Source organism: Streptomyces sp. NPDC001617, from assembly GCF_053596855.1.
Genome location: NZ_JBSFHA010000058.1, coordinates 1 through 56,988 on the forward strand (window position 1 = coordinate 1; position 56,988 = coordinate 56,988).

The 56,988-nt window shown below is 71.1% G+C and carries 51 protein-coding genes and 1 pseudogene (1 of these 52 only partly in view); 20 read left to right on the top strand and 32 right to left on the bottom strand.

What is annotated here, in order from left to right:
- Positions 1-70 precede the first annotated feature (70 nt).
- The 4 genes from ACWC09_RS34530 to ACWC09_RS34545 form a co-directional block, all read right to left on the bottom strand.
- Positions 71-2,053: an ATP-dependent DNA helicase gene (locus ACWC09_RS34530; protein WP_450854877.1), complete on the bottom strand. Its 1,983-nt coding sequence runs from the start codon at positions 2,051-2,053 to the stop codon at positions 71-73.
- Positions 2,054-2,299: 246 nt separating this feature from the next.
- A complete protein-coding gene (locus ACWC09_RS34535) occupies positions 2,300-3,226 on the bottom strand; it encodes a GNAT family N-acetyltransferase (protein ID WP_450854878.1) in 927 nt (308 codons plus the stop codon).
- A 119-nt stretch (positions 3,227-3,345) separates the two neighbouring features.
- Positions 3,346-5,571 carry an IucA/IucC family protein gene (locus ACWC09_RS34540; protein ID WP_450854879.1) on the bottom strand — a complete coding sequence of 742 codons (2,226 nt, stop codon included), beginning with the start codon at positions 5,569-5,571 and terminating at the stop codon, positions 3,346-3,348.
- 56 nt (positions 5,572-5,627) lie between these two features.
- On the bottom strand, positions 5,628-7,226 hold the full coding sequence (locus ACWC09_RS34545; RefSeq protein WP_450854880.1) for an aminotransferase class III-fold pyridoxal phosphate-dependent enzyme: 1,599 nt from the start codon (positions 7,224-7,226) through the stop codon (positions 5,628-5,630).
- Between the two features lie 719 nt (positions 7,227-7,945).
- Between ACWC09_RS34545 and ACWC09_RS34550 the strand changes: the two genes are divergently transcribed.
- Positions 7,946-9,178: a trypsin-like serine peptidase gene (locus ACWC09_RS34550; RefSeq protein WP_450854881.1), complete on the top strand. Its 1,233-nt coding sequence runs from the start codon at positions 7,946-7,948 to the stop codon at positions 9,176-9,178.
- Between the two features lie 167 nt (positions 9,179-9,345).
- Here ACWC09_RS34550 and hflX read toward each other — a convergent pair whose 3' ends face one another.
- From hflX to miaA, 6 genes are all read right to left on the bottom strand, one after another.
- Positions 9,346-10,839, bottom strand: coding sequence for a GTPase HflX (gene hflX, locus ACWC09_RS34555; RefSeq protein ID WP_450854882.1), 1,494 nt, complete (start codon positions 10,837-10,839; stop codon positions 9,346-9,348).
- 147 nt (positions 10,840-10,986) lie between these two features.
- Positions 10,987-12,477: a M1 family metallopeptidase gene (locus ACWC09_RS34560; RefSeq protein WP_450854883.1), complete on the bottom strand. Its 1,491-nt coding sequence runs from the start codon at positions 12,475-12,477 to the stop codon at positions 10,987-10,989.
- Between the two features lie 277 nt (positions 12,478-12,754).
- Complete coding sequence (locus ACWC09_RS34565) at positions 12,755-14,860, bottom strand: RelA/SpoT family protein (protein WP_450854884.1); 2,106 nt, start codon at positions 14,858-14,860, stop codon at positions 12,755-12,757.
- 298 nt (positions 14,861-15,158) lie between these two features.
- Complete coding sequence (gene dapF / locus ACWC09_RS34570; RefSeq protein ID WP_450854885.1) at positions 15,159-16,025, bottom strand: diaminopimelate epimerase; 867 nt, start codon at positions 16,023-16,025, stop codon at positions 15,159-15,161.
- Between the two features lie 115 nt (positions 16,026-16,140).
- Positions 16,141-16,638: a hypothetical protein gene (locus ACWC09_RS34575; protein ID WP_450854929.1), complete on the bottom strand. Its 498-nt coding sequence runs from the start codon at positions 16,636-16,638 to the stop codon at positions 16,141-16,143.
- Between the two features lie 108 nt (positions 16,639-16,746).
- Positions 16,747-17,685 carry a tRNA (adenosine(37)-N6)-dimethylallyltransferase MiaA gene (gene miaA, locus ACWC09_RS34580; protein ID WP_450854886.1) on the bottom strand — a complete coding sequence of 313 codons (939 nt, stop codon included), beginning with the start codon at positions 17,683-17,685 and terminating at the stop codon, positions 16,747-16,749.
- 183 nt (positions 17,686-17,868) lie between these two features.
- On the opposite strand from miaA, the gene ACWC09_RS34585 reads away from it, so the two are divergent.
- Together ACWC09_RS34585 and ACWC09_RS34590 are read left to right on the top strand one after the other, a co-directional pair.
- The gene (locus ACWC09_RS34585) at positions 17,869-18,156 is read left to right on the top strand and encodes a hypothetical protein (protein ID WP_450854887.1); all 288 of its coding nucleotides are present in this window, start codon (positions 17,869-17,871) and stop codon (positions 18,154-18,156) included.
- A gap of 60 nt (positions 18,157-18,216) precedes the next feature.
- Positions 18,217-18,486 carry an antitoxin gene (locus ACWC09_RS34590; RefSeq protein WP_450854888.1) on the top strand — a complete coding sequence of 90 codons (270 nt, stop codon included), beginning with the start codon at positions 18,217-18,219 and terminating at the stop codon, positions 18,484-18,486.
- Positions 18,487-18,578: 92 nt separating this feature from the next.
- Here the strand turns inward: ACWC09_RS34590 and ACWC09_RS34595 are convergent, their stop codons facing one another.
- The 5 genes from ACWC09_RS34595 to ACWC09_RS34615 all read right to left on the bottom strand — a co-directional run bounded on the left by ACWC09_RS34595 (position 18,579) and on the right by ACWC09_RS34615 (position 23,061).
- Positions 18,579-19,292 (bottom strand): class III extradiol dioxygenase subunit B-like domain-containing protein, encoded by a 714-nt coding sequence (locus ACWC09_RS34595; protein ID WP_450854889.1) that lies wholly within the window; start codon positions 19,290-19,292, stop codon positions 18,579-18,581.
- A gap of 55 nt (positions 19,293-19,347) precedes the next feature.
- Complete coding sequence (locus ACWC09_RS34600; RefSeq protein WP_450854890.1) at positions 19,348-19,650, bottom strand: hypothetical protein; 303 nt, start codon at positions 19,648-19,650, stop codon at positions 19,348-19,350.
- 25 nt (positions 19,651-19,675) lie between these two features.
- A complete protein-coding gene (gene miaB, locus ACWC09_RS34605) occupies positions 19,676-21,205 on the bottom strand; it encodes a tRNA (N6-isopentenyl adenosine(37)-C2)-methylthiotransferase MiaB (protein WP_450854891.1) in 1,530 nt (509 codons plus the stop codon).
- A gap of 558 nt (positions 21,206-21,763) precedes the next feature.
- Positions 21,764-22,750 (bottom strand): aldo/keto reductase, encoded by a 987-nt coding sequence (locus ACWC09_RS34610; RefSeq protein WP_450854892.1) that lies wholly within the window; start codon positions 22,748-22,750, stop codon positions 21,764-21,766.
- 14 nt (positions 22,751-22,764) lie between these two features.
- The gene (locus ACWC09_RS34615) at positions 22,765-23,061 is read right to left on the bottom strand and encodes a hypothetical protein (RefSeq protein WP_450854893.1); all 297 of its coding nucleotides are present in this window, start codon (positions 23,059-23,061) and stop codon (positions 22,765-22,767) included.
- Positions 23,062-23,174: 113 nt separating this feature from the next.
- Here ACWC09_RS34615 and ACWC09_RS34620 point away from each other — a divergent pair, with 113 nt between their 5' ends.
- The gene (locus ACWC09_RS34620) at positions 23,175-23,378 is read left to right on the top strand and encodes a hypothetical protein (protein ID WP_450854894.1); all 204 of its coding nucleotides are present in this window, start codon (positions 23,175-23,177) and stop codon (positions 23,376-23,378) included.
- Positions 23,379-23,605: 227 nt separating this feature from the next.
- Complete coding sequence (locus ACWC09_RS34625; RefSeq protein WP_450854895.1) at positions 23,606-23,824, top strand: hypothetical protein; 219 nt, start codon at positions 23,606-23,608, stop codon at positions 23,822-23,824.
- A gap of 15 nt (positions 23,825-23,839) precedes the next feature.
- Here the strand turns inward: ACWC09_RS34625 and ACWC09_RS34630 are convergent, their stop codons facing one another.
- Both ACWC09_RS34630 and rutA read right to left on the bottom strand, forming a co-directional pair.
- On the bottom strand, positions 23,840-24,250 hold the full coding sequence (locus ACWC09_RS34630; RefSeq protein WP_450854896.1) for a plastocyanin/azurin family copper-binding protein: 411 nt from the start codon (positions 24,248-24,250) through the stop codon (positions 23,840-23,842).
- Positions 24,251-24,353: 103 nt separating this feature from the next.
- Positions 24,354-25,430, bottom strand: coding sequence for a pyrimidine utilization protein A (gene rutA, locus ACWC09_RS34635; protein WP_450854897.1), 1,077 nt, complete (start codon positions 25,428-25,430; stop codon positions 24,354-24,356).
- 166 nt (positions 25,431-25,596) lie between these two features.
- Here rutA and ACWC09_RS34640 point away from each other — a divergent pair, with 166 nt between their 5' ends.
- Positions 25,597-28,497 carry a SpoIIE family protein phosphatase gene (locus ACWC09_RS34640; RefSeq protein WP_450854898.1) on the top strand — a complete coding sequence of 967 codons (2,901 nt, stop codon included), beginning with the start codon at positions 25,597-25,599 and terminating at the stop codon, positions 28,495-28,497.
- Between the two features lie 41 nt (positions 28,498-28,538).
- Here the strand turns inward: ACWC09_RS34640 and ACWC09_RS34645 are convergent, their stop codons facing one another.
- Positions 28,539-28,943, bottom strand: a complete 405-nt coding sequence (locus tag ACWC09_RS34645; protein WP_450854899.1) for a pyrophosphohydrolase domain-containing protein — start codon at positions 28,941-28,943, stop codon at positions 28,539-28,541.
- 96 nt (positions 28,944-29,039) lie between these two features.
- On the opposite strand from ACWC09_RS34645, the gene ACWC09_RS34650 reads away from it, so the two are divergent.
- On the top strand, positions 29,040-30,038 hold the full coding sequence (locus ACWC09_RS34650; protein ID WP_450854900.1) for a TAXI family TRAP transporter solute-binding subunit: 999 nt from the start codon (positions 29,040-29,042) through the stop codon (positions 30,036-30,038).
- A 63-nt stretch (positions 30,039-30,101) separates the two neighbouring features.
- Here the strand turns inward: ACWC09_RS34650 and ACWC09_RS34655 are convergent, their stop codons facing one another.
- Both ACWC09_RS34655 and ACWC09_RS34660 read right to left on the bottom strand, forming a co-directional pair.
- The gene (locus tag ACWC09_RS34655; protein ID WP_450854901.1) at positions 30,102-31,502 is read right to left on the bottom strand and encodes a sensor histidine kinase; all 1,401 of its coding nucleotides are present in this window, start codon (positions 31,500-31,502) and stop codon (positions 30,102-30,104) included.
- Between the two features lie 9 nt (positions 31,503-31,511).
- A complete protein-coding gene (locus ACWC09_RS34660) occupies positions 31,512-32,198 on the bottom strand; it encodes a response regulator transcription factor (protein WP_450854902.1) in 687 nt (228 codons plus the stop codon).
- Between the two features lie 300 nt (positions 32,199-32,498).
- On the opposite strand from ACWC09_RS34660, the gene ACWC09_RS34665 reads away from it, so the two are divergent.
- The 8 genes from ACWC09_RS34665 (at position 32,499) to ACWC09_RS34700 (ending at position 38,930) form a co-directional block, all read left to right on the top strand.
- The gene (locus ACWC09_RS34665) at positions 32,499-33,275 is read left to right on the top strand and encodes an amino acid ABC transporter ATP-binding protein (protein WP_450854903.1); all 777 of its coding nucleotides are present in this window, start codon (positions 32,499-32,501) and stop codon (positions 33,273-33,275) included.
- 63 nt (positions 33,276-33,338) lie between these two features.
- Positions 33,339-34,175: a glutamate ABC transporter substrate-binding protein gene (locus tag ACWC09_RS34670; RefSeq protein ID WP_450854904.1), complete on the top strand. Its 837-nt coding sequence runs from the start codon at positions 33,339-33,341 to the stop codon at positions 34,173-34,175.
- A gap of 122 nt (positions 34,176-34,297) precedes the next feature.
- On the top strand, positions 34,298-34,966 hold the full coding sequence (locus ACWC09_RS34675) for an amino acid ABC transporter permease (protein WP_450854905.1): 669 nt from the start codon (positions 34,298-34,300) through the stop codon (positions 34,964-34,966).
- Entirely contained in the window at positions 34,963-35,871 is a 909-nt protein-coding gene (locus tag ACWC09_RS34680; RefSeq protein ID WP_450854906.1) for an amino acid ABC transporter permease, read from the top strand. The genes ACWC09_RS34675 and ACWC09_RS34680 overlap by 4 nt, the downstream gene beginning before the upstream one ends.
- A gap of 180 nt (positions 35,872-36,051) precedes the next feature.
- Complete coding sequence (locus ACWC09_RS34685; RefSeq protein WP_450854907.1) at positions 36,052-37,659, top strand: FAD-dependent monooxygenase; 1,608 nt, start codon at positions 36,052-36,054, stop codon at positions 37,657-37,659.
- A 35-nt stretch (positions 37,660-37,694) separates the two neighbouring features.
- Positions 37,695-37,862: a putative leader peptide gene (locus tag ACWC09_RS34690; protein WP_450854908.1), complete on the top strand. Its 168-nt coding sequence runs from the start codon at positions 37,695-37,697 to the stop codon at positions 37,860-37,862.
- A gap of 79 nt (positions 37,863-37,941) precedes the next feature.
- On the top strand, positions 37,942-38,475 hold the full coding sequence (locus ACWC09_RS34695; protein WP_450854909.1) for a cysteine dioxygenase: 534 nt from the start codon (positions 37,942-37,944) through the stop codon (positions 38,473-38,475).
- A 17-nt stretch (positions 38,476-38,492) separates the two neighbouring features.
- On the top strand, positions 38,493-38,930 hold the full coding sequence (locus ACWC09_RS34700) for a rhodanese-like domain-containing protein (protein WP_450854930.1): 438 nt from the start codon (positions 38,493-38,495) through the stop codon (positions 38,928-38,930).
- A 295-nt stretch (positions 38,931-39,225) separates the two neighbouring features.
- On the opposite strand, the gene recX is transcribed toward ACWC09_RS34700, so the two are convergent.
- Together recX and recA are read right to left on the bottom strand one after the other, a co-directional pair.
- The gene (gene recX / locus ACWC09_RS34705) at positions 39,226-40,263 is read right to left on the bottom strand and encodes a recombination regulator RecX (RefSeq protein WP_450854910.1); all 1,038 of its coding nucleotides are present in this window, start codon (positions 40,261-40,263) and stop codon (positions 39,226-39,228) included.
- Positions 40,264-40,267: 4 nt separating this feature from the next.
- Entirely contained in the window at positions 40,268-41,392 is a 1,125-nt protein-coding gene (recA, locus tag ACWC09_RS34710) for a recombinase RecA (protein ID WP_450854911.1), read from the bottom strand.
- 314 nt (positions 41,393-41,706) lie between these two features.
- Between recA and ACWC09_RS34715 the strand changes: the two genes are divergently transcribed.
- Positions 41,707-42,483 carry a hypothetical protein gene (locus ACWC09_RS34715; protein ID WP_450854912.1) on the top strand — a complete coding sequence of 259 codons (777 nt, stop codon included), beginning with the start codon at positions 41,707-41,709 and terminating at the stop codon, positions 42,481-42,483.
- A gap of 49 nt (positions 42,484-42,532) precedes the next feature.
- On the opposite strand, the gene ACWC09_RS34720 is transcribed toward ACWC09_RS34715, so the two are convergent.
- Positions 42,533-43,795, bottom strand: coding sequence for an AI-2E family transporter (locus ACWC09_RS34720; protein WP_450854913.1), 1,263 nt, complete (start codon positions 43,793-43,795; stop codon positions 42,533-42,535).
- 60 nt (positions 43,796-43,855) lie between these two features.
- Complete coding sequence (locus ACWC09_RS34725; protein ID WP_450854914.1) at positions 43,856-44,050, bottom strand: DUF3046 domain-containing protein; 195 nt, start codon at positions 44,048-44,050, stop codon at positions 43,856-43,858.
- 80 nt (positions 44,051-44,130) lie between these two features.
- Here ACWC09_RS34725 and ACWC09_RS34730 point away from each other — a divergent pair, with 80 nt between their 5' ends.
- A complete protein-coding gene (locus ACWC09_RS34730) occupies positions 44,131-45,075 on the top strand; it encodes a hypothetical protein (protein ID WP_450854915.1) in 945 nt (314 codons plus the stop codon).
- Between the two features lie 13 nt (positions 45,076-45,088).
- Here the strand turns inward: ACWC09_RS34730 and ACWC09_RS34735 are convergent, their stop codons facing one another.
- The 3 genes and pseudogenes from ACWC09_RS34735 to ACWC09_RS34745 all read right to left on the bottom strand — a co-directional run bounded on the left by ACWC09_RS34735 (position 45,089) and on the right by ACWC09_RS34745 (position 47,005).
- Positions 45,089-45,397, bottom strand: coding sequence for an AzlD domain-containing protein (locus tag ACWC09_RS34735; RefSeq protein ID WP_450854916.1), 309 nt, complete (start codon positions 45,395-45,397; stop codon positions 45,089-45,091).
- Positions 45,394-46,140 carry an AzlC family ABC transporter permease gene (locus tag ACWC09_RS34740; protein ID WP_450854917.1) on the bottom strand — a complete coding sequence of 249 codons (747 nt, stop codon included), beginning with the start codon at positions 46,138-46,140 and terminating at the stop codon, positions 45,394-45,396. Before ACWC09_RS34740 ends, ACWC09_RS34735 begins: the two co-directional genes overlap by 4 nt.
- A pseudogene (locus ACWC09_RS34745) lies at positions 46,041-47,005 on the bottom strand (AraC family transcriptional regulator). Before ACWC09_RS34745 ends, ACWC09_RS34740 begins: the two are co-directional and overlap by 100 nt.
- A 159-nt stretch (positions 47,006-47,164) precedes the next feature.
- Between ACWC09_RS34745 and ACWC09_RS34750 the strand changes: the two are divergent.
- From ACWC09_RS34750 to ACWC09_RS34760, 3 genes are read left to right on the top strand one after another with little or no spacing between them, the layout of a single operon-like run.
- The gene (locus ACWC09_RS34750) at positions 47,165-52,186 is read left to right on the top strand and encodes an ATP-dependent helicase (RefSeq protein ID WP_450854918.1); all 5,022 of its coding nucleotides are present in this window, start codon (positions 47,165-47,167) and stop codon (positions 52,184-52,186) included.
- 56 nt (positions 52,187-52,242) lie between these two features.
- Positions 52,243-53,079 carry an Fpg/Nei family DNA glycosylase gene (locus ACWC09_RS34755; protein ID WP_450854919.1) on the top strand — a complete coding sequence of 279 codons (837 nt, stop codon included), beginning with the start codon at positions 52,243-52,245 and terminating at the stop codon, positions 53,077-53,079.
- Positions 53,080-53,111: 32 nt separating this feature from the next.
- Positions 53,112-53,876, top strand: a complete 765-nt coding sequence (locus ACWC09_RS34760; RefSeq protein ID WP_450854920.1) for an SDR family NAD(P)-dependent oxidoreductase — start codon at positions 53,112-53,114, stop codon at positions 53,874-53,876.
- On the opposite strand, the gene ACWC09_RS34765 is transcribed toward ACWC09_RS34760, so the two are convergent.
- The 5 genes from ACWC09_RS34765 to rimO all read right to left on the bottom strand — a co-directional run.
- The gene (locus tag ACWC09_RS34765; protein WP_450854921.1) at positions 53,824-54,102 is read right to left on the bottom strand and encodes a hypothetical protein; all 279 of its coding nucleotides are present in this window, start codon (positions 54,100-54,102) and stop codon (positions 53,824-53,826) included. The genes ACWC09_RS34760 and ACWC09_RS34765 overlap by 53 nt on opposite strands.
- Before the next feature lie 314 nt (positions 54,103-54,416).
- On the bottom strand, positions 54,417-54,791 hold the full coding sequence (locus ACWC09_RS34770; protein ID WP_016432287.1) for a helix-turn-helix domain-containing protein: 375 nt from the start codon (positions 54,789-54,791) through the stop codon (positions 54,417-54,419).
- Between the two features lie 109 nt (positions 54,792-54,900).
- The gene (locus ACWC09_RS34775; RefSeq protein ID WP_450854922.1) at positions 54,901-55,446 is read right to left on the bottom strand and encodes a CinA family protein; all 546 of its coding nucleotides are present in this window, start codon (positions 55,444-55,446) and stop codon (positions 54,901-54,903) included.
- Entirely contained in the window at positions 55,443-56,165 is a 723-nt protein-coding gene (gene pgsA, locus ACWC09_RS34780) for a CDP-diacylglycerol--glycerol-3-phosphate 3-phosphatidyltransferase (protein WP_450854923.1), read from the bottom strand. The genes ACWC09_RS34775 and pgsA overlap by 4 nt, the downstream gene beginning before the upstream one ends.
- Positions 56,162-56,988, bottom strand: the 3' portion of a protein-coding gene (gene rimO / locus ACWC09_RS34785) for a 30S ribosomal protein S12 methylthiotransferase RimO (protein ID WP_450854924.1). It continues 643 nt past the right edge of the window; the window shows 827 of its 1,470 coding nt (coding positions 644-1,470); its start codon lies off the right edge, out of view — the gene reads right to left on this strand; it ends in the stop codon at positions 56,162-56,164. Before rimO ends, pgsA begins: the two co-directional genes overlap by 4 nt.

Sequence of the window (56,988 nt, forward strand, 5' to 3'; positions counted from 1 at the left end):
GCTCGTGGGCTTTGTGTTTGTTTTCTTGGTTTGGGGGGGCGCCCGGGTTCTGCGCGGGGCCAACCCCTGATCATTCCGCTTCCGCTTCGGCCTTCTTCGCCACCGCGTCGATGGCCGCCAGCGACCTGCGGACCTGATTGCGGTCCGTGGTGTACCAGAAGTCCGGCAGCGACGCCTTCAGATAGCTGCCGTACCGCGCGGTGGCCAGCCGCTGATCCAGTACGGCGACCACACCGCGGTCCCCCGACGCCCGTACGAGGCGGCCGGCGCCCTGGGCCATGAGCAGGGCCGCATGGGTGGCGGCGACCGCCATGAAGCCGTTGCCTCCCGCGTCCTCCACCGCCTTCTGGCGGGCGCTCATCAGTGGGTCGTCCGGACGGGGGAACGGGATCTTGTCCATGACCACCAGCTGACAGCTGGGACCGGGGACGTCTACGCCCTGCCAGAGCGACAGCGTGCCGAAGAGGCAGGTCTTCGGGTCGGCCGCGAAGTTCTTGATCAGCTCGCCGAGGGTCTCCTCGCCCTGGAGGAGGATCGGAAACTCCGGGATACGGGTGCGCAGTTCCTCGGCGGCGAGCTGCGCGGCCCGCATGGACGAGAAGAGGCCGAGAGTGCGGCCGCCGGCCGCCTGGATCAGCTCCGTCAGCTCGTCCAACATGTCCACGCGGTCGCCGTCGCGCGCGGGGCGCGAGAGGTGCTTGGCGACGTACAGGATGCCCTGCTTGGGGTAGTCGAAGGGCGAGCCGACGTCGACGCCCTTCCACTGCGGGAGGTCCTCGCCCTCCGTGCCTTCCGGGGCCAGCCCCAGGGAGGCACCGACGCCGTTGAAGTCCCCGCCCAGCTTCAGGGTCGCGGAGGTCAGGACGACCGAGCGATCGGCGAAGAGCTTCTCGCGCAGCAGGCCCGATACCGACATGGGGGCGACGCGCAGGGAGGCGCCGAAGCGGTCGTGGCGCTCGTACCAGACGACGTCCCACTCGGAGCCGTTGGTGATGCGCTCCGCGACGTCGTGCACCGATTCCACGGAGGCAAGCGCCTGCTTCCGGACCGCGTCCTCGTCCTGGACGGACTTGTCGCGCGTCGCTCCGATCGCGGAGATCACCGTACGGCAGGCGTCGCGCAGCGCCATGAGCGCGTAGCCGAGGTCCTCCGGGATCTCCTCCAGGCGGCCGGGCAGGGCCAGCTCCATCAGCCGCTCGAAGCCCTCTGCTGCGGTCTGGAGCTGGTCGGCGGCCTTCTCGTTGACCAGTTTGGCGGCGCGGCGCACCGCACGGTTGACCTGGCCCGGTGTGAGCTCGCCAGTGGCGACACCCGTGACCCGCGAGACCAGTTCGTGGGCCTCGTCGACGATCAGCACCTCGTGCTGCGGGAGGACCGGGGCGCCCTCGATGGCGTCGATCGCGAGCAGCGCATGGTTGGTGACGACGACCTCGGACAGCTTGGCGCGCTCGCGGGCCATCTCGGCGAAGCACTCCGCGCCGTACGCGCACTTCGTCGCTCCCAGGCACTCACGGGACGAGACGGACACCTGCGCCCAGGCACGGTCGGAGACGCCGGGGGTGAGGTCGTCGCGGTCGCCCGACTCGGTCTCGTCCGCCCAGTCGCGCATGCGCAGCAGGTCCTGGCCCAGTTTGCTGGTGGGTGCGGCCGCCTCGAACTGGTCGAAGAGACCCTCCTCCTCGTCCTGCGGAACGCCCTCGTGCAGACGGTGCAGGCACAGGTAGTTCGACCGGCCCTTGAGCATCGCGAACTCCGGGCGGCGACGCAGCAAGGGGTGCAGGGCGTCGACCGTGCGTGGCAGGTCGCGCTCGACCAGCTGGCGCTGCAGGGCCAGGGTGGCCGTCGCCACGACGACGCGCTCCCCGTGCGCGAGCGCGGGCACGAGATAGCCCAGCGACTTTCCGGTACCGGTGCCGGCCTGGACCAGCAGATGGGAGCCGTCGTCGATCGCCTCCGCGACGGCTTCGGCCATGGTCACCTGGCCGGGGCGCTCCGTACCGCCGACGGCAGTGACGGCAGCATGCAGGAGTTCGGGGAGTGAGGGCTTCGTCATAGCGCGACCACCCTACGGCCCGGCACTGACAAACGGGTGATCAAGGCGGGGAAGAGGGCGACGAGGAGGCAGGTCAAGACCGTCTGGCCATCGTTTGAGGTGCGGGTGGGATCGGTTGTGATCGTGTGCGGCGCGGAGTCGCTCGGGCTCGGCTCCGGCCCGGCTCGGCTCGAAATCGGTCTCGGCGGAAGTGGAACCGGATCGGCGCGAGCGGTGTACCAAAAGTGACGATGCCACGGCACGGCGTCACAGCAGATCGCGCAGGGACCGGTCTCGGACCATGAGGGCGGCCCGCTTGGCGGGCAGGTCGACCTCGGCGGAGAACCGGAAGCCGGCGCTCAGGAAGGCAGCGACGGAGGGGGTGTTGCGAATGTCGGGTTCCGCGACGATGCGTGCGCAGGCTGAGCGCCTGTCGAGGGCGAGGTCGGAGACGGTTCTGAGCAGAGTGCTGCCCAGACCTCGCCCACGATCGGCGACAGCCCCGATGAGGAGGTGGATCCCGGTGTCATGAGGTCGGGCGGGATAGTGGCGGGCCAACGGGTCGAGGTCCGCCCGGTAGATCTCCCAGTAGCTCATCGGCGTTCCCTCCAGCACGCCGATGCACGGAACGCTGCGTCCGTCGCCCGTGAGCTGGGCCCGCAGATGTTCCTCGGTCACGCTCGCGGGACCGGCGAGCTCCCAGAACTCGGCGACGGCAGGGTCGTTCATCCAACGACTGACCAGCGGTAGGTCCCGCTCGATATGCACGGGGACGAGCCGGAACACGCCGACGGGAGTCACCACGGAGCCCCAGTCGTCGACGTGGTCGAGGAGGTCGTGGTCGGCCGTGGCGCCAGAGGGGGGCGAAGCCGCGCCGTCGTACCGCCTCGATGCCTCGCCGGTATCGGCCTGCGCCGGTGCATCGGCGCAGGCTGCCTGCGCCGATGCACCGCCAGAGGCGACCTGGGCCGGTGCATCGCAGGGTGCGGCCCACGCCGGTGTCCTGCCTCCGTCGGTCTGCCCCGCGAAGAGCGCGAGCAGTTCGTCGGGCAGGCGCAGGTCGAGTGTGTCCTCGCTGTCCGTGCTCGTGCCGGGGCTGCTCTCGGCCGGGCAGCCTACGTCGGCTGCACCGGCGGCTCTGGTCTCGGTGCCGGCGGCGGTGGCGGCATGGGCGCTGGCGTCGGTGGGCGGCACGACGACGCTCCTCTCAGAAGACGGGGTGGGGCATGTTCCTCGGGAATGAAGGGAGTTGGTGCTCAGGAACGCAGGAAGGCGGGTCTGTCTCGGGGTCAGGCCGGGGTCAGGTTCGGCGGTCAGGAATGGAGGGGGTTGGGGATGGTGACGTAGACGGACTGGGTGTCGACCGGGCCGACGAGTTCGTCGAGGCCGTGCAGCCGGGTCAGCAGGTTGGCCTTGCAGCGCAGGACGGGTGAGTCGAGCAGGTGGGCGGGAAGGGAGGTGCGCAGCCGGTCGGGGCCGGAGGCGACGTCGCTGAGGAAGCGGCGGAAGGCAGCGAGCAGCAGCCGTTCGTCGGCCAGATGCTGGGAGCCGAACGCGCCGATGAGGCCGAGGACGTTGTTGATCGCGAGGTAGTACGCGAAGCGCTCGTCGGTGACCTCATCGGGGACGAAGGTGTCGCTGTGCTCGCCGATGCCGGGCAGCCGGGCGTCCAGTTCCGCGCGGTGGGATGCGCGGAAGTAGTAGCCCTGGTTGTCGCGGTAGCGGCCGCCGGACGGCCAACCGTCGGGGTCCAGCAGGAGCAGTGTGTTCTGCTGGTGGGCCTCCAGTGCGATGCCCGCCTCGGAGTCCAGCCACAGCACGGGACGCACGACCTGTTCGAGGTAGCGCAGGAACCACTCCGCGGCAACGGCTCCGCGAGGACGGCCCGTTCGGCCGGCGAGGCGGGTGATCACCGCCTCCAGGCAGGAACGCAGCGGCGGCGGGTCCGTGCGGGAACGGTGGGCTGATCCGGCGTGCGCTTCCGGTCGGGCTTGCGGGCGGGGTGAGACCAGTCCGGCGACGCAGGAGACGTCGTCCGAGGGGTGGAACGGGTTGTGCCGGATCATCACGTCGAGGCCCGGCACGGGGCTCCCGTCCGGCGCGTCGACGGCGAGCCAGGCCGGGTCGCGGACGATGTCGAAGTTCGGGTGGGCGGCCCGCCACTGCTGGGAGAGGCCGCTGCGCAGCAGGCGGTGGACCTCGACACCCCGGTGAAGTTCCTTGCGGAGGTTCTCGCGGCGGGAGTTGGTGATCGTCAGGCCCAGGGAGAGTTTGAGCATGGCGGGTGCGCCGGTCCGGTGGACGGTGCGTACGGAGGAGGTGGGGTGCCACGGGCAGCCATGGGTGCCGAGGTCGAGGAGCAGCCCGACGTCGAAGAGGGCCTCGACGTCGGGGCGGTGGCGGACCTCGCGGAACTGCCACGGGTGGAGCGGGAGGGCCGCGTAGCCGTCGGGCAACGGCAGTTCGGCGTCGGTGTCGGCTTTGGCGAGGCTGGCGGTGAGATGTGATGCGGGGACGGGGCGACCGCGTTCGGTCCATGCGGAGTCGGCGGCGAGGAGGGAGGGAGCGACAGCCAGCCAGTGCAGGGGAAAGGAGCCGCGCAACTCCGGTGAATACACGCGCGCTTCGGCCTCGGAGAGACCTTCGCGGCTCTTGGGTGTCGGGTGCATCGGGTGTCCGAGAACGAGCGCCTGTTCGGCCGCGAGGAAGAGGTCGGGGGCGTCGGAAAGGTGATCGCGGCGCTCGCGGATGAAGGTGGAGGTGCGACGGAGGGAGTCGGCGACGCGGGCGACCACTTCGGGGCCGGCAGTCGAGTGGACCTCGAAGCCGGCAGTCGAGTGGGCCGGGGACGTGTGGGCCACCGGATCGGAGGTGGTCGTCGGGGACGCCGAGGCCGACGGAGAGGTGCCAACGATCGGATCGGCACCGGCAGTCGAGACCGCGGGAGACGCGCCTGCGACCAACTCCGGGCCGGTCGCCGGGGCGTCCAGGGACGTGTCGGCGACTGGATCGGGACCGGCAGTCGCGGCCGCCAGGGACGTGTGGGCGGTGTCCGGTGTTTCGCGGGTGAGGAGGGCGGCGATCGTGACCGCGTCGGCCGGTGGGGACTGTTCGAGGGTGTCGGCGAAGTGTGGGAGGCCGAAGCGGTGCCAGCCTGTCGGGGACCAGTAGTGGACCGGGACGAGCAGTGCCGTGCTGGTGGCGGGCAGGGGGATGCGGAGCGTGCCGTCTTTGGGAGCCGGGAGGCCGGTTTCGCGGACCCAGCAGCGCAGCAGGTTCTCGACGGTGGCGGCCTCGGCCACGGTGTGCGGGTCGGGGTGTTCCAGGAGGTCGGCGGTGGGGTCCCCCGGGCCGGCGGTGACCGGGGCGTTTCGCTGCTCGGGAACCCTCTCCTGCCGCCCGCCGGCGGTGCGCGTGCTCTGCGGGTGGGGCGTTTCCGTGGTCGTCGGCGTGGAGGAGGGCTGAGGGGGTCGTTGCTCGTCGGAGGAGCCTTGGTCGGAGGTGCGGGTGTCTGTGTCCGAGGCGGGGGTGGTGTTCAACGTGGTGGTCCTCGTGGGTGGTTCTGGCTCGTGAAGTGACGGACCGGGGTGTCGGCTTACTGGGGATGCCGGCGTGGGCGTGCCGGTGTGGGGGCGGCAACTGCCTTGTCGGGCCGCGTCGGTTGGCGGAGTCCTGGCGAACGGCGGGGCTGGGCCCGGGCCACCGCCTCCACTGCGTCGGCCAGTCGGTCGAGTACCGCGGCCGTCTGTTCGTCGCTGATGGTCAGTGGCGGAAGCAGACGTACGACACTGGCGTGGTGGCCCGCCAGTTCGACGATCAGGCCGCGGCGCAGGCACTCCCGCTGGACCGCGGCGGCGAGTCCGGGGGCGGCGGGCCGGGGGCTGCCGGCGGCAGGCGCGCCCCTTCCCACGCCGAGCGCCTCACTGGCCTCCCTGCCTATGCCCCCGTGCCCGCCCCGGCCCCGGCCCACACGATCCGATTCCCAGGCCCCGCTCGCCTCATTCACACCGTCCGTCTCGTCCACCTTGCCCGCCTCGCCCGTCTCGCCCGCTTCGCCCGTCTCGCCCGCAGAGCCGTGGCCGTCCCCCGCCTCCTCCACGAACTCCACGCCGATCATCAGCCCCCTCCCCCGCACATCCCCGATGCACGAGAACTCCCGTCCCAGCTCACGGAGTTGGTCGAGCATGCGGGCGCCGAGGGTTGCCGCGCGGTCGGCGAGGCCGTGGTCGCGGACGTAGGACAGGGTTGCCGTGCCTGCGGCCATGGCGAGTTGGTTGCCGCGGAAGGTGTCTGCGGGGGCGCCGGGTTCCCAGGCGTCCAGGTCGTCGCGGTAGACCACCACGGAGAGCGGGAGGCTGCCGCCGATGGCCCTGGAGAGGACCATCACATCGGGGGTGATGCCGCTGTGCTCCACCGCCCAGAAGGTGCCTGTGCGGCCGACGCCCGTCTGGACCTCGTCGGCGATGAGCGGGACGGCACGGGCAGCCGTGATCTCGCGCATCCGGCGCAGCCACGGGTCCGGCGCGGGGATCACCCCGCCCTCGCTCTGGACGGGTTCGAGGATCATCCCGGCGGGTTGCGGCACCCCCGACCCGGTGTCGTCGAGGACGGACTTGGTCCAGCGGGCGGCGAGTTCGGCGCCGCGTGGGCCACCGACGCCGAAGGGGCATCGGTAGTCCTGGGGGTAGGGGAGGCGGGTGATCCGTGCGTCGGAGGCGGCCCCGGGTGGGGCAAGGGGGCCGGGGGTCACGAGGTGGTGGGAGACGGCGAAGGCCAACACTTCGGTGCGGCCGGTGGCGGCCCGTACCACGTTCAACGCGGCCTCCACCGCGTCGGTTTCCGCCGGTCCGCAGAACCGTACGCGTGCGTGGTCGGCAAGGCTGGGCGGCAGGGTCTGGAGCAGCTCGGTGACGAAGGCGTCCTTGACGGGGGTGGCGAGGTCCAGGGCGTGGAGGGGCGCGCCCGAGTCCAGGACCTTGCGGATCGCCTCCAGCACGACGGGATGATTGTGGCCCAGGGCCAGCGCGCCGGCGCCGGAGAGGCAGTCGAGGTAACGGCGGCCGTCCGCGCCCTCGATGGTCAGGCCCCGGGCACGCACCGGCACGATCGGCAGGGCACGCGCGTAGGTGCGTGCCGCCGGTTCACGCGCCGACTGGCGCCGCAGTATTCCCTCGTGCGCGGCCCGCCGCGCCACCGGCACTCCCCCGACGGCCCGGCCCCCGACAGTCCAGTCCGTCGCGCGGCCTCCGACCGTTCCCTCGGACGCACGCCTCCCCCACGCAGACTCGGCCACGGCTCCCAGTCCTCCCGCCCACACAGGCACAGAGGACCGCCCACGGACAGGCGGCCCCCCACCGCTACCAACCCGCCATGACCGACCGGGTTACGGGTTGCCTGAAGATCCTTCCCGTCCTGCCCGTGCCGGGCCGCACTCCCCGTACATGTCCCCCTCGCTCGCGATACCTTCCGCCACCCGAATACGCCTCGGAGTTTTCCGTCTCTCACCGTCATTACGTGCGTGCGCGAAGGGAGAAAGCGGCACGACCTACGCCGGAACGCAGACCGGCGCTGGGGGCTTCCGGCTTTCCCACCATCAGTGGTTCGGCGAGGACACTCTGGGCCACTTCTCCACCTCCGGGTGAGCCGACCGTGTCACGCCTGTCATCCCCTGTCCCACCGAGTCACACCGTCCCTGTCCGGCAGGCCGTCTCCGTCGCCCGCCAACTCGCGTCCGCCCCGCCAGACCCTGACATGAGACGGCGTCACATCGGGGACTCCTGGGCGAACCTGCTGATCAGACTGCTCGTAGCGAAACCGTTGCCGTCCCGTCGGCAGGCGCCCACAGCCAACGCATAAGGTGTGGTGCCGTTCCTTGGAAGGCCCGGTTCGTTCCACTCAGGGGGAGTTCAGATCATGCGATCCACACGACCGTCGTTCCACAACCGGCGAGACAGGGGTGGGCATCGCAGAACCTCCCCCGTTCTGGCCGCCGTTGCCCTCGCCTCGGTGCTGGCGCTGACCGCCACCGCCTGCAACTCCGGTGGCGACAAGGCGGACGGCCAGGCCTCCGCCTCCGCGACCGACACCGGAAGCAGCGGCGACGGCAAGATCAAGATCCCGGACGACATCCGGCAGAAGCTCAAAGAGCACGGGATCGACATCGACAAGTGGAAGAACGGCGCCTGGAAGAACTGGAACAAGGACGACTGGCTGCGCGAGGCCGACGAGTTCATCAACCCGATCATCAAGGGCCTGTGGGACGCGGACCGGATGCGCCGCGCCAACGACCCGGACAAGAGCGTCGACAACAACGACCTCTCGGGCGACCAGGGCGTGACCGACCCGGAGCCGGCGCCGGTGGACGCGAAGGCCGTGGCGCCTACGTACCACGCCAACGCGGCGACGGCCGGCAAGGTGTTCTTCGACTCCCCCCAGGGCACGATGGTCTGCTCGGCGACGGTCGTGGAGGACCCGGCCCACCCGGGCAAGTCCAACCTGATCTGGACCGCCGGGCACTGCGTGCACGCCGGCAAGAACGGCGGCTGGTACCGCAACATCGCCTTCGTGCCGTCGTACAACGACTCGGGCAAGACGGCCGGTCAGGTGCAGAACGCGACCCGGGACCAGGTCGCTCCCTACGGTGTCTGGTGGGCCGACTGGGTGAAGACCTCCCAGCAGTGGATCGAGCAGGGCGATGAGACGGGCGGTGCCGGTGCCTCGTACGACTACGCCGTCATCCATGTGACGCCGGAGAAGGGCGGCAACGGCAAGTCGCTGGAGGAGACGGTCGGTTCGGCACTGCCTGTCAACTTCAACGCCCCGGCCGTACCGAAGGTTCCGAGCATCACCGCGACCGGCTACCCGGCCGCCGCGCCGTTCGACGGCCAGTTGCTGTACCGGTGCACGGACAAGCCGGGGCGGCTGTCGCTCAACGCCTCGGACCCGACGATGTACCGCATCGGCTGCACCATGACCGGCGGCTCCTCCGGCGGTGGCTGGGTGGAGACGGGCTCGGACGGCAAGCCGACGCTGGTGTCCAACACCTCGATCGGTCCGGTGACTTCGGGCTGGTTGGCCGGGCCGCGGCTGGGTGACGTGGCCAAGGGTGTGTACGAGTCGGTGAGCAAGAAGTTCGCCGGTCAGTGACCGGCAGGTAGGCACGGACGGGGGCGGGCCGGTGAGCACAGCCAGGTGCGGGGCGCGGCGGCCAGGTCGCTCTACCAGAACATGAGGGAGCAGTACGGCGGTCGATGAACCCGGCATGCTGAAGGCCCGCCTCCTGGGAGCCAGGGGGCGGGCCTTGGTGCTGTGGGTCAGACGGCCGGAACGGGCACGTACGGTGCCAGGTCCGCCGCCAGTTCCTCGTGCACCCGCACCTTGAGCAGGGTGCCCTCCGGGGTGTGTTCCTCGGAGATCACCTCGCCCTCGTCGTGTGCCCGGGCGACCAGCTTGCCGTGGGTGTACGGCACGAGCGCTTCGATCTCGACGGACGGCCGCGGCAGTTCGTTGTCGATGAGCGCGAGCAGCTCCTGGATGCCCCGGCCGGTACGGGCCGAGACGGCGATCGAACGCTTCTCGATCCGCATCAGCCGCTGCAGGGTCAGCGGGTCGGCCGCGTCCGCCTTGTTGATCACGACGATCTCGGGCACGTCGATGGCGCCGACATCCCTGATCACCTCGCGCACGGCGGCCAGCTGCTCCTCCGGGTTCGGGTGCGAGCCGTCCACCACGTGCAGGATCAGGTCGGACTCGCCGACCTCCTCCATGGTGGAGCGGAACGCCTCGACCAGGTGGTGCGGCAGGTGGCGTACAAACCCGACCGTGTCGGCCAGCGTGTACAGACGGCCGCTCGGGGTCTCCGCCCGGCGGACGGTGGGGTCCAGGGTCGCGAACAGGGCGTTCTCGACCAGGACGCCGGCGCCGGTCAGGCGGTTGAGCAGGGAGGACTTGCCCGCGTTGGTGTAGCCCGCGATGGCGACGGACGGCACCTTGTTGCGCTTGCGCTCCTGGCGCTTGACCTCACGGCCGGTCTTCATCTCCGCGATCTCACGGCGCATCTTCGCCATCTTCTCGCGGATCCGGCGACGGTCCGTCTCGATCTTGGTCTCACCGGGGCCACGGGTGGCGAGGCCGCCGCCCTTGCCGCCGCCCATCTGACGGGACAGCGACTGACCCCAGCCGCGCAGCCTCGGCAGCATGTACTGCATCTGCGCGAGCGCGACCTGCGCCTTGCCCTCCCGGGACTTGGCGTGCTGGGCGAAGATGTCGAGGATCAGGGCCGTACGGTCGATGACCTTGACCTTGACCACGTCTTCGAGGTGGATGAGCTGGCCCGGGCTGAGCTCACCGTCGCAGATCACGGTGTCGGCGCCGCTCTCCAGGACGATGTCCCGGAGCTCGTTCGCCTTGCCGGAGCCGATGTAGGTGGCCGCGTCGGGCTTGTCCCGGCGCTGGATCACGCCGTCGAGCACGAGCGCGCCCGCGGTCTCCGCGAGGGCGGCGAGCTCCGCGAGGGAGTTCTCCGAGTCCTGCACGGTCCCCGTGGTCCAGACGCCCACGAGCACGACCCGCTCCAGGCGGAGCTGGCGGTACTCGACCTCGGTGACGTCCTCGAGTTCGGTGGAGAGGCCGACCACACGGCGCAGGGCCGCGCGCTCGGAGCGGTCGAACTGCTCGCCGTCCCGCTCTCCGTCGATCTCGTGGCTCCAGGCGACGTCCTCTTCCATCAGGGCATCGGCCCGAAGACCTTCGGCGTATGTGTGCGCGAAACGCTGCGAGTCCTGGGAAGGGGATGAAGAGGAGGTCATTGGGTCCTTACGTCGTTGGGGATGCCGAGTCGGCGGTCATCACTGTTGGCAACGCACGAGTACCCCGGAAGATTCCCGTGTCCCGTGCCGCACCGCGCCGCGCCGACCCGAAGATGGTCGCACGGCACGGGATGTCTCGTCACCGTCTTATTTGCCCGCGGTGCCCGCCGCCGCCTCGGTCGGCGGGGCCGGCTTCCAGTCCGGGTGGCCGGGCATCGGCGGGGTCTTCTCGCCGTAGAGCCAGGCCTTGAAGAAGCCGCTCAGGTCGCGTCCGGAGATCTCGGAGGCCAGGCGTTCGAAGTCGGCGGTGGTGGCCGTGCCGTCCCGGTGCCTGGTCACCCAGGCCCGCTCCAGGCGCTCGAAGTGCTCGCGGCCGATCTCCTGGCGCAGCGCGTAGAGGGCGAGGGCGGCGCCGTCGTAGACGTTCGGGCGGAAGATGCTGATCTTCTGGCCGGGTGCGGGCCCCTTGGGGGCGGCGGGCGGTCCGCCGGCGGCGCGCCAGCGGTCGGAGGCGCCGTACGCGGCCTTCATGCGCGCCTCCATGGGCCGGTGTGCCTTCTCCTCCGCGTACAGGGCCTCGTACCAGGTGGCGTGCCCCTCGTTGAGCCACACGTCGGACCACGCGCGCGGGCTGACGCTGTCGCCGAACCACTGGTGGGAGAGCTCGTGCACCATGATCGACTCGACGTACCACGCGGGGTAGCCGGGCTCGGTGAAGAGGTCCTTCTCGAAGAGGGACAGCGTCTGTGTCTCCAGTTCGAAGCCGGTGGTCGCCTCGGCCATGAGCAGGCCGTACGTCTCGAACGGGTACGGGCCGACCTTGCTCTCCATCCAGGCGATCTGCTCGGGCGTCCTGGCCAGCCAGGGTTCGAGCTTCTTGACGTCCTCGGTGGGCACCACGTCCCGTACGGGCAGGCCGTGCGGGCCCTCGCGGTGCAGCACGCTGGAGCGGCCGATGGAGACCTGGGCGAGTTCGGTGGCCATGGGGTGCAGGGTGCGGTACGTCCAGGTCGTCGAGGTTCCGACGCGGTCGACGCCGGTCGGCAGGCCGCCCGCGACGACGGTGTAGCCGTTGGGTGCGGTGACCCTGATGGTGAACATCGCCTTGTCGGAGGGGTGGTCGTTGCACGGGAACACCAGGTGGGCGGCGTCCGCCTGGTTGGCCATGGCGAGGCCGTCCGCGGTGCGCACCCAGCCACCGTCCTCGTCGTCCGGCGCCGCCGGGTCGCTGGTGTGCCGCACGGTGATCCGGGTCCAGCTGCCCTCCTGGAGCGGGTCCTGGGGCGTGACGACGAGGTCCTCACCGGCACGGGCGAAGGTGGCGGGCTCGCCGTCGACCTCGACCGACTCGACCGTGCCGTGCGCGAAGTCGAGGTTGATCCGGTCGAGTTCCTTCGTCGTCCAGGCGTCGATCCTGGTGACCGCCTGGAGCGGCTTGCTGTTGGTCCCGGGATAGGTGAAGGAGAGGTCGTACGACGCCACGTCGTATCCGGGGTTGCCGAGGTACGGGAAGAGGCGGTCACCGACGCCCAGGGGGGCCGGCGGGGCGCTCGCGGCGAGGAGGCAGACGGAGACGGCGGATGCGAGGAGCGCGGTCGCCTTCAGACGGCGGGTTCCGGCGCGGGGGGTGAGCGGCATGCCCCACCGCTACCAGCGCACGCGCGCGTGGCGACGACGACGCGCGACCGGCCCACCCGAAGGGGTGGCTCACGGCCGGGTCGACGCCGACGGCCGGCTCACGGCCGGGCCGGTCGCTCATGGGGTGGCTCATGGTCTGACCGACCCCCACGGCGTGGCTCACGCGCGCGCCGGACGCCCACGGGATTGCCCACGCCCACGCCCACGCCCACGCCGGCCACGTTGGACGCCCACCGGGTGGCTCACCGCCGGACCGACGCCCGCGCCCGCAGGTGGCTCACGCGCCCGGTGTCTGCGGTTGCGCGCGGCTCACGTCGTATACGCCCGGGACGTTGCGCATCGCCCGCATGAGGCCGGGCAGGAGTGCCGCGTCGGGGAGTTCGACGGTGTACGAGTGCCGTACCCGCTGCCGGTCCGGGGGCTCGATGGTCGCCGAGACGATCTCGGCGCCCTCGAGGGCCATGGCCTCGGTGAGGTCGGCGAGGAGATGAGGGCGCCCGAACGATTCGGCGAGCAGCGTGACCCGGCATCCGGTGGTGTCCCCCCAGCGCACGCCGACCTCCGCGCGCCCCCCGTTCTTCATACGCGCCACGGCGGAGCACTCCACGCGGTGCACGGTGACGACGCCGCCGCGGACGGCGAACCCGGTGACCGCGTCGGGGGGTACGGGGGTGCAGCAGCCGGCGAGTCGGACGGTCGCGGCGGGCTGGTCGACGATGACTTCGGGGTTGGGGCGGGTCAGCGCCCCTTCGGGGGTCGGCCGGGGAGCGGACGAGGGTTCCTCGGTCTCCTGTGCGCCGCCCTCCGTCGGATGGGTCGCCAGCCACCGCTGGATGGCGATGCGGGCCGCGGGTGTGTGGGCGTGCTCCAGCCACTCCCGGGAGGGCTCGGAGGCCGGGTCCTGGCCCATGAGGAGCTGGACGGTGTCGCCGTCCCTCAGGACCGTGCTCAGGGTCGCCAGGCGGCCGTTGACGCGGGCGCCGATGCATGCGTGGGCGTCCTCGCCGTACTGCGCGTACGCGGCGTCCACGCAGGTGGCGCCCTCGGGCAGGCCGAGCGTGCCGCCGTCGGGGCGGAAGACGGTGATCTCGCGGTCCTGGGCGAGGTCCTCGCGCAGGGTCGACCAGAAGGTGTCCGGGTCGGGCGCGGCCTCCTGCCAGTCGAGGAGGCGGGAGAGCCACCCGGGCTTGGTGGGGTCGACGCGCTCGCCGTCGGCCGGCGCGGCGGGGGCGGGCGCGTACGGGTTGCCGAGCGCGACGACGCCGGCCTCGGCGACCTTGTGCATCTGGTGCGTGCGGATGAGGACTTCGGCGACCTGGCCGTCGCCCCGGGCGACCGCGGTGTGCAGCGACTGGTACAGGTTGAACTTCGGTACGGCGATGAAGTCCTTGAACTCCGAGACGACCGGCGTCATACAGGTGTGCAGTTCACCGAGGACGCCGTAACAGTCCGCGTCCTCGTTGACCAGCACCAGCAGCCGCCCGAAGTCGGCGCCGCGCAGTTCGCCGCGCTTGCGGGCGACGCGGTGGACGGAGACGAAGTGCCGTGGCCGGATGAGAACTTCGGCCTGGATGTCGGCCTCGCGCAGATGGCCGCGGACCTCGTCGGCGATATCGGCGAGCGGGTCCTCGGCGCGGGAGGCGTTGTCGACGATCAACTCCCGTGTGTGCTCGTACTCTTCGGGATGCAGGATCGCGAAGACGAGGTCCTCCAGCTCGGTCTTGAGCGCCTGGACGCCGAGCCGTTCGGCGAGCGGGATGAGGACGTCCCGGGTGACCTTGGCGATGCGCGCCTGTTTCTCGGGGCGCATGACGCCCAGGGTGCGCATGTTGTGCAGCCGGTCGGCGAGTTTGATCGACATCACGCGGACGTCGCTGCCGGTGGCGACGAGCATCTTGCGGAAGGTCTCGGGCTCGGCGGCGGCGCCGTAGTCGACCTTCTCCAACTTCGTCACGCCGTCGACGAGATAGCGCACCTCCTCGCCGAACTGCTCGCCGACCTGATCCAGCGTCACGTCGGTGTCCTCGACGGTGTCGTGGAGCAGAGAGGCCGTCAGGGTCGTTGTCTCGGCGCCCAGTTCGGCGAGGATGAGGGTCACCGCGAGAGGGTGTGTGATGTACGGCTCACCGCTCTTGCGCATCTGGCCACGGTGCGAGGACTCGGCCAGGACGTAGGCGCGGCGCAGGGGGTCGAGGTCGGCGCTCGGATAGTGGGCGCGGTGGGCGTCCACGACATGGCCGATGGCGTCGGGCAGCCGGTCACGGGCGGTGGGGCCGAGCAGGGCCGCACGGCCGAGGCGGCGCAGGTCGATCCGCGCCCTCCAGCGGGCGGCAGGGCCCGCTACGGAACCTGGCGTGGCGGGATTCGTGGCCTCCGCACTCATGGGCACCTCCGGCTGCGTGGACCGGCGGACGGGGTGCCCCAGGGCGGACACGGCTCAGGGGGTGGCAACGGTCCCCCGTCCGGGCCGGTGCTTGATGCTACCGAGCCCATCACGTGCGTCCGACCGCCTCTCGCCGAGCGTGAAACGGATCACCCATTCGAGCGATGGTTTTGAGGTTTACGATTTCGCGCCAGGTTAATGACGGGCGGCCGTGGTTTCGAACCCCTGCTTGCCACCTCATCAGTTGACGCCTGCACCACCCGGCACAGGCACCTGCGATCCCAAGCCGCCGCCTCGGTCAGCGGGCGAACGTTTCCAGCCACTCGGCGTCGATCTCGCCTTCGGCGACGATCACGGCCGGGCCGGTCATCTCGATCTCGCCGTCGGGCCGCTCGGTGATCACGAGCGTTCCGCCGGGCACGTCGACGGTGTACGTCGCCGGAGTCCCGGTGACGGCCGGGTCGGCATCGTCCCGGCGGGCGGTGGCCACGGCGACCGCGCACGCGCCCGTGCCGCACGAGCGGGTCTCGCCGGAGCCGCGCTCGTGCACGCGCAGGGCGACGTGGGAGGGGCCGCGGTCGACCACGAACTCGACGTTCACGCCGTCCGGGTAGACGGAGGCCGGGCTGAAGGACGGCGGGTCGTACAGGGTGCCGGCGTGCGCGAGGTCGTCCACGAAGGCGACCGCGTGCGGGTTGCCCATGTTCACGTTCTTCGCGGGCCAACTCCGGTCGCCCACGCTGATGGTGACGGTCCCTTCGGGGAGGCGGGCCCTGCCCATGCCGACCGTGATGTCGCCCTCCTTGGCGATGTGCACGGTCTTGACGCCGCCGCGGGTGGCCACCGCGAGGTCGCCCTCGGTGGCGTGGCCGGCGCGCTGGAGGTAGCGCGCGAAGACGCGGACGCCGTTGCCGCACATCTCGGCGATCGAGCCGTCGCCGTTGCGGTAGTCCATGAACCACTCCGCCTCGGACGCCATGTGCCGGGCCTCGGGGTGGGCGGCGGATCGGACCACGTGCAGCAGGCCGTCACCGCCGAGGCCCGCGCGGCGGTCGCAGAGGGCGGCGACGGTGGCCGGGGGGAGATCGAGGGTGTTCTCGGGGTCCGGGATGATCACGAAGTCGTTCTCCGTGCCGTGGCCCTTGAGGAAGGCGATGCGGGTCATTCTTCGATGGTAGGTGACGGTCGTGGCTGGTCCGCTGCGCTGCCGTGGCTGGTCGCGCCCACGCGGCGGCGGCCGCGCATCCGATACGACCTCGCGCCCCGAGAGAACGACAACCTCAGCGAAGCCTCGCCACGCGCCATACCGCCAGTACGACCACCGCGACCACTACAACCACGTACGCCAGGACGACCCGCCAGTCAGGCCGCCGCCCGGAACCCCGCTGGGGCAGCCCAGGCCATGTGTAACCCACCCGGCGCGCAGCCATCATGCCCCAGCCTGCCGCGCAGAAGCAGATCAGGAGGCCCAGCATGGCGATCACCGCGCCGCTGTCGCCGAAGTCGAAGGCGAGCGGGAAGGCGAACATCAGGGAGCCGACCGCGGCCAGAGCGACGATGGGCGCGAGCTGCCAGATGCGCAGCCGGCGCTGCGGGCGCAGCTCGACCTCGACCTCGGGGCCGCCCGGGAACATCTCCTCGGGCTCGGGACCGTCGGCGACCACACCGCCCTCGTCCGGCCCGTCGGGGCTCAGACGGTCGCCGTCCTGCTCCGTTTCACCGCTGTCGGCGGTGAGGGGCTCGGTGCCTTGTGCGGTGTCGCGAGGGCCGGCCTCCATCGCCACGCGCCCTCCCAACTAGGACTCCACTTGGTCGATCGAAGCACGATGATGGCACGGCGCCGGAGGCCCGGAAGGCTGCCGGAGCGTCCCGATGCCATGACGTGATCAGGCTGTGACCGGTCGTTCGACCAACGCCAGTGCGAGCTGCGGAAGTTCTGTGAGATGCGCCGCAGCCCCACTCAACCAGTGCACCCTGGGATCGCGCCTGAACCATGAATCCTGGCGGCGCGCGAAGCGCTTGGTGGCGCGGACGGTCTCGGTCCGCGCCTCCTCCAGCGTGCACTCCCCCGTGAGCGCCGCGATCACCTGCTGGTAGCCCAGCGCACGGGAGGCCGTACGCCCCTCGCGCAGGCCCCGCGCCTCCAGCGCGCGCACCTCGTCGACCAGCCCCGCGTCCCACATCCGGTCGACGCGGCGGGCGATGCGCTCGTCGAGTTCGGGGCGGGCCACGTCGACGCCGATCTGGACGGTGTCGTAGACCGAGTCATGGCCGGGGAGGTTGGCGGTGAAGGGCTTGCCGGTGATCTCGATCACTTCGAGGGCCCGGACGATACGGCGGCCGTTGCTCGGCAGGATCGCCTGGGCCGCCTCGGGGTCGGCGGCGGCCAGACGCGCGTGCAACGCACCGGAGCCGCGCAGCGTGAGCTCCTCCTCCAGACGGGCCCTGACCTCGGGATCCGTGCCGGGGAACTCCAGGTTGTCGACGGCCCCACGGACATACAGGCCGGAGCCGCCTACGAGGATCGGCCAGCGGCCCTCGGCGAGCAGCGCGTCGATCCGCTCCCGGGCGAGTCTCTGGTACTCGGCGACCGAGGCCGTGACCGTGACGTCCCAGATGTCCAGGAGGTGGTGCGGGACGCCGCCGCGTTCCTCGGGCGTCAGCTTGGCGGTGCCGATGTCCATCCCTCGATAGAGCTGCATGGAATCGGCGTTGACCACCTCACCGCCCAGTCGCTGGGCGAGAAAGACGCCCAGATCGGACTTTCCTGCCGCGGTCGGTCCGACGACGGCGATGACTCGGGGGGCGGGGGGTGCGCTGCTCACCGCACCAGTCTCGCAAACCCCGAGCAGTGTCCTCGAACGAGTTACGTGACGGCGCGTGACCGGGGGTCGTTGCCCGTTGCGAGGTTCCGTCGCCGGTTTTCGGGAGGCGGCGACCCGGGCGACGCAAACGGACGCACCGGACGACGCGGGATTTCCCCCGCACGAGTAGCGTATGGAGTGGATATGGGTGTTTTCGCACGACTTCTCCGGAGGTCGAAGGCTACGGAGGAGGCGTCAACCGCCGAGGCTCAGGCCACTGCACCGACGGTCGAACCCGCGGCGGAGGAAGCGGCAGAGGCGAAGGGGCCGGCCGAGGAGCGGGTCGAGGAGCGGGTCGAGAAGCGGAGCGAGGCCGAGGAGACGGCGGCGGAGACCGCCGAGGCCGACTCGGGCGAGGGCGTCGAGATCCCCAAGCAGCAGTCCGCCGGGGAGGCGGCCGACAGCGAGGCCGGCGAGGGCGCCCGCACGTAACCGCGCCGTGCGCGGGTACCCCCGGGAGTGAACCGGACCCGGGCTACAGGAAGGTGGACCATGGGTCTCCTGGACGATTTGAAGGCCAAGCTCTCCCCGGCCAAGGGCAAGGTCTCCGGCCTCGCGCAGCAGCACGGGGACAGGATCTCGCACGGTCTCGACAAGGCCGCGAAGGTCATGGACGAGAAGACCAAGGGCAAGTACAGCGACAGGATCCAGACCGGGACGGGCAGGGCCAAGGGGGCCATGGACCGACTCGCGCACAAGGGCGACGCGGGCACGGACGGCGGGACGGTACCGCCGGACACCCCGACACGGCCGACTCCCTGAACGGCATGGCACACCGGCGGACGGCCGCGGAGCCCTGGAGGCTCCCGGCCGTCCGCCGTTTTCCCCTGGCCGGGACAGGTCGCGCCGCGCTCCTACGACCAGGTCGCGACCAGATACCCCACCCCGTACGGCGCGTCCTCGTACAGCAGCGCGCCGGCGAGGTCCGTGTCCTCGGCCGCGCCCGCCAGGACCTGCCAGGGGGCGCGGCCCGTTGCCTTCAGCTCGTACGCCAGCTCGGCGTCGATCGCCTTGAGGGCCGCGACGTCCGCCGCGCCGAGCGCCCGGGCGACCTCCGCGTCGAAGGGTGCCGCGCGCTCGTCGAGGTAGCCGGGTGCCTTGAGCGTGCGGCAGGCGCTGGCGTCGCCCATCACCAGCAGTGCCACCCGCTCGGCCCGGGCGGCGATGTCCCTTCCGACTTGGATACACCGCTCGGCCGCGAGAGGTTCCCCCACGCCGAGTCCCTCGATCGGGGCATCGGACCACCCGGTCCGCTCCAGCAGCCACGCGGCGACGGCAAGGGAGGGCGGGAGCTCTCGCCCCTCCTCCATGCCCTGCCCTCCGCCCAGGCGTACGTCGACGTCCACACCGAAGCCGCGGAAGGAACCCGGCGTCCCCTCAGGGTGCGTCCCGCGCCCGCTCTGCTCCGCCGGGCCGAGGACCACCAGCAGGTCCGGACGGGCGGCGGCGAGGACGCCGAGCGCGTCCGTGCAGGCGGCACGCGCGGCGTCCAGCTCGGGAGCGGCCCCCGCGGCGACGTCCGGCACGAGGAGGGGTGGGCAGGGGCAGACTGCGGCGGCGACAAGCATGATCGGCAGGGTAACGCCGTACGACCGCCGGACGTCAGTCCGGAGCGTCGGTGGTCTACGGGGTCCCGTCGGGGCCCGACCCGGCGTCACTGTCGTGGATCAGCTCGCCGACGGAGAAACGGGTGTGGAACGTCTCTGTCCGCCCCTCGACGACCATCAGGAAACCGTCCCCGTCGCGGAAGACACGGCTGCGCTGGGGACTGAACGGATGCTGCGGCCGGTACCGCTGCGCGTGGGCCTCCAGCTCACGCAGCGCCTCCTCACGCGTGCCCCGCACCTCGCCCAGGACATCGGCGGCCCAGTGTCTGGCGCTGCCGCCGCCCGTGGTCGTCTCCACGATCAGTCCCCACACCGTCACGGCGCCCTCCCCTGGCCCGCACCGGTCAGTCGCAGCCGCAGCCGCTCCCCGCCGCCACCGGCAGCGGCTCCGGCACCCCGATCTTCGGGAGCCCCAGCATGACACCCGCCGGCTTCGCCGTCTCCGCCTCGTTCCGCTTCTCCCAGGCGTCACCCGCGCGCGTGCGGCGCACATCGAGGACGGTGCCCTCGGCGAGGAGGTGGTGCGGGGCGGCGTAGGTGATCTCGACGGTGACGACGTCGCCGGGGCGAACATCCTGGTCGGGCTTGGTGAAGTGGACCAGGCGGTTGTCGGGGGCGCGGCCGGAGAGGCGGTGGGTGGCGCCGTCCTTGCGGCCCTCGCCCTCGGCGACCATCAGCTCCAGGGTGCGGCCGACCTGCTTCTTGTTCTCGTCCCAGGAGATCTCCTCCTGGAGGGCGACGAGACGCTCGTAGCGCGACTGCACGACCTCCTTGGGGATCTGCCCCTCCATGGTCGCCGCGGGGGTTCCGGGGCGCTTGGAGTACTGGAAGGTGAAGGCGTTCGTGAAGCGGGCCTCGCGGACCACGTGCATGGTCTGTTCGAAGTCCTCCTCGGTCTCGCCCGGGAAGCCCACGATGATGTCGGTCGAGATCGCCGCGTCCGGCATGGCGGCACGCACCTTCTCGATGATCCCGAGGTAACGCTCCTGCCGGTAGGAGCGGCGCATCGCCTTCAGCACCGTGTCCGAGCCGGACTGCAGGGGCATGTGCAGCTGCGGCATCACGTTCGGGGTCTCGGCCATCGCCGCGATCACGTCGTCCGTGAAGTCGCGCGGGTGCGGGGAGGTGAAGCGGACCCGCTCCAGGCCGTCGATCGTGCCGCAGGCGCGCAGCAGCTTGCTGAAGGCCTCGCGGTCGCCGATGTCGGAACCGTACGCGTTGACGTTCTGGCCGAGCAGGGTGATCTCGGAGACTCCCTCGCCGACCAGGGCCTCGATCTCGGCCAGGATGTCGCCGGTGCGGCGGTCCTTCTCCTTGCCGCGCAGGGCCGGGACGATGCAGAAGGTGCACGTGTTGTTGCAGCCGACGGAGATCGACACCCAGGCCGCGTAGGCGCTCTCGCGCCGGGTCGGCAGGGTGGACGGGAACGCCTCCAGCGACTCGGCGATCTCGACCTGCGCCTCTTCCTGGACGCGCGCGCGTTCCAGCAGCACCGGGAGCTTGCCGATGTTGTGCGTGCCGAAGACGACGTCCACCCAGGGCGCCTTCTTCACGATGGTGTCCCGGTCCTTCTGCGCGAGGCAGCCGCCGACCGCGATCTGCATCCCGGGCCGCGAGGCCTTCCTGGGGGCGAGGCGGCCGAGGTTGCCGTACAGGCGGTTGTCGGCGTTCTCCCGGACCGCGCAGGTGTTGAAGACGACGACGTCCGCGTCGCCGTCGGAGCCCTCGGGGGCGCGGACGTAGCCCGCGTCCTCCAGCAGTCCGGACAATCGCTCGGAGTCGTGGACGTTCATCTGGCACCCGTAAGTGCGCACTTCGTAGGTCTTGGGTGACTGAACGTCCACTGCCGGGCTCCGGTCGCTGCTGCTGGTCATGGTTTCAAGAGTAGGTGGTCCTGGGAGACCCGTGCTCAGCGCTTCGGCTGTCCGCGGTTGCACCGGATGTGACCGGACCGGTCCACATGCCGGGACATGCAAGATCATCACGCTTTCCACCAGCGGCACCCACACCTCAGAGGCATCCCGCGCACCTCATCACACACCGCGTCCCTTTCGGCTCGCACAGCTGGGGCTGTTGTCTCCCTTGCACCCGAGTCGTGTTGAGCGGTTCCCATGGGGAGACGGCGACACCGCGGCTCTCTCCCAGCTGGGTCTGGGCGAGGACCAACTCGCCCGGTGCAGGGCGAAGTTGACCGGCGAGCGGGTCGAGCTCGTCTCAGAGCGGACCGAGACCTCGACCGTCTACATCAACCCCGACGGCACCGAGACCGCCGGCGTCACGGACCAGGGCAGCGCGCTGGCAAGGGCCGCGGACCTCAAGCCAAGATCGACTCGAAGAACAACATCTGCATCAGCCAGCACAGCAACAGCCGCCCTGTCCCGCACGCGATGACGGCGGGAGCGGCTCACGCAGGCGGTGCGAACCGCTCCACATCAAGCGGTGGGCATCGGGGCGCGTTCGTCCAGCAGGCCCTCGCCGCGCAGGTCGGACCACAGCTGTGCCGGAATCCGGGCCTCGAACGCGGCGACGTTGCGCCGAACCTCGTCGACGGAGCGCATGCCGACCACGATCCCGGTGACGGCGGGGTGGAGCAGCGGGAACGCCATGGCGGCCTGGGGGACGGTCACGCCGTGCGCCTCGCAGACGTCCGCGATCCGGTTCACCCGGTCCAGCAGCTCCGGCGCGGCAGGGGCGTAGTCGAAGCGGGCTCCCTCGGTGGGCCGGTCGGTGGCCAGCAGGCCGGAGTTGAAGACCGAGGCGGCCAGGACCGAGACCCCGCGCTCGGCGCAGGCGGGCAGCAACTCGTCCAGGGCGCTGTGGTCCAGCAGCGTGTAGCGCCCCGAGAGCATCACCACGTCCGGGTCCGTCTCCCGCACCAGTCGGGCCAGCTTGCCGGGGTGGTACATGCCCGCGCCGATGGCACCGACCACTCCCTGCGAGCGCAGCTCGGCCAGGGCCGGAAAACCCCCGCGCAGGGCAGCCTCGAAGTGCTTCTCGGCGTCGTGCAGGTACAGCACTTCGATCCGGTCGAGGCCCATCCGGGCCAGCGAGTCCTCGACGCTGCGCAGAACGCCCTCGCGGGAGAAGTCCCACACCCGGCGGTGGGTGGCCGGTACGGCGAACGCCTCGTCCATGCGGTCGGCCGGGTCCTGCGGCACGAGCAGCCGGCCGACCTTCGTCGAGAGGACGGACTCCGTCCGCGGTTTGCCCCGCAGCAGCTCGCCGATGCGGCGCTCGGAGTGCCCGATGCCGTAGTGCGGCGAGGTGTCGAAGTAGCGGATCCCGCTGTCCCAGGCCGCCGCCAGGGCCTGTGCGGCGGTGTCGTCGTCGAGCGGGGCGAACAGGCCGCCCAACGGGCCGCCGCCGAAGCCCAGTTCGGTGACCTCGACGGCGGTGCGGCCAAGTCGACGGGTGCGCATGCCGGCCTCCTCCTTCATGACGAGCGCTCACGCTCGTCGACGTCGTCCCGGGTGCGTGACCGGTCCGGCTCGTAGGGGTTCCACCGGTACTGCCGGTCCTCGTTCTTCAGCAGCACGCCCGCCTCGGCCATCCGGTCCAGGACGTCGACGAGCATGTCACCGAGCGGGTAACCGTCCCCCCAGAACATCCTCTTGACCGAGCCGAAGGACGTGCCCTCCGGGAACACCCCCAGGATCTTCCCGAGATCGAAACCCGCCGAGTCGTAGTCGCTCCAGTCGGCCAGAACGTCCCGCAGCGTGTCCGTCGCCATGGCACCCCTTTCTTCTTGGACCGTCATCGTGTCGTGGACCGACCGGTCATGGCAGCCGTCAGGGCTCCGTCTCCGGGACGAGGAGGCACACGAAGGAGGAGACCGACAAGACCTTGCTCGGCAGCCCGACCATGCTGTTGTACGGCGCCCACGCCGCCTTGGAACACCTGCTCCGCCAGGGATCGAGCCGGATCATCGGCATCGGGGCCGTCGGCGGACGTATCCGGCAACGCGGTCGGGTGGTCTTCAACTCGTGCAGGTCCGACGTGGTCGGCTTCACCCGGCCAGGGACCTCGCCGGGCACTCGGTCGCCGTGAACACCTGCAGATCCCGTTCGACCAGATGCCCGCGGCCCTGGTCGGCGGCCGGGTCGACGCCGTCTGGATGGCCGAGCCCGCGCAGACCATCGCCGAGGCACCGGGCGCACCTGTCGTGGCCTCGTCGTTCGAGGAGGCGGACCCGAAGCCGGCCGTGGCGACGTACTTCACCTCGACAAGGCTCGCCCAGCAGAACCCCCGGCCTGGTCAAGCGGTTCACCGCGGCGATGGACAAGTCCCTGGGCTACGCTTCCGCCCACCCCGACGAGGCACGCCAGGCCCTCACCTCGTACACCAAGATCGGTGGTGACGTCCCGAAGAACCTCGCCCCGCCCGGCCGACCGCCGCGGGGGGACATGGCCTCCCTGCGGAAGCTGGCCTCACTGAGCGAGCAGGACGGTCTCCACGGCGGCAGGATGCCCGATCCGGACGCCCTGTTCCCATAGCACCGCAGGTGCGCGTCAGCCGACCTTGATGGTCGTCTTCATGCCGAGCTGTGCATGCGAGTCCACCGGGCAGTAGATCTTGTACGTGCCCTTCTTCAGGGTCACCGTCACGGACGTGTCCTGGCCGCCCTGGATGTTCTTGGTCCGCACGTCCGACACACCGGGACCGTCCAGCTCCAGGGCGTGTGTGGTCGTGCCCTTGTTGTCGGCCGTGAAGGTGTACGTGCCCGGAGTGAAGGAGGACCGGGAGAGCTTCAGCGCGTACTCGGTCTCCGTCACCGTGACCTTCGTACCCGATCCCGCTTTGGCCGCGCCGGTGCTCTCCGAGGCCTTCCCGCCACCGCCGCCCGAGGAGCAGGCAGCAACGAGAAGGGCGGCGGAGAACGCCAGCGCCGTCGATCGGAGTGCGGTTTGCTTCGCGATCACCATATGGCTCATCCCCTTCAGGGCCGCCCGCGAGGCGTCGGGCTTGTCCCCGTCTGTAACGAGAGGCCCTCTATAGGGGATACGGACGCATGGGTCGCGTTGTTCAGGCGGTGACCGTCCTGCGTGTCTCCATCAGCGGCTGGATACGGGTGCCGAAGTTCTCGATGCCCTCCAGGAAGTCGTCGAAGACCAGCATGATCCCCTTGGTGCCGGGCACCGCGGCGATCTCGTCGAGCATCCCGGCGACGGTCTCGTACGAGCCGACGAGCGTGCCCATGTTGAAGTTCACGGCGCCCTCGGGCAGCACGATGGTGCGGGCGGTGGAGGAGTCGTCGGCGCTCGTGTCGGTGGCCGACTCCCCCGCCATGTAGGCGAGAGCGGCATGGTCGGCGCCCTCGTGGTAGTCCTGCCACTTCGCCCGGGCGGCCTCGTCGGTCTCGTCCGCGATGACCATGAAGAGCGACAGCGCCCCGACGTCACGGCCGCTCTCCTCGGCCGCCTCGACGAGGCTCGCGGTGGTGTCCGCGAAGGCGAGCGGGGTGTTCACCCCGCTGCCCAGGATGAAGTTGTAGTCGGCGTGCTCGGCGGCGAACCGAATTCCGGTGCTGCTCTGACCTGCGGCGACGATGTCGATGTGGCCGTTCGCCGGGCGCGGGGACAGCACGCAGTCGTCCATCTCGTAGAACGCGCCCTTGAAGTCACTGACGCCCTCGCGCCACAACTCACGCATCACGGTGACGTACTCGACGGCACGCGCGTACCGGTTGCCGAAGTGCTCGTCGCCGGGCCACAGGCCCATCTGGGCGTACTCACCGGGCGCCCAGCCGGTGACGATGTTGACGCCGAAGCGGCCGGGGGCGATGGAGTCCACGGTGACCGCCATGCGCGCGACGATCGCCGGCGGCAGGGCGAGGATCGGGGTGGAGGCGTACAGCTTGATCCGCTCGGTCACCGCGGCCAGGCCGGCCATCAGCGTGAACGATTCCAGACAGTGGTCCCAGAACTCCGTCTCGCCGCCGAACCCCTTGAGCTTGATCATCGACAGGGCGAAGTCGAGCCCGTGCTCCTCGGCCTTCCGCACCACGGCCTTGTTCAGCTCGAAGCTGGGCAGGTACTGGGGGGAACTCTTCGATATGAGCCAGCCGTTGTTGCCTATGGGGATGAAGACACCGATGTCCATGATCGGAGAGTTGCCCGCGCGGCCGACGCGTACACCGGAAGCCCGGTCAACTCTCCCTGTGTGACGGGCCGTTGACACAGGAGCAGGACACGAGCGGAACAGGAGACGGATGGCCGGAATCCGTGAAACAGGTTTCGAACGAAAACAGGAACGATAAGTTCCCAGCATGAACGCACGGCTCGCTCTCCTCGGCACAGTGGCCCCCGGAGTCACAGAGAGCGAGGTCTTCCGGCTGGCACTGGGACACGCGGTCGGTGAACTCGGCGCGCTGGGCGGGACCATCCATCTGCGCGGCCCGATGTCCGCCCTGCGGCTGGTGTCGTCGGTCGGTCTGCCGCCCGCCCTGACCCGCTCCTGGGAGATCGTCGACCAGGAGGGACCGCTGCCCCCGGCACGCGCCCTCCACGAGGGCAGCGGCCTGTGGACGCCGCTGGACGCCGTCGCGCCCGAGCCGTCGGCGAGTTGGCCCGGCACCGGCCTCGCCGCCCTCCCGGTGTTCGCCCGGAAGCGCAGCATCGGCGCGCTGACCGTCCTGACCGGCGAGCCGGGCGAACCCACCCAGGAGCAGTGGGAGTTCCTCCGGGCCGTCGTCGCCTGGACCGAGGACCGTATCGCCCAGGCCCCGCCGCCGTCCGGACCCGACCGGTCGGAGTTCAACGGCGAGCGGCTGCGCCAGGCCCTCAAGGAGGTCCAGGTCGGCTCCTGGGACTGGGACATCCGCACCGGCGAGCTGATCTGGGACGAGGCGGCGCTGGAGCTGTACGGCACCCGCCCGGCCGACTACACCCGCCGGATCGAGGACTGGATGCGGATCGTCCACCCCGACGACCTGGCGCCGACCCTGGCGGCGGCCCAGCAGGCGATCCTCGACGGCACCGTCTACGAGGCCGAGTACCGGGTACGACGCCTGGACGGCACCTTCGGCTGGACACAGGCCCGCGGCCGGGCGACCTACGACGAGCGGGGCGAGCCCCTGCGGATGATCGGCGTGGGCTGGGAGAGCAACGAGTCGCGCCGGGCGCGGGACGCGCTCAGCCGGGCCCTGAGGCATATGAGCGACGGCTTCCTCGCGGTGGACGACGAGTGGCGGATCACCTTCGCCAACCTGGAGGCGGAACGGCTTCTGGGCTTCTCCGAGGAGCAGTTGTTCGGCCGCCTGCTGTGGGCACTGCCCTCCGCTCGTCGAATACCGGGGCTGAAGGCCCGCTGTCTGCGGGCCGCGGCCGAGGAGAAGCCCGCCGGCTTCGACGTGCATCTGCCGGACTCCGGGCAGCGGTTCCATCTGCGGCTGGTGCCGGGCCCCGACGGACGCACCCTCTACTTCCAGGACGTCACGGAGAAGCGCCGGCTGGCCGAGGAGCGCCAGGCGTCGGAGCGGGCCGCGGCCGAACGGGCCATCCGGATCGCCGAGTTGACCACGGAGCTCGCCAAGGCGTCGACCTCGCAGGACGTGGTGGACGCGGTCGCCCGAAGGGTGCTGCCGCCGTTCGCCGCCACGGGGCTCATGGTCCAGGTCATCGAGGGCGACCGGATGCACCACGTGGGTGCCGCGGGCTATTCCGACGACTTCCTCGACTTCGTCGACGGCCTCCCCAGAGCGCTCAAGGGCCCGGTCTGGGACCCGGCCGAGACCAACACACCGATGTTCCTGTCCTCGCCGCAGGAGTTCGTCGCGCACTACCCCGCGCTGGCCGACCTGCCCGAGCGCTCCGGCAAGCAGTCCTGGGCGTTCCTGCCGCTGGCGGCGTCCGGGCACACCTTCGGCGTGTGCATCGTCTCCTTCGACCGGCCGCGCCGGCTCACCGACGAGGAGCGCGCCCTGCTGACCACGATCAGCGCGCTCGTCGCCCAGTCCCTGGAGCGGGCCCGGCTCTACGACGCCGAGCACACGCGGTCCCGCGAACTCCAGCGCAGTCTGCTCCCCCAGGCGCTGCCGGACCTGCCCGAGTGCACGGCCGCCGCCCGCTATCTTCCGGCCGGGCAGGGCGCGGACGTGGGCGGCGACTGGTACGACATCATCCCGCTCTCCGGCGGCCAGGTCGCGCTCGTCGTCGGTGACGTCATGGGGCACGGCCTGCCGGAGGCGGCCACCATGGGCCGGCTGCGCACCGCCGTGCACACGCTGGCCGACCTGGAACTGCCGCCCGGCGAGATCCTGGGCCACCTCAACGACATCGTCGCCGGGATGAGCGAGGCGTCGTACGCCACCTGTCTGTACGCGCTCTACGACTCGACCACCGGGCGCTGCTCCCTCGCCCGCGCCGGGCACCCGCCGCCCGCCGTGGTGCGCCCCGACGGCACTGTGCACTTCCCGGAGCCGGACGCCGATCCACCGCTGGGCGCGGCCGAGCCGCCCTTCGAGACGGTCGAGCTGGAGGTGCCGGAGGGCAGCCTGCTCGTGCTCTACACCGACGGGCTGGTCGAGTCGGCGAAGCGGGAGATCGACGAGGGCATGGCGGAGCTGGCGCGACTGCTGGGCGCCGCCCACCGGGACGGGACCGCCGCGGACCTGGAGCGGCTGTGCGACACGCTGACGGCCGGTCTGCTGCCCACCGAGCAGCAGGCCGACGACGCCGCCTTCCTCGTCGCCCGGCTGCACGCCCTGCCCGCGGACCGGATGGCCTCCTGGCCACTGCCCGACGCCCCGAAGGCGGCCGGCCTGGCCCGCCGCCACATCCGCGACCAGCTCACCGCCTGGGACCTGGACGACCTGGCCCCCACCACGGAGCTGCTGGCCAGCGAACTCGTCGGCAACGTCGTCCGCCATGCCCGGGGCCCGGTGCGACTTCGCCTGCTGTACGGCGCCGAGCTGGTCTGTGAGGTCTACGACGGCAGCCAGACCATGCCCCGCATCCGCCGCGCCACCGAGACCGACGAGGGCGGCCGCGGTCTGCAACTGATCGCGGCCCTCTCCGGGCGGTGGGGTGCGCGCTACACCCCGACCGGGAAGTGCATCTGGGCCCAGCAGCCGCTGCTCGCCGCGGACGGGGCGGGCGAACAGGCTCCGGACGCGCTGGAGTTGATGTTCCTGAACGCGGCGGGGCCGGACGGGGACTGGGACCTGTAGCCGCGGGCCGATCGGCCAGGGCGAGTGGGCCGTGTGGCCGCTCACGCCCCGTCCGGTATCCACCCCTGCCGTCGCAGCACCGCCGACACGTCCGGCGCCTCGTAGTGCTCCCCCTTGAGGACCTTGCCGTCGGCGCGGCGGACGATGCTGCCGTCGGGGCCCAGCTTGGTCATGTTGGAGCGGTGGATCTCGGCGATGACCGCGTCCAGGTCGATGCCGTGCACGAGGGCCGTGCCGTACGCCACGTAGACGACGTCCGCCAGCTCGTGCGCCAGTCTGTCCAGCGGCCCGCGCACCGAGACCTCGGCGACCTCCGCGGCCTCCTCGGCGAGCAGCTCACCGCGGTGGGCGGCCAGCCGGGGCGAGACCTCGGTCGGCGTGGCACGGGCGTCGAGGCCGAAGGCGAGGTGGAACTGACGGACGAGGTCGGCAGGCGATGAACTCATACGGCGACTCTAGCGATCGCCACTGACAGTCACCCTCGTCCCGCTCGGGTCTGCGGCCCTGGCCAGCATCGCGTTCCGGCTGGCAGGATCGCCCGCATGCCGAGAGTGTTCCGCCGGGTCAGCAGGCGCCGGGCCCTGCAGGGCGCGGCCGCCGGGTTCGTCGTGTTCGGGCTGCTGCTGTGGTGGCTGCTGCCCCTGGGCGAGGCCCCGCCGAGCGGAACGATCACCTTCAGCACCGGGACCAAGGCCGGCGTGTACCAGGACTACGGCCAGCGTCTGCGCAAGGCGTTCCGCCAGGACATGCCGAACCTGACGGTGAAGCTGATGACCAGCGACGGTTCCCAGGAGAACGTCAAGCGGGTGGCGACCGGCGGGGCCGACTTCACCATCGCCGCGGCCGACGCGGTGGACACGTACGCACTCGGCCACCAGCCGGGCGCCGACCGGCTGCGCGGGGTCGCCCGGCTCTACGACGACTATGTGCAGCTGGTCGTCCCGCGCGACTCGGACATCCGGTCCGTCGCGGACCTGCGGGGCAAGCGGGTGGCCATAGGGCCGACCCGCTCGGGTGTGCGGCTGATCGCCGACCGGGTCCTCACGGCGGCCGGCATCGACCCGGAGAAGGACATCACCCCCAGCTCCTACGGCATCGCCGACGGGCCCGAGCGGCTGAAGAAGGGCAAGCTCGACGCGTTCTTCTGGTCCGGCGGGCTGCCCACGGAAGGCCTGCGGAACCTCGCCGAGACCTTCACCTTCCGGTTCGTGCCGATCAGCGCGGCGCTCGTCGCCAAGCTGCACGCGCAGGGCGGCGCCACCCGCTACTACCGGTCCACCAACATGCCGGAATCGGCGTACCCCAGCATCCAGAACGGCCTCGCCGTACCGACGATCGCGGTCGCCAACCTGCTGATGACCCGCAAGGACATGAACCCCCGGCTCACCGAGTGGGTGACCCGCGCCGTGATCAAGAGCCGTGACGAGATCGGCGCGCATGTGCACTCCGCGCAGCTCGTCGACCTGCGCACGGCGATCTACACCGACCCTCTGCCCCTGCACGAGGGTGCCCGGCGCTACTACCTGTCGGTCAAGCCGTAGGGCTGTTGTCGGAGCGCTGGGCGGCGGAGCACGAGGCCGGTCGGCAGGCCGGGGACCCGTCGGCTAGGCCGTCGGCGACCTCGGCACCGACACCGTCACCGTCAGTCCGTGCGGCTCGTGATGGCCGTAGGAGATGGTGCCGCCGCCCGCCGCGAGCAGGGTGCGCGAGATGGACAGGCCGAGGCCGGAGCCCTTGATGTTCTGGTGGCGGCCGCTGCGCCAGAAGCGGTCGCCGACGCGGGCGAGCTCCTCGTCGGTCAGGCCAGGGCCGTTGTCGCTGACGACGACCGTCGAGGTGTCGCCGTCGACCGCGACCGTCACCTCCACGCGCTGTTCCTTCGGCGTGAACTTGACCGCGTTGTCGATCACCGCGTCCAGGGCGCTGGAGAGGGTGACCGGGTCGGCCCAGGCGGTGGTCGGCGGGCAGTCGCCCACCAGCCGTACCCCCTTGGCCTCGGCGGTGGGGGTCCACGCGGCGACGCGCTCCGCGGTCAGCGCGCCGATGTCGGTGACCCGCAGGTCGGCCTCGGTGTGCTCGGCCAGGGCCAGGTCGAGCAGGTCGTCGAGGACCTCGGCGAGGCGCTTGCCCTCGGTGCGGACCGATGCGATCTCCTCGTTGTCCTCCGGCAGTTCGAGCGCGAGCAGTTCGATGCGCAGCAGCAGCGCCGAGAGCGGGTTGCGCAGCTGGTGCGAGGCGTCGGCGACGAAGGCGCGCTGCTGCTCCAGCACGTCCTCGACGTTGTCCGCCATCTCGTTGAACGCCTGGGACAGGCGCCGAAGTTCCGGCGGCCCGCCGGCGGCCGCGACCCGGGACTTCAGACGTCCGCTCGCGATCGCGTGGGCGGTGGTGTCGAGGACGCGTACGGGTCTGAGCACCCACCCCGTCAGCCGGAGCGCGGCGCCGACCGCGAGCAGCATCGCGGCGATCTCACCGAGGCCGACGACCAGCCAGCCGTGCAGGATCCGCGAACGCATCGGCCCGGTCGGCGAGTCGGTGACGACGACCGCGACGACGTCGCCGTCCCGGATCACCGGCGAGGCGACGACGAGACGGTGACGCTGCCAGGGCCACACCTGCTTGGGATCGTGGCTGCGGCGGCTGAGCTTGGCCTCGTCGAACGCGTCGCGCACCTCGCCCGAGCTGGGCAGGAAGAAGGTCGACGGCGCCATGGCCATGGGGATGTCGGTGCGGCAGAACACCCCGGCGCGGATGCCGTAGACACCGTAGTAGCTGGTGAGTTCGCTGCCGAGGGTGTCGAGCCGCTCGTCCGTTGAGGTGGCCGTGGAGCTGCAGGCGTCGGTGACGAACTGGGCGAGGGCCGCGAAGCGCGCGGTGTCGTCGATCCGGTCGACGACCACCTTCTGCTGCTGGGCCGCGGCCACGCTGATGGCGAGCGGGATGCCGAGGGCGAGCAGCACGGCCGCCATCAGGACGATCAGCAGCGGGAGGAGTCGGGTACGCACCCGTGCACGTTACGAGGCCGGGGCGACGAGCCGGTAGCCGACGCCGCGTACGGTCTCGATCAGGGCCGGCATGCGCAGCTTGGCGCGCAGGGACGCGACATGCACCTCCAGGGTGCGTCCGGTCCCCTCCCAACTGGTGCGCCACACCTCGCTGATGATCTGCTCCCGGCGGAAGACGACCCCGGGGCGCTGCGCGAGCAGGGCGAGCAGATCGAACTCCTTGCGGGTCAGTTGGACGACCGAACCGTCCACGCTGACCTGGCGGGTGGGCAGTTCGATGAGCACGGGGCCGAGGCGCAGCGCGCTCTCACCACCGGCGTCGGCGTCCTCGTGGGCGGTACGCCGGCTCACGGCGTGGATCCGGGCGAGCAACTCCCCGGTGTCGTACGGCTTGACCACGTAGTCGTCGGCGCCGAGGTTGAGGCCGTGGATGCGGGAGCGGACGTCGGAGCGGGCGGTGACCATGATGACCGGGGTGCTGGTGCGCTTGCGGATCTTGCCGCACACCTCGTAGCCGTCCTGGTCGGGCAGGCCCAGGTCGAGCAGGACGACACCGAAGCCGGCACCTTCCGGAACGAGTGCCTGGAGGGCTTCCTCGCCGCTACGCGCGTGCGTGACGTCGAAACCGTGCCGTGCCAGAACCGCTGAGAGAGCGGCGGCGACATGGTTGTCGTCCTCGACGAGGAGCAGTCTCATCCGGGCCTCCTTCGGTTCATCGGACGTACGAACAGGATGGGTAAGCAGGATGGGTAGGAACGCCTCCACGCACGCGTGTGCATCAACGCAGTCACGCTGATGGACGAGGACGCCGTCAAGTGGGTTCCGGTTGCGCGCCGGTTCCGTTACCCGGCCGATACGGGTCCCTCTCGCAAGTGCTACGACACGTGTCCGATTGCTATCGGATCGTGATGCTCAGATCTCCCTCAGATGTAATGACGCTGGTCGCGGCCGGTCACTACTGTCCTCCGAAACCGAGGAGGACGGAGCCCGATAGCGATGACCGAAGTATCGGTGGCCAAGGAAGACGTGGTCCCAACCGGCGAACTGGTCGTCCTGAAGAGCGTCAACAAGCACTTCGGCGCGTTGCACGTACTCCAGGACATCGATCTGACGATCGCCCGCGGCGAGGTCGTCGTGGTCATCGGGCCCTCCGGGTCCGGTAAGTCCACCCTGTGCCGCACCATCAACCGTCTGGAGACCGTCGATTCGGGCACGATCGCGATCGATGGCAAGCCGCTGCCCCAGGAGGGCAAGGAGCTGGCCCGGCTGCGGGCCGACGTCGGGATGGTCTTCCAGTCCTTCAACCTCTTCGCGCACAAGACCGTGCTCGAGAACGTGATGCTGGGCCAGATCAAGGTCCGCAAGGCCGACAAGAAGCAGGCCGAGGAGAAGGCACGCGCCCTCCTCGACCGGGTCGGCGTGGCCACCCAGGCCGACAAGTACCCGGCGCAGCTCTCCGGCGGTCAGCAGCAGCGCGTCGCCATCGCGCGGGCGCTGGCCATGGGCCCCAAGGTCATGCTCTTCGACGAGCCGACCTCGGCCCTCGACCCGGAGATGATCAACGAGGTCCTCGAGGTCATGCAGCAGCTGGCCCGCGACGGCATGACCATGATCGTCGTCACCCATGAGATGGGCTTCGCGCGATCGGCCGCAAACCGCGTGGTGTTCATGGCCGACGGCCGGATCGTCGAAGAGGCTGCGCCCGACCAGTTCTTCAGCAACCCGCGCAGCGACCGTGCCAAGGACTTCCTGTCGAAGATCCTCCACCACTGACGGCCGGCCGGCCCGCTCCGCCTACGACGGCCCCCTCTCTTCACCAGCCAAAGGATGTTCATCATGAAGCTCCGCAAGGTCACCGCCGCCTCGGCCGCCGTACTCGCCCTCGCCGTGGCCGCCACGGCTTGTGGGTCGAGCAACAACGACAGCGGTTCCTCCGGTGGCGGCAAGAAGATCAAGGTCGGTATCAAGTACGACCAGCCCGGCATCGGGCTGAAGGAGCCGAACGGTTCCTTCGCCGGCTTCGACGTGGACGTGGCGACGTACGTGGCGGGCAAGCTCGGCTACAAGCCCAGCCAGATCGAGTTCGTCGAGACCAAGAGCGCCGACCGTGAGAACGCGCTGGCCCGTGGCGACGTGAAGTTCATCGTGGCCTCGTACTCGATCACCGACGAGCGCAAGCAGAAGGTCGACTTCGCCGGCCCGTACTTCCTGGCCCACCAGGACCTGCTGGTCAAGACGGGCTCGACCATCACCAAGGGCACGGACCTCAACGGCAAGCGTCTGTGTTCCGTGACCGGCTCCACCTCCGCGCAGAACGTCCAGAAGACGATCGCCCCGAAGGCCCAGCTGAAGGAGTACAGCGGCTACTCGGAGTGCATCGCCGGCCTGCAGAGCGGCGCCGTGGACGCGGTGACCACCGATGACTCGATCCTCGCGGGCTACGCCTCGCAGGACAAGTACAAGGGCCAGTTCAAGCTCGCCGGGCTCAAGCTCAGCAACGAGAACTACGGCATCGGCGTGAAGAAGGGCGACACCGCGACCCTGGACAAGATCAACAAGGCGCTGGAGACGATGGTCAGCGACGGCACCTGGAAGACGGACGTCGAGAAGAACTTCGGCCCGTCCAACTACAAGTACGAGCCGGCGCCGAAGATCGGCCAGATCGTCCAGTAAGGCAGACCCAGCCACGCAGGGTTCCTCGGGCACGCCGCCGCCCGCCGCGATCACGGCGGCGGCGCGCCGGAGAAGGGGCCTGGCCCTCCTCGTACGCCACACACCCGGAAGCGCGGGAGATCGTGTTCGACTTTCTTCAAGGTTATGACGTCCTGGGGGCGTTCTGGATGACGGTGAAACTCACCGTCCTCTCCGCCCTCGGCTCCCTGGTCTGGGGCACTCTGCTGGCCGCGATGCGGGTCAGCCCGGTCCCGCTGATGCGTGGGTTCGGCACCGTCTACGTCAACATCGTCCGCAACATCCCCCTGACGGTCATCATCGTCTTCACCTCGCTCGGCCTCGCCGACATCTTCGGCATGACCCTGGGCGCGGCGAACGACTTCAAGGCCCAGGGCTTCCGGCTCGCGATCCTCGGTCTCGTCGCCTACCACGCGGCCTTCGTCTGCGAGTCGCTGCGGTCCGGCATCAACACCGTGCCGCTGGGACAGGCGGAGGCGGCCCGGGCGATCGGTCTGAGCTTCGGCCAGACCCTGCGGCTCATCGTGCTGCCGCAGGCGTTCCGTTCGGTCATCGGCCCGCTGGCCAACGTACTGATCGCGTTGACCAAGAACACCACGGTGGCGGCCGCGATCGGCGTCGCCGAGGCCGCGTACCTGATGAAGTCGATGATCGAGAACGAGGCACAGACACTGCTCATCGGCGCGGTCTTCGCCTTCGGGTTCGTGGTACTGACCCTGCCCACCGGCCTCATCCTGGGCTGGCTGGGCAAGCGACTGGCGGTGAAGCGATGAGTTCCGTCCTCTACGACACTCCCGGCCCGAACGCCAAGCGGCGCAACGTCGTCCTCTCGGTGGTCTTCCTCGCCCTGCTCGCCCTTGTGCTGTGGTGGGTGTGGCAGAAGATGGACGACAAGGGCCAGCTGAAGTGGTCCCTGTGGCAGCCGTTCACCACGTCCGAGGCGTGGACGACGTATCTGCTGCCGGGCCTCGGCGACACCCTGAAGGCCGCCGCGCTCGCCATGGTCATCGCGCTGCCGCTGGGCGCCTTCTTCGGCATCTCGCGCATGTCGGACCACCGCTGGGTGCGCGTGCCGGCGGGCGTCGTGGTCGAGTTCTTCCGCTCGATCCCGGTCCTGCTGCTGATGCTCTTCGCGAACGAGTTCTACGCCCGCTCGACCAACGTCACCACCGAGGACCGGCCCCTGTACGCGGTCATCACCGCCCTGGTGCTCTACAACGCCTCGGTCCTCGCCGAGGTCGTCCGCGCGGGCATCCTCGCACTCCCCAGGGGGCAGACGGAGGCCGCGTATGCGATCGGTCTGCGCAAGGGCCAGACGATGACCAGCATCCTGTTGCCGCAGGCGGTCACGGCGATGCTGCCGGCCATCGTCAGCCAGCTGGTGGTCATCGTGAAGGACACCGCCCTGGGCGGCGTGATGATCGGATATACCGAGCTGCTCAATTCGCGCAGCACGCTGGCCGCCAACTACGCCAACGTCATCCCCAGCTTCATCGTGGTGGCGATCATCTTCATCATCGTCAACTTCACCCTCACCAGCTTCGCGAGCTGGCTAGAGGGCAGGCTGCGGCGCAGCAAGCGGGGCACGGGCGCGGTGCTCACCGAGGACACGGTGGAGGTCAACCCCGCCGCGGTGGGCGGCGCCTTCGGCACCGGCGCGGGTGGCACTTCGGTGTGACCTGATGATCAGTCACCTCGCATGACCGGCACGGAGGCAGTGGCATGATCGCCACTGCCTCCGTCACTTGACGCAAGCACCGGCAATGGGTTGCATACGTTCTGTGATCGTGCACCCTGCTCCACCTTCCTGTTCACATACGTCCCTCAGGACACCGCCGCGGGCAGGGGGCGCCACGCCGTGGACCCGGTGATCATCGTCGGAGCGGGGCCCGTCGGGCTCACGCTCGCCCTGGCGCTGGCGCGTCAGGAAGTGCCCTCCGTCGTGCTCGACGAGGGTCCCGGCAAGGACGAACCGCGCCCCGCTCGCACCGTCGTCCTGCGCGAGGACACCGCCGCCCTGATGGAGCGGCTGACGGGTCTGCCGCTGGAGCAGGCAGGGACGCGTTGGGCCGGATGGAGGTCGCTGCGGCGCAAGCAGGTGATGCGCGAGGTCGTCTTCGACGAGGCCGACCCCTCCCCCGTGCACATCGCCCAGCACGTCCTGACCGGCGCCCTGCGCGAGACCCTGGCGGGCGAACGGCTCGTCAGGATCGCCACGAACAGCCGCCTCGACACCATCGAGCAGGAACCCTCCGGCGTCACCGCCCACACCCGCGGCCCCAAGGGCACGTGGTGGCGCGGCAGTTACCTGGTGGGCTGCGACGGCACACGCTCGACGGTCCGCAAACTCCAGGACATCCGCTTTCCGGGCCGCACCGCGGTGGAACGACACGCCGTGGCCGCACTGCGCGTGGAACTTCCGTGGGAGGGCCAGGCGTTGCTCCATCGGATGCCGCCGTGGCGGACGTCCGGTCCTTCGGCGGGGGAGGTCACCGGACGCCCGCTCCCGGACGGGGTGTACCGCCTGGACTGGCTGCTGCCGCCGGGCAAGGACCTGGTCACACCCGAGCTGATCCTTGCCCGCATCCGGGAGACCCTGGCCGGCTGGACCGGCGGTTCCACACCGCCGTACGAACTCCTCGACACCGGAGTCCACACCGTCCACCACCGTCTCGCCCGCCGGTGGCGGGTCGGCCGGGTCTTCCTCGCCGGGGACGCGGCACACCTGCTCGGCGCGCTCGGCACCCAGGGGCTCGACGAGGGACTCAGGGACGCCGACAACCTGGCCTGGAAGCTCGCCCTGGCCTGGCACCACGGTCCGCACGAGGCGCTGCTCGACAGCTACCAGGCCGAGCGGCGCGGCGCGGTCGCCGCCCGGCTGCGCGCCGCCGACCAGGTGCTGCCGCTGCTGCGCGGCGGCGGAGGGCTGCGCGCGTACGTCCCCGGCTCGGCCCGGGGCCACGACGCGCTGCTCGTCGACGGCCACCTGGGGCGTGGGGCGCTCGGCACGCCGGGGGCGTACGCCGCCTCGCCGCTCGCGCCCCGGCATCTGGAGGGCGAGGTCCCGGTCGACACGGCGCCGGGTGCCCCCATCGCCGATGTGCGGGTGACCGCGGAGGACGGCTCCTTCGTACGACTGCGGGAGCGGCTGGGACGCGGTGCGCTGCTCGTCGTCCTGGTCGCGCCGGGCACCGGCGTGTGGGACCGCAAGCACTGGGTGACCGCGGGCGTGATGCCCCGGCTGGCAGCGGCAGTGGCCGCGCTCCCGCACCCGGCCGAACTGCTGGTCGCCGAGAGCTACCCGGGCGCAGCCGCACACACCGTGCTGCTCGCCCGGCCCGACGGCCATCTGGTCACGGCCCTGAGCGGCGTGCGCCCGGCCGACCTGTACGCGGCGGCGGAGGCGACGCTGGGCGGACCGGCCAAGGCGGAGGCCGAGGCCGGTGCGGGGGTCGGCGCACGCTGAGGTCGTGCGGCGCACCGAAGCCGTCGTACATATGAATGTCATACTCACTGTCACCGTGCGGTCCACATAGTGACAGTGAGTTGACCGGTCTGCACCGTCATGGTGTACTCCGGATCGTGACCGACACCTGTGTGCGCCTGTGGCGGAGGGTCCATATGGACCTCGTCCGCTATGCGGGCTGCGTGTGTCGTCCGTCCTGCTGAATTCGCATCCCTCTCAACCGCGCGCGCCGCTTCCGTGCTGCCGCGCGCTCTCGCGAACGCTCTTCAGGACGGTGCCCCCTTGTCTGTCTCCCCCTCTGTCTCCGCGCCTGCGACGGTTTCCGCGCCGACGCAGGCCGACCTCCTCGACTTCGCGCGACGCACGGCCGCCGACGCCGAGCTGATCGCCTCGCTCCCGCTGGATCCCGAGGGCCGCACCTGGGTGCGCCTGGAGGGGCCCGGCGGCAGCGAGGCGTGGCTGATCGGCTGGCCGCCCGGTACCGGGACCGGCTGGCACGACCACGCCGAGTCCGTCGGCGCCTTTGTGACGGCGGCCGGAGAGCTCAAGGAGAACTCGCTCGCCGCGCGGCTGCCCGCCGACGGCTGGAGGACCCTCGAACTCAGCGACGGAGTGGACCGGGAACGGCAGTTGCCGTCCGGCAGAGGCCGTGCCTTCGGCCGCCACCATGTCCACGAGGTGCTCAACGAGTCCACCGACGAGCACGCGATCTCCGTCCACGCCTACTATCCGCCCCTGCCGCAGATCCGCCGCTACAGCCGCGTGGGCCAGGTGCTGCGGCTCGAGCACGTCGAGCGGCCGGAGGACTGGCAGTGAGCAGCGGCGGTGAGCGGGTGACCGGGGTCGCAGGTCCGTGGGGCAACGGGCAGGCGGGGGCAGGGCCCGAACAGCCCGTCGCCATCGACGAGTTGCTGGAGCGGGTGCGCGAGGGCTACGAGCGGATCGGGCCGGACGAGGCGTACGACGCCGCCCGGGCCGGCGAGGCCCTGCTCGTCGACATCCGGTACGCGGCCCTGCGTGAGCGGGACGGTCTGATCCCCGGCGCCCTGGTCGTGGAGCGCAACGAGCTGGAGTGGCGGCTCGATCCGCAGGGCAGCCACCGCGTCCCCGAGGCCACGGGCCATGACCTGCGGGTCGTGGTGATCTGCAACGAGGGCTACGCGTCGAGCCTCGCGGCAGCGTCCCTGCACCAGCTGGGGCTGCACCGGGCCACCGATCTGGTCGGAGGCTTCCAGGCGTGGCGGGCGGCGGGACTGCCGGTGGCGTCGTAGACGGCTCCTTGCAGGCCGGCTGGGCTGTCGTGGCCCCCTGACGACCGCCTGGAGGACGGCGGGGCCGCCGTGGCATCGCACGTTGGACGGGTGACCTTCCGACACGTCGGGCCGCTGAACGCGATGGGCGCCCCCGCGCGTCCACCGTGCCCAAGGCCGATGCGTCACCCGAGCCGCCAAGTCCGGTTCGGAAGGGCACCCTTGGACGGAGCCGCCTCGCCGCGGACCCCTCGGCTCAGAACCGGTCGGTTGTGAACGCCTCGGCTCAACACCTGTCGGCTGTGAACCCCTCCGCTCAGAAACCCTCGTCCCCGAGCGACTCCGTGTCCTCGCCCTCCTCCTCCAGCGCCTGCCGGACCACCCGCAGGGCCATGCCCTCGGAGTAGCCCTTGCGGGCGAGCATGCCCGCGAGACGGCGCAGCCGCTTGTCGCGCTCGAGGCCGCGCGTGGCGCGCAGCTTGCGGGCGACGAGCTCGCGCGCGGTCTCCTCCTCCTGCTCGGAGTCGAGCTGTGCGACAGCCGCGTCGATCAGCGTGGATTCGACGCCCTTGGTCCGCAGCTCCTGAGCCAGTGCCCGCCGAGCAAGCCCCCGGCCGTGGTGCCGGGACTCCACCCAGGCGTCCGCGAACGCGCTGTCGTTGATCAGCCCGACCTCCTCGAACCGCGACAGCACCTCCTCGGCCGCCTCGTCCGGGATCTCCCGCTTGCGCAGGGCGTCCGCGAGCTGTTTGCGCGTGCGCGGGGTCCCGGTGAGCAGGCGCAGACAGATCGCCCGCGCCTGCTCCACCGGGTCCGCCGGAGTATCCCCCTGCTCGGCCCTCGACGAGGAGGAGGAACCCCCGTCCACACCGAGCGGCTCTCCGCCGCGCCGCTGCCGACGCCCACGGGAGCCGCCCGCACCACGGGCCCCGCCACGACGGCGCGGGCCTCCGCCGGGCGAGACCGATTCGTGCGCCGAGTGAGCCGAGCCCTCGCCCGACCACTCTGCGCCGCCCGACTCGTCGCCGTACGCCCGGTCGGCGCCGTGGGTCCCGCCGCCGATGCGAGACGCCCCGGCGTCGTACGAGCCGCTGTCGCCGTACAACGACCCCGTGCCGTACGAGCCGCCGGTGCCATACCGGTCCCCCGCACCGCACGAGCCCCCCGCACCCGTGCCGTACGGCTCCGCGCGGCCGTGTCCCCCGTCCGCGCCGGGCCCCGTGTCGCCCCCGTACTCCTGGCCGCCGTAGACACCGCCTCCCGGCCCGGCAGATCCCCCGTCGCCTCTCCGGCCGCCCCTCTCATCCGGGGTGTCCGGGTAGGCGTACTCGGACCAGTCGGTTCGCCGTGTCATCGGATCAGCTCTTGGCGGCCGGCGCCTTGGCCTTGGCAGCCTTGGCCGCCGGAGCGGGCACCGTCTTCGCGGCGTCGTCCGGGGCGGCGGTGACGGCGGCGTCCGCGCCCGGCTCGGCGGTCGGCTCCTGCGGCCGCACGCCCACGCCCAGCTTTTCCTTGATCTTCTTCTCGATCTCGTTGGCCAGGTCGGGGTTGTCCTTGAGGAAGTTGCGCGCGTTCTCCTTGCCCTGGCCGAGCTGGTCGCCCTCGTACGTGTACCAGGCGCCGGCCTTGCGGACGAAGCCGTGCTCCACACCCATGTCGATCAGGCCGCCCTCGCGGCTGATGCCCTGGCCGTAGAGGATGTCGAACTCGGCCTGCTTGAAGGGCGGCGCGACCTTGTTCTTGACGACCTTGACGCGGGTGCGGTTGCCGACCGCCTCCGTGCCGTCCTTCAGGGTCTCGATGCGGCGGATGTCGATACGCACCGAGGCGTAGAACTTCAGTGCGCGGCCACCGGTCGTGGTCTCCGGGGAGCCGAACATCACGCCGATCTTCTCGCGGAGCTGGTTGATGAAGATGGCGGTGGTCTTGGACTGGTTGAGCGCGCTGGTGATCTTCCGCAGGGCCTGGCTCATGAGGCGGGCCTGCAGACCGACGTGGCTGTCGCCCATCTCGCCCTCGATCTCCGCGCGCGGGACGAGCGCGGCGACGGAGTCGATGACGATGAGGTCGAGGGCGCCGGAGCGGACCAGCATGTCCACGATCTCCAGGGCCTGCTCGCCGTTGTCCGGCTGGGAGAGGATCAGGTTGTCGATGTCGACGCCGAGCTTGCGCGCGTACTCGGGGTCCAGGGCGTGCTCCGCGTCCACGAACGCGACCTGGCCGCCGGCCTTCTGCGCGTTCGCCACCGCGTGCAGGGTCAGGGTCGTCTTGCCGGAGGACTCCGGCCCGTAGACCTCGACGACACGGCCGCGCGGCAGGCCGCCGACACCGAGGGCCACGTCGAGCGCGGTCGACCCGGTCGGGATGACCTCGATGGGCTCCATCACCCGATCACCCATGCGCATGACCGCGCCCTTGCCGAATTGCCGTTCAATCTGTGCGAGTGCGGCATCCAGGGCCTTCTCGCGGTCGGTTCCTGCCATGGGTTCCACCCGATTTGCTTGAGTCGATCGCTTCACGTCAAAGACGCTAACGCCTGCCACTGACAATGCGCCCCGACGCCCGTCCGGCCTGTGGATAACTTGGTTACTTCTCCATCAAAACCGTGCCGAATCACCCACGGTGAGCCTCGCCTGAGCCTCCATAAGAATGGATGTTCGATTTTTGTGTCAAGCGCACCACGCGGCACCTCCGAGACTGGCTCCGCGGCCCGGCAGTGGGGCTACTTCTCCCGGCGTACGGCGGGTGTCTCCGGTGGGACGACGACCGGACGGGACGCTGCCACGAGGCTGGCCGCATGGAGACGGAGACCGAGAAGAGCACCCGGGACAACGTCGGGACACGTCCGGTGGAACCCCTCTGCCACGCCACCGGCCTGCTCCTGATCCTCTCCGGCCTCCTGCACCTGGTGGTGTTCGCCGTCGACGGTGGCCCCTGGTACGGCCCCGTCTCCTGGCGCAAGCCCGTGACCTTCGGGCTGTCCTTCGGGGTGACGCTGATCGCGGTCACCTGGGTGACGTCGTATCTGCGCGTCGGATCGCGGCTGCGCACCGTGCTGCTCGCCGTGTTCGCCGCCGACTGTGTCGTGGAGGTGGGCGGCATCACCCTTCAGGCGTGGCGTCGGGTGCCTTCGCATCTCGACATGGAGACGCCCTTCGACACCGCGGTGTCGATGACGCTCGCCGTGGGCGGCGGTGTTCTCGTGGTGCTGCTCACCGTGTTCGCGCTCGCCTCGTTCCGGCACCGGCCCGCCGGCCCCACGGGGATGGCGCTCGCGGTGCGTTCCGGGTTCGCGATCCTGCTCGTCGCGCTCGCTTCGGGCGCCGCGATGATCGCGCGCGGTGTGGTGCTCACGCGTACCGGCCACCAGGAGGCGGCGTACCGGTCGACGGCCCCGCTCAAGCCGCTGCACGGGGTCAGCCTGCATGCCGTGCTGGTCCTGCCCGCACTGGCCTGGCTGCTGTCCCGCACGTCCTGGAGCGAGCCCGTCCGCCGACGCGTCGTGGCCGCGGCGACCGGCTGCTACCTGGCCGCCGTCATCGGCGCCGGGGTGTGGGCCGTCCTCACGTACTGAACCGACCAGGCGTCGTTGCCGGCCTCGGCCCCAACCCTCGTATCGCTACTCAGGAGTTGCTGGCCCTGGGCTCGTCCTCCTGGGGCGGCGCCAACCCCGGACGCCGTGCCCACAGCCGGCTCGCGCGCGTGAAGAGCCCCGGCCCCGATCCGCTGCCCCGGTGCCCGTGGACCCGGGGGTCGTCCGTGACCGCGTACCGCTTCACGTACGCCCCCAGGAACGCCTGCAGCGTGGCGACCGCCGGGATGGCGATCAGCGCGCCGACCGCGCCGAGGAGCGCGGTGCCGGCGATGACCGAGCCGAAGGCGACGGCGGGGTGGATGTCGACGGTCTTCGCCGTCAGCTTGGGCTGCAGCACGTAGTTCTCGAACTGCTGGTAGACCACGACGAAGATCAGCACCCACAGCGCGTACCAGGGGTCGACGGTGAACGCGATCAGCATGGGCAGTGCGCCCGCCAGATACGTGCCGATGGTCGGGATGAACTGCGAGACCAGGCCCACCCACACACCCAGCACGGGCGCGTACGGCACACCCAGGATCTGCAGCAATATGTAGTGCGCGATGCCGGATATGAGCGCCATCAGGCCGCGCGAGTAGATGTAACCGCCGGTCTTGTTGACGGCGATCTCCCACGCACGCAGCGCCTCGGCCTGCCGCGCGGGCGGCAGTACGGAGCAGATCGCGCGGCGCAGGCGGGGGCCGTCGGCGGCGAAGTAGAACGAGAACAGGGTGATCGTCAGCAACTGGAAGAGGCCGCCGAGGACTTGGGCCGAGACGTCCAGAACGCCGGTGGCGCTGTTCTGCACGTAGTTGCGCAGCCAGTCGGAGCGGAGCAGGCCCTCCTGGACGTCCACCCGCTTCAGGTCGGTGTGGAAGTGCGTGTTGATCCAGTGGATGACGGAGTCGAGATAGTTCGGGAAATCCTCGACGATCTTGACGATCTGGCCCGCCAGCATCGAGCCGAGCAGGGTGACGAAGCCCGCGGACAGGATCATCACGGCGAGGAAGACGAGACCGGTGGCCAGCCCCCTGCGCATGCCGCGCGAGGCCATCCAGCTCACCGCGGGCTCGATGGCGAGGGCCAGGAAGAACGCGATGAGGATGTTGATCAGCAGCCCGGTGAGCTGGTGGAACGCCCAGGTGCCCAGTTGGAAGGCGGCATAGAGGGCGAGCACGAGCACCACGGAGCGCGGCAGCCAGCGCGGCATGCGGGCGCTCGACACGGCGTCGGCCGAGGGCCGGTCCGGCGGGGTCGTGCCGAACGGGGATGCCTGCTGGGCCCTGGGCCCGGTCTCGTCAGTGGGTGACACGGATCAAGTCTCGCGCACATATCTGACAATCAGTTGCCGTCCTGCGATCTTCGTGCCCGATCAGCGCTTCTCCCCCGGAACGTTCATGACCGTGCAGACCACACGCCACACGTCCTTCGCGTCCCAGCCGGAGTCCAGCGCCTCGTGCACCGTGCGTCCGCCGAGCTCTGTCATCACGTGGTCACGCGCGAAGGTGTCGGCATACCCCGAACCGAAGTGATCCGCCATCCGCTGCCAGAAGACCGTCAACCGCATGCCTCCAGTATCCCGCCCCTGGGGGTGGGCCTGAGCCGGGACCGCTTGTCGAGACCGCTTTCCGTCCTACGGTCTGTCGCATGTCCGAAACTGGAGCTTCCCCACTCCCCGCCACGCCCCCGGCGCACTCCCCGCTCTTCCGCGCCGAGCACTTCGTCTGGCTCACCGCGCGCGTGCTGGAACAGCGCCTCTTCGCGCACCACTTCCTGAACGGCGGCGCCGACCCGGTGGAGACCGCACTGGACGCCTACCGCAACGAGGACGGCGGCTACGGCCACGCCCTGGAGCCCGATCTGCGCGGCCCGGTCAGCCAACCGCTGCACACCGGGCACGCGCTGCGTGTCCTGGACTCCATCGGGCGCTGCGGCGGACAGCGCGTGGAGCGTGTGTGCCGCTATCTGACCTCCGTCTCCACGGCGGACGGCGCACTGCCGGCGATCCATCCCAGCCAGCGCGGCTATCCCGCGGCCCCGTTCATGCCGATCATGGACGACCCGCCGAGCGAACTCCTCGCCACCGGGCCGGTGGTGGGCCTGCTGCACCGCAACGAGGTGTGGCACGCCTGGCTGTTCCGCGCCACCGACTTCTGCTGGCACGCGGTCGAGTCCCTGGAGAAGTCCCACCCCTACGAGATCGAGGCCGCCGTGGCCTTCCTGGACTCCGCGCCCGACCGCCCGCGCGCGGAGGCCGCCGCCGACCGCCTCGGCCGCCTGGTGCGCGAACACCGGCTCGCCGCCCTGGACCCGGACGACCTCGCCGCGTACCCGGTCGCGCCCGGCTACGCCCCCGGTGAGCACCACTTCCCGCACGACTACGCGAAGACGCCGAGCTCCCTCGCGCGCGCATGGTTCACCGACAAGGAGATCGAGCGCTCCCTGGACCTCCTGGCCGCCACACAGCAGGAGGACGGCGGCTGGCCGATCCGCTGGCGCCAGTGGGCGCCCGGCATCGCCCTGGAGGCACGCCCCGTGGTGACGATCGAGGCGCTGCGCACCCTCAGGGCGTACGGCCGCGCCATCGGCTGACCCCGGGGCACTGTCATCCACCCATGGCCCGCACGCCCGCGGTCACCACCACGGCCGCCGCCACCACGAGCAGGAAGGGTGCGCGCAGCACCAGCACGACGGCGGCCGCGGCGACACCCGCCACGCGCGCGTCGAGCACGAGCGCGTGCCCGTCGGCAAAGGTCTGCTGTGCGGTGAGGGCGGCCAGCAGAGCCACCGGCAACAGCGCGGCCAGTCGCCTGACGAGCGGCCGCTCCAGGGTGCCCGCGGGAACGAGCAGACCGGCGAGCTTGACCGCGTAGCATCCGAGGGCGGTCGCCCCGATCGCGATCCAGGTGTTCAACGGTCTTCCCCTGCTGTGTCGTTGGCCGAGGGACGACCGCGACGGCCCTCCAGGAACAGAACGGCGGGCGCTGCCAGCGCGGCGACCAGGACGGGCACTCCGGCAGGAAGGGCGGGCAGCAGCCCGAGCCCCAGCAGAACGGCGAGCCCGGCGACGGCACGCTCGGTGGCGGTCTTCAGCATCGGTGCGAGCAGGGCCAGGAACACGGCGGGCCCGGCCGCGTCCAGCCCCCACGCGTCCGTGTCGCCGATGGCCCTGGCGCCGAGGGCGCCGAGCAGCGTGGTGAGGTTCCACAGCACGTACAGGCTGAGCCCGGTGACGACGAACCCGATCCGCGCGGCCCGCCGCGTGGGCTGCGGGAGCGCGACCGCGGTCGTCTCGTCGATCACCCACTGTGCGGCGAACGGCCGCACCGCGCGCGGAAGGGCCAGCAGCTGCGACAGACGCAGCCCGTAGAAGGCGTTGCGCACCCCCAGGAAGAAGGCGCCGGCGGCCGCCGTGAGCGGGTTTCCCCCGGCCGCGAGCGCGCCGACGAGCGCGAACTGGGAGGCACCGGTGAACACCAGGAGGCTGAGCGCGCAGGTCTGCGGCAGCGTGAGTCCGCCGCCGGCCGAGGTCACCCCGAAAGCGAACCCGGACAGTCCTACGGCGACCCCGACCCCGAGGGCGTCCCGTACGACCGCGGCGTCCGTCTTCCCTGCGCCACCGGCACCTGTGTCTGCGAGAGCTGTGTGTTCTGCCACGCCTCGGACGCTACGAGCGCAGCAGCCGAGCGTCTTGTACGTTCTTGCGCTCCCGCTGATAGGCACCCGGAGGCACGCCGACGATCCGTGCGAAGTGCCGGTTCAGATGCGGCTGATCGGTGAACCCCACGGCGACGGCGGCCTCCGCGGGCGCGGTCCCGCCGTCCAGCAGCCGCCGCGCCCGCCGTACCCGCGCATCCGTCAGCCAGGCGTGCGGCGGCATCCCGTAGGCGTCCCGAAAGGCCCGAAGCAGCGCGAACGGGCTGGTCCCGAGATCACCCGCCAGCGTCTCCAACGTGGGCGGCTCGACCATCCGCTCCTCCAGCACGGCACGCGCGCGTGCGGCGACCCGGGCCCCCGCGGTCCGCACCGCCCGCTGCGGCAGCGGCCCGCCGTTGAGTCGCAGCAACCTCGTCACAGCGACCCGCAGCAATGTGTCGGCGGCCAGCGCGTTCCCTTCGTCGGCAGCGCGCAGCACCTGATGGACGAGCCCCACGGCGTACGGGTCGTCGAGCACAGGACTGATGAACCCGGGCGTCCCCCGGATGAGCATGGTCTCGGCCGCGATCTCACCGACCACCTCCGGCGACGGATACACAGCCCCGTACCGCCACCCCTCGGGCACCCCCGCCCGCCCGGTGTGCGGGGTATCGGGATTGACCAGCGCAAGAGCCCCCGCCCCCGCGTACTGATCAGCCCCACGATGATGAAAGACCTCGACCCCGTCCACAATCGCGGCGATCACGAAGTGCTCATGGGTGTGCCGGACGAACCGCTTGCGCACATACCGCGCCCGCAGCAGATCGACGCCCGGCAACTCGGCGTACTGCCAGTGCCGCGCCGCTTCCCTGCCCGAACCCGCCATACCCCCATTCTCCGTCAGCCCGACAACCCGGGTCCGGCCCCTCCAGATCCGTACCACCACGCCCCCGCCCCACAACGCACCCCCGCCGCCCGGGCCGGGCCCGCGTCAGCGAACCCGCAGGTCAGGTCGATTGTCAGTGGCTGGGTGCAGGATGGACGCATGGTCAGCTCCGCACGCCGAGCCCTCGACGGCTTCTCCCCCGCGACCCGCGGCTGGTTCACGGGGGCCTTCTCCGCGCCCACCGCAGCCCAGGCGGGCGCGTGGAACGCCATCAGAGAGGGCTCGGACGTACTGGTGGTCGCCCCCACCGGCTCCGGCAAGACGCTGGCCGCCTTCCTCGCCGCACTCGACCAGCTCGCCTCCACACCCCCGCCGGCCGACCCCCGCAAGCGCTGCCGCGTCCTGTACGTCTCCCCCCTCAAGGCCCTCGCGGTGGACGTGGAGCGCAACCTCCGCAGCCCCCTGACCGGCATCCGCCAGGAGTCTGTCCGACTGGGCCTGCCCGAGCCCGAGGTGAAGGTCGGCATCCGCTCAGGCGACACCCCGGCCGCCGAGCGCCGCGCGCTGTCCACCCGCCCGCCGGACATCCTGATCACCACCCCGGAGTCCCTGTTCCTGATGCTGACGTCGTCGACCCGCGACGCGCTGACCGGCATCGAGACGGTGATCCTCGACGAGGTGCACGCGGTGGCCGGCACCAAGCGCGGCGCCCACCTCGCGCTCTCCCTGGAGCGACTGGACGAGCTCCTGCCGAAGCCGGCCCGCCGCATCGGCCTCTCGGCAACCGTCCGCCCGGTCGACGAGATCGCCCGCTATCTGTCACCGCGCCGCAAGGTCGAGATCGTCCAGCCGAAGTCGGGCAAGGAGTTCGACCTCTCGGTGGTCGTCCCGGTCGAGGACCTCGGCGAACTGGGCGGCTCCCCGGTGGCCGACGGCTCCGAGGGCACCGAACGCCCGTCGATCTGGCCGCACGTCGAGGAGCGGATCGCCGACCTCGTCCAGGCGCACCGCTCCACGATCGTGTTCGCCAACTCCCGCCGCCTCGCGGAGCGCCTGTGCAACAGGCTCAACGAGATCGCGTACGAGCGGGCCACCGGCGAACCTCTGGACGAGCACCACGCCCCGGCCGAGCTCATGGGCGGCTCGGGAGCGGCCCAGGGCGCCCCGCCGGTCATCGCCCGCGCCCACCACGGCTCGGTCTCCAAGGAACAGCGCGCCCTGGTCGAGGAGGACCTCAAAGCCGGCCGCCTCCCCGCCGTCGTGGCGACGTCCAGCCTGGAACTGGGCATCGACATGGGCGCGGTCGATCTGGTCGTCCAGGTCGAGTCACCGCCCTCCGTGGCGTCCGGTCTCCAGCGCGTGGGCCGCGCGGGCCACCAGGTCGGCGCGGTCAGCACCGGCGTGGTCTTCCCGAAGTACCGCGGCGACCTCGTCCAGGCCGCGGTGGTCACCGAGCGGATGCGCACCGGCTCCATCGAGTCCCTGAAGGTGCCGGCCAATCCCCTGGACGTCCTGGCCCAGCAGCTCGTCGCCATGACCGCGCTGGACACCTGGCAGGTCGACGACCTGCTCGCCACGGTCCGCCGGGCCGCCCCCTTCGCGTCCCTCCCCGAATCGGCGTTCACCGCCGTCCTGGACATGCTCGCCGGCCGCTATCCCTCCGACGCCTTCGCCGAACTGCGCCCGCGCGTGGTCTGGGACCGCGTCGCCGGCACGATCACCGGCCGCCCCGGCGCGCAGCGCCTGGCCGTCACCTCCGGGGGCACCATCCCGGACCGCGGTCTCTTCGGGGTCTTCCTCGCCGGAGCCGACCCCAAGAAGGGCGGCGGCCGGGTCGGCGAGCTGGACGAGGAGATGGTCTACGAGTCGAGGGTGGGCGACGTGTTCACCCTCGGCACCAGCTCCTGGCGTATCGAGGACATCACCCGCGACCGCGTCCTGGTCTCCCCCGCACCGGGCGTACCGGGCCGACTCCCGTTCTGGAAGGGCGACCAGCTCGGCCGCCCGCTCGAACTGGGCCGCGCGGTGGGCCAGTTCCTGCGCGAGGTCGGATCACTCTCCAAAGAGGACGCCCGCCTCCGCCTCCTGGCGGCCGGCCTGGACACCTGGGCGGCGGACAACGTCCTGTCGTACCTGGACGAACAGCGCGAGGCCTGCGGCCACGTCCCGGACGACCGCACGATCGTCGTGGAGCGCTTCCGCGACGAGCTGGGTGACTGGCGGGTCGTCGTCCACTCCCCCTTCGGCGCCCAGGTGCACGCCCCCTGGGCACTCGCCCTCGGCGCCAAGCTCTCCGAGCGTTATGGCATGGACGCGCAGGTCATGCACGCCGACGACGGCATCGTCCTGCGCCTGCCCGACGCCGACCTCATGGGCCTGGACCTGCTCGACCAGGAACCCAGGAAGGCGGGCACGGAGTACGACGCCGAGCAGGCGCCGGTCGGTGCGGCGGACGTCGTCTTCGACAAGGGCGAGGTCGACCAGATCGTCACCGACCAGGTCGGCGGCTCGGCCCTGTTCGCGTCCCGCTTCCGTGAGTGCGCCGCCCGCGCGCTGCTGCTGCCGCGCCGCAACCCCGGCAAGCGCACCCCACTGTGGCAGCAGCGCCAACGGGCCGCCCAACTGCTGGAGGTGGCGAGCGAGTTCGGCTCGTTCCCGATCGGCCTGGAGGCGGTCCGCGAGTGCCTCCAGGACGTCTTCGACGTACCGGGGCTGGCCGAGCTGATGGGCGACCTGGAGGCCCGCAAGGTGCGCCTGGTCGAGGTCACCACGCCCGAGCCCTCCCCCTTCGCCCGCTCTCTCCTCTTCGGGTACGTCGCCCAGTTCCTGTACGAGGGAGACTCCCCTCTCGCGGAGCGCCGCGCCGCGGCCCTGTCCCTGGACTCGCGGCTGCTGGCGGAGCTGCTGGGCCAGGCGGAGCTGCGCGAGTTGCTCGACGCCGAGGTGCTGACCGAGCTGGAGCGGGAGCTCCAGTGGCTCGCCGAGGACCGGCGGGTGAAGGACGCCGAGGGGGTCGCGGACGTACTCCGGCTCCTCGGTCCGCTGACCGACGCCGAGCTGGCCGAGCGGGGCGCCGAAGCGCAGTGGGCGCAGGAGCTGGCCCGGGCCCGCCGCGTGATCAAGGTCCGTGTCGCCGGTGCCGACCACTGGGCGGCGATCGAGGACGCGGGCCGCCTGCGCGACGCCCTCGGCACAGCACTCCCCGTCGGCGTCCCGGAAGCCTTCACCGAGCCGGTGAAGGACCCGCTGGGCGACCTCCTCGCGCGGTTCGCCCGCACCCACGGCCCCTTCACGTCGGCCACCGCCGCCAGCCGCTTCGGCCTGGGCGTGGCGGTCACGGAGGGCGCGTTGCAGCGCCTCGCCGCGAACGGCCGTGTCGTACAAGGGGAGTTCCACCCGGCGGGCATCGGCCAGGAGTGGTGCGACGCGGCCGTACTGCGCCGTCTGCGCCGCCGTTCGCTGGCCGCCCTGCGGCACGAGCTGGAGCCGGTGGCACCGGCCGCGCTCGCCCAGTTCCTGCCGCAGTGGCAGCACATCGGCAAGGGACACGGGCTGCGCGGCCTCGACGGACTGGTGCGGGCCGTCGAGCAGTTGCAGGGCGCGTCCGTGCCCGCGTCGGCCCTGGAGAAGCTCGTCCTGCCGTCCCGCGTCGCCACTTACACGCCCGCCATGCTCGACGAGCTCACCGCGGCCGGAGAGATCGTCTGGGCCGGAGCGGGTGCTCTCCCCGGCAAGGACGGCTGGGTCTCCCTGTACCTGGCGGACGCGGCGCCCCTGCTCCTGCCCGCCCCCCACCCCCTGGAGCTGACGGCCCTCCACGAATCGGTCCTGAGCTCCCTCTCCGGGGGCTACGGCCTGTTCTTCCGCCAGATCGCCGACCAGGTCCGCGCCACCACCCACCCGGACGTCACCGACCCCCAACTGGCCGACGCCGTCTGGGACCTGGCCTGGTCCGGACGCCTGACGAACGACACACTCACGCCCATGCGCTCCCTGCTGGGCTCGGGCCGCACCGCCGGCTCCACGGCCCACCGCGCCAAGCGCGCCGTCCCTCGCGGCCGCTACGGCTCCCTGACCGCCGCCGCCCGCCCCGCCTCCCGCACCGGCCCGCCGACCGTCGCCGGTCGCTGGTCCCTGCTCCCGCCCCGCGAGGCCGACCCCACCGTGCGCGCGCACGCGCTGGCCCGCACCCTTCTCGACCGGCACGGCGTGGTCACCCGGGGCGCCGTCGCCGCGGAGGGCGTCGAGGGCGGCTTCTCGGCGACGTACCGGATCCTGTCCGCCTTCGAGGAGAGCGGCCAGGCCCGGCGCGGCTATGTGGTGGAGGGGCTCGGCGCGGCCCAGTTCGCGATGGACGGCGCGGTGGACCGCCTCCGTGCGGTGTCCACCGCGCGGGACCGGGGCGAAGCCCTGCCACAGCCGTCCGCCGACGGCGCACCGGGCGGTTTCCCGGCCGACCCGTTCGGCTCGCCCCACGCCTTCACCGCGCCCGGCGACCACGCCGGCGGCGCCGACGCGCCCCATGGACACGCACCCGACGACGCCGACACCTTCGACTGGACCGACGGCTCTATCGGCGAAGGCATCCACCGGAGCAGCCCCGGCTTCGAAGTCACCGGCTTCAGCGACGACTTCGGCCTGCCGCCCGCCCCGGCCTCGCGGGACGAGTACGTCTCGCCCCGCGACTTCGCCTCCTCCGGCACGGGCGGCCCCCGCGGCGGCTCCGGATACGGCCCCTACGCCTCGTACGGCTCCGCCTTCCCCAACCGCCGTACCCGCCCCGCCCCCGACTCCCGGGCCGTGGTGCTGGCCGCCGCCGATCCGGCGAACGCGTACGGCGCGGCTCTCGCCTGGCCGGAGCCGCCGACCGGCGCGGGCCACAAGCCGGGCCGCAAGGCGGGCTCCCTGGTGGTCCTCGTCGACGGCGAGCTGACGCTCTACATGGAGCGCGGCGGCAAGACGCTGCTGGCCTGGCCGGCCGACCCGGACGGCACCGCCACCGACGACCCACGCCTGCGTGCGGCCGCCGAGTCCCTCGCCGCGGCCGCGAAGGCGGGCTCTCTCGGCACCGTCACGGTGGAGCGTGTCAACGGCGCCTCGGCCCTCACCTCCCCCATCGGCGCCCTCCTGGAAGGAGCGGGCTTCATCGCGACCCCACGCGGCCTGCGGCTGCGGGCATGAAGAACCGCTCGCACCATGGAGCGCACCCGCTCTCCGCCCCGTGCCACCCTTGACCCATGCCCGAAGGAGACACCGTCTGGCAGACCGCGAGACGCCTGCACGGCGCCCTCGCGGGCAAGGTGCTGACCCGCAGCGACCTCCGGGTGCCCAAGTACGCCACGGTCGACCTCACGGGCCGTACCGTGCTTGACGTCACTCCCCGCGGCAAGCACCTCCTCACCCGTATCGAGGGCGGCCTGACCCTCCACTCGCACCTGCGGATGGACGGCGCCTGGAAGGTGTACGAGAACGGCCGACGCTGGAGCGGGGGCCCCTCTCACCAGATCCGGGTGATCCTCGGAAACGCCGAGCGCACCGCCGTCGGCTATCGCCTCCCCGTCCTGGACCTCCTCCGCACCACCGACGAGGAGCGCGCCGTCGGCCACCTCGGCCCCGACCTCCTCGGCCCGGACTGGAACCCCGAGCTGGCCCTCGCCAACCTCCTCGCCGACCCCGCCCGCCCCCTCGGCGAGGCCCTGCTCGACCAGCGCAACCTCGCCGGCATCGGCAACGTCTACAAGAGCGAGCTCTGCTTCCTGCTCGGTGCCACCCCGTGGCTCCCCGTCGGCGCCCTGCCCGCCGAGCGGGCCGCGAAGCTGCCGGCGCTCGCCAAGCGGCTGCTGGAGGCCAACCGCGACCGTCCGGTGCGCACCACTACGGGCCGCCGCGGCCAGGACCTGTTCGTGTACGGCCGCGCACCCCGCCCCTGTCTGCGCTGCCACACCTCGATCCGGGTGGCCGACCAGGGCGACGGCTCTCGCGAACGCCCCACCTACTGGTGCCCGGGCTGCCAGGCAGGACCGGCCCCGAGCACCACTCCGCCTCGCGGAACCGCACGCCGTACGACCAATTGACGGACCGTCAGAAAGCCTCGTACCGTCCCTTCATGCCCGTCAAGGCGTACGACCTCACCGGACGCACCGCATTCGTCACCGGGGCCGCCGGCGGCATCGGCCGCGCCTCGGCCCTGCTGCTGGCCGAGGCCGGCGCCACGGTCCACTGCGCCGACCGCGACGGACAGGGCCTGCACGAGACGGCGACCCTGATCAAGGACGCGGGCGGCACGGCCCGGACCCATCACCTCGACGTGACCGACCGGGACCAGGTCCGCCAGGCCGTCGCGTCCTGCGAACATCTCCATGTGATGGCGGCGATCGCCGGGATCATGCACAGCAGCCCCGTCCTGGAGACCCTGGACGAGGACCTGGACCGCGTGCTGAACGTCAATTTCAAGGGCGTGCTGTACGCCTGCCAGGAGGCGGCCCGCGCGATGCTCGCCCAGGGCACCGGGGGCAGCATCGTCACCATGGCGTCGAGCGCCATCGACACCGGCCGCCCCGGCCTGCTCTGCTACGGCGCCGCCAAGGCCGCCGTCGTCCAGCTGACGAAGACTCTGGCGAGCGAGGTGGGCCGGCACGGCGTCCGCGTCAACGCGGTCGCGCCGGGCTGGACCCGGACGCCCATGACCGACCGGCACGAGGCCGGGGAACAGGCGCAGACGGAGACGCTGATGGCCCGGCTGGCCCCGCTGGGCCGGGTCGGCGAACCGGAGGACGTCGCCCACACGGTTCTCTACCTGGCCTCCGACGCCTCGTCCTTCATGACGGGCCAGATCCTGCGTCCGAACGGCGGAGTGGCGATGCCGTGGTAACCCGAGCGCCCCGCCAGGCCTCCCGCCACCGCCCCGCCCCCACCGCTCCCGCAGCCCGTCCCTTGGGCACACAGTGCACCGGCAACAGGCTGAGCCCCCACCCACCGGCCGCGACAGCCCCCTCCAGCACCCCGGCGTCGGGCACGAAAGCCAGCCGCAGCACGGCCCACCACCACAGCACCCCGAACCCGAGCGCCACCCCCCGGCGCACCGTCGGCCGTGCCATGGACCCACCTCCAGCCCCGAAAGCTAGACCGGCGCCCTGACTCGCGGGGAGGGCGCACCGACGGCACACGGGCGCACCGTCACAGCTCTGGCAACGGCGCCCGCCCCGACGCACCACAGGCATCCACCATGACCGCCCCGGACCACCCCGGCAAACGCAGTCGTGCGGCCCGGAAGCCGCGAAGGACCGGAAGCCCCCGCACACACGAAAACCCCGGCCGGACCTCCCCAGGTCGCCCTGGAGAAGCCCCGGCCGGGGCTTCGCACACTTCTCGGTGCCGGTCGGCGCCTCGTCGGTCTACCTCCGCGTGAGCATCACGCGGCGACCACGTCCACCGCCTCTGCGGGCGCCTTGATGGTCACCCTTTCCGGAGGCACACCGGTCACCGACACGGAACCCAGCATCGGACGAACCGGTGCCGGGACAGACTCGGTGGCCGCAGCGGACTGGGCCAGCTCGGCGAGGGCGAGCTCGTCGCTCACTTCCCGCATGAGCTCGGACATCCGTACGTCCAACGCGTCGCAGATCGCGGAGAGCAGCTCGGAGGAAGCCTCCTTCTGCCCCCGCTCCACCTCGGAGAGATAGCCGAGTGAGACTCGGGCGGACGAGGAGACTTCGCGCAGAGTACGGCCCTGGCGTTGGCGCTGCCGACGCAGCACGTCACCCAGCAGGCGACGGAGCAGAATCATCGGTGGCTCCCTCCTCGGACCGCGTAGCCGCATCCTTCACGCCCCACCGTACCGCCTTGCGCCGCGGCCGTGCGGGGAGCGATGTCGTGTTCACTCAGGGCTGCAAACATCAAAACCCCCCGTTCTGTTCCGTATCCTGTGCCCGCTCATTCCCGGTGTGTTCGCTCGCAAGCTCTGTCAGGAGCAGTGCGAGTACGCTCCGTACACTCTCCATACGAATTTCCGCGCGGCTGCCGTTCAACCGCAGGGCCTCCACTTTTCCGCCAGGGGCGGAACCGGAACCAGGGCCGAACGGCCCGTCCACGGCCACGAAAACCGTCCCGACGGGCTGCCCGTCCTGCGGATCGGGCCCCGCCACACCGGTCGTCGCGAGGCCCCAGTCGGCGCCCAGCGCCTTGCGCACTCCGGCCGCCATCTGGGCCGCGACCTGCGGATCCACCGCTCCACGCTCGGCCAGCAGGGTGGCGTCGACACCCAGCAGCTCGTGCTTGAGCTCGGTGGCATAGGCGGTCACCGAACCGCGGAAGGCCTTGGAGGCCCCGGGGACGGTTGTGATTTCCGCCGCAACCAGCCCGCCGGTGAGAGACTCGGCGACCGCGAGGGTCTGTCCCTTCACTGTCAGTAGTCGCACCACGTCGGCGGCCGGGGAACTCACGCTTCCGCCTCCTCCGACGCGGCCTTGCGCTCGGCGATTCCCTGCCTGCGCAGCACTATGGCTTGTCTTACATAGTCGAATCCGGTCGCCACGGTCAGGACGACCGCCACGGCCATCACCCAGAACCTCAGGGTGGCCAGCCATCCCGTCAGCGCCAGCACGTACATCCCGACCGCCACGCCCTGCGTGAGGGTCTTGAGCTTGCCGCCGCGGCTCGCCGGGATCACGCCGTACCGGATGACCAGGAAACGCAGGAGCGTGATCCCGAGTTCCCGGCCGAGGATGACGATCGTCACCCACCACGGCAGATCGCCCAGCGAGGAGAGACAGATCAGCGCCGCCCCCATGATCGCCTTGTCGGCGATGGGGTCGGCGATCTTCCCGAAGTCGGTGACGAGATCGTAGGTGCGCGCCAGATGACCGTCGAACAGGTCGGTGATCATGGCGATCGCGAAGGCGGCCCAGGCGAGCGAGCGCCACGCCGGGTCGTATCCGCCGTCGGCCAGCATCAGCGCGACGAAGCCGGGGACGAGGAGCAGCCGGAGCATGGTCAGCAGGTTGGCGATGTTCCAGACGCTGGCCTGGTTCACGGCCGCGGCCACGACCTTCCCGCCCCGCGCGGGCCTCGCGTCGCCGGCCAGGTCGGAATCGGCGCCGTCGACTCTCGGGGGACCCGCCTTGGAGGAGCCGTTCGCCGCCGATGCCGGTACTCCGGTCATCTGCCCGCCTCCTCACTACACCCGAGCGAGCCGGCCAGCGGCTCGGCCACCAGGTCGACACCTTCCGTACCGACCACCTTGGCCTCGACGATACGGCCGACGCTCAGCCCTTCGCCGCTCGTGAGCAGCACCTGCCCGTCGGTCTCCGGCGCCTGGTGCGTCCCACGGCCGAACACGCCCTCCTCGTCCACGGACTCCACGAGCACGTGCACGGTCTCGCCCACGCGCTCCTCGGCCCGCTGCGAGACGAGCTCCTCGGCCAGCCGGGAGACACGCGCGAGCCGCTCGGCGACGACGTCCTCGGGCAGCTTGTTCTCATATGTCGCCGCCTCGGTGCCCTCCTCGTCGGAGTAGCCGAAGACGCCGATGGCGTCCAGTCGCGCGCCGTTCAGGAAGCGCTCCAGCTCTGCCAGGTCGGCCTCGCTCTCGCCCGGGAAGCCGACGATGAAGTTCGAGCGCACGCCGGCCTGGGGGGCCTTGCTCCGGATGGTGTCGAGCAGCTCCAGGAAGCGGTCGGTGTCGCCGAAGCGGCGCATGGCGCGCAGCACGTCCGGCGCGGAGTGCTGGAAGGACAGGTCGAAGTACGGGGCGATCTTGGGCGTCGAGGTCAGCACGTCGATGAGGCCGGGGCGCATCTCGGCCGGCTGGAGGTAGCTGACGCGCACGCGCTCGAGGCCGTCGACATCCGCCAGCTCGGGCAGCAGGGACTCCAGCAGGCGGATGTCGCCCAGGTCCTTGCCGTACGACGTGTTGTTCTCGGAGACCAGCATGATCTCCTTGACGCCCTGCTCGGCCAGCCACCGTGTCTCGTTCAGCACATCGC

Coding starts and splice junctions, on each gene's coding strand:
- ACWC09_RS34530 (WP_450854877.1), bottom strand. CDS start 2,053: ATGACGAAGCCCTCACTCCCCGAACTCCTGCATGCTGCCGTCACTGCC.
- ACWC09_RS34550 (WP_450854881.1), top strand. CDS start 7,946: ATGCGATCCACACGACCGTCGTTCCACAACCGGCGAGACAGGGGTGGG.
- hflX (WP_450854882.1), bottom strand. CDS start 10,839: ATGACCTCCTCTTCATCCCCTTCCCAGGACTCGCAGCGTTTCGCGCAC.
- ACWC09_RS34560 (WP_450854883.1), bottom strand. CDS start 12,477: ATGCCGCTCACCCCCCGCGCCGGAACCCGCCGTCTGAAGGCGACCGCG.
- ACWC09_RS34565 (WP_450854884.1), bottom strand. CDS start 14,860: ATGAGTGCGGAGGCCACGAATCCCGCCACGCCAGGTTCCGTAGCGGGC.
- dapF (WP_450854885.1), bottom strand. CDS start 16,025: ATGACCCGCATCGCCTTCCTCAAGGGCCACGGCACGGAGAACGACTTC.
- ACWC09_RS34575 (WP_450854929.1), bottom strand. CDS start 16,638: ATGGAGGCCGGCCCTCGCGACACCGCACAAGGCACCGAGCCCCTCACC.
- ACWC09_RS34585 (WP_450854887.1), top strand. CDS start 17,869: ATGGGTGTTTTCGCACGACTTCTCCGGAGGTCGAAGGCTACGGAGGAG.
- ACWC09_RS34590 (WP_450854888.1), top strand. CDS start 18,217: ATGGGTCTCCTGGACGATTTGAAGGCCAAGCTCTCCCCGGCCAAGGGC.
- ACWC09_RS34595 (WP_450854889.1), bottom strand. CDS start 19,292: ATGCTTGTCGCCGCCGCAGTCTGCCCCTGCCCACCCCTCCTCGTGCCG.
- miaB (WP_450854891.1), bottom strand. CDS start 21,205: ATGACCAGCAGCAGCGACCGGAGCCCGGCAGTGGACGTTCAGTCACCC.
- ACWC09_RS34610 (WP_450854892.1), bottom strand. CDS start 22,750: ATGCGCACCCGTCGACTTGGCCGCACCGCCGTCGAGGTCACCGAACTG.
- ACWC09_RS34615 (WP_450854893.1), bottom strand. CDS start 23,061: ATGGCGACGGACACGCTGCGGGACGTTCTGGCCGACTGGAGCGACTAC.
- ACWC09_RS34625 (WP_450854895.1), top strand. CDS start 23,606: ATGGACAAGTCCCTGGGCTACGCTTCCGCCCACCCCGACGAGGCACGC.
- rutA (WP_450854897.1), bottom strand. CDS start 25,430: ATGGACATCGGTGTCTTCATCCCCATAGGCAACAACGGCTGGCTCATA.
- ACWC09_RS34640 (WP_450854898.1), top strand. CDS start 25,597: ATGAACGCACGGCTCGCTCTCCTCGGCACAGTGGCCCCCGGAGTCACA.
- ACWC09_RS34645 (WP_450854899.1), bottom strand. CDS start 28,943: ATGAGTTCATCGCCTGCCGACCTCGTCCGTCAGTTCCACCTCGCCTTC.
- ACWC09_RS34650 (WP_450854900.1), top strand. CDS start 29,040: ATGCCGAGAGTGTTCCGCCGGGTCAGCAGGCGCCGGGCCCTGCAGGGC.
- ACWC09_RS34660 (WP_450854902.1), bottom strand. CDS start 32,198: ATGAGACTGCTCCTCGTCGAGGACGACAACCATGTCGCCGCCGCTCTC.
- ACWC09_RS34665 (WP_450854903.1), top strand. CDS start 32,499: ATGACCGAAGTATCGGTGGCCAAGGAAGACGTGGTCCCAACCGGCGAA.
- ACWC09_RS34670 (WP_450854904.1), top strand. CDS start 33,339: ATGAAGCTCCGCAAGGTCACCGCCGCCTCGGCCGCCGTACTCGCCCTC.
- ACWC09_RS34680 (WP_450854906.1), top strand. CDS start 34,963: ATGAGTTCCGTCCTCTACGACACTCCCGGCCCGAACGCCAAGCGGCGC.
- ACWC09_RS34690 (WP_450854908.1), top strand. CDS start 37,695: ATGTCATACTCACTGTCACCGTGCGGTCCACATAGTGACAGTGAGTTG.
- recX (WP_450854910.1), bottom strand. CDS start 40,263: ATGACACGGCGAACCGACTGGTCCGAGTACGCCTACCCGGACACCCCG.
- recA (WP_450854911.1), bottom strand. CDS start 41,392: ATGGCAGGAACCGACCGCGAGAAGGCCCTGGATGCCGCACTCGCACAG.
- ACWC09_RS34715 (WP_450854912.1), top strand. CDS start 41,707: ATGGAGACGGAGACCGAGAAGAGCACCCGGGACAACGTCGGGACACGT.
- ACWC09_RS34725 (WP_450854914.1), bottom strand. CDS start 44,050: ATGCGGTTGACGGTCTTCTGGCAGCGGATGGCGGATCACTTCGGTTCG.
- ACWC09_RS34730 (WP_450854915.1), top strand. CDS start 44,131: ATGTCCGAAACTGGAGCTTCCCCACTCCCCGCCACGCCCCCGGCGCAC.
- ACWC09_RS34750 (WP_450854918.1), top strand. CDS start 47,165: ATGGTCAGCTCCGCACGCCGAGCCCTCGACGGCTTCTCCCCCGCGACC.
- ACWC09_RS34755 (WP_450854919.1), top strand. CDS start 52,243: ATGCCCGAAGGAGACACCGTCTGGCAGACCGCGAGACGCCTGCACGGC.
- ACWC09_RS34760 (WP_450854920.1), top strand. CDS start 53,112: ATGCCCGTCAAGGCGTACGACCTCACCGGACGCACCGCATTCGTCACC.
- ACWC09_RS34765 (WP_450854921.1), bottom strand. CDS start 54,102: ATGGCACGGCCGACGGTGCGCCGGGGGGTGGCGCTCGGGTTCGGGGTG.
- ACWC09_RS34770 (WP_016432287.1), bottom strand. CDS start 54,791: ATGATTCTGCTCCGTCGCCTGCTGGGTGACGTGCTGCGTCGGCAGCGC.
- pgsA (WP_450854923.1), bottom strand. CDS start 56,165: ATGACCGGAGTACCGGCATCGGCGGCGAACGGCTCCTCCAAGGCGGGT.